Raw genomic sequence first — 56428 nt, forward strand, 5'->3', positions numbered from 1 at the left:
AAAAGAAGCGGAACTAAACCCAGGACGCTTCAATCCGTCTTGTATCGACGGCTAGTCTGGCCATACCGGGGGTGGTTCTGTCTCAAGGGGTAAGCCTTGCTGTCATTTTCAGGGCTATAGGCGAGGAAGTGTTTTTCCGAGGATTTGTTGGCGGCTTACTTCTTCGATCCTGGGGGTTCTGGGGTGGTAACACGCTCCAAGCGGGAGTTTTTCTTCTGCCTCATTTGATGTTGTTGAGCTTCGATGCGCAGTTGTGGCCCATACTTCCGGTTCAGTTTCTCTGCGGGTGGATCCTGGGAGTGGTGCGATACCGCTCGGGAAGCGTCATTGAATGCGCGATTTTGCACGCTGCTATTAACCTTGCAATTGGACTGCTTGCGGGATAAGCGAAGGATTGTGCGCGGGCGCTCAGGGCGGTTAGTGGCTGTCAATTCGCACCAAAGATTGGGGCGCGGGCTTATTCGTCATGTAGCAGGCGTTGTACGGCCTGGCGGACACCCTTCTGTATCCAGTTAGATTCCCAAGACAGACTTCGCAATGAAGAAGTAGACGATCAAGCCCGTTGCATCACAGAAGGTGGAGATGAATGGGTTAGAGAAGACCGCAGGGTCCGCGCCAACAGTTTTAGCCACAATGGGCATGAGTCCGCCTACCGTCGCGGACATCGAACAAATGAGAAACAGGGTGGAGCCGATGACGAGGCCGATATCTAGGCCATAGATCACCGTCGCCAAGACAAGCCCGGCCAGCCCCAGCACAGCGCCCAGCAACATTCCGACGCGCAGCTCGCGCCACATGACTGCCAAGAGGTCGCGCGTGCGGACGTCGCCAAGCGCGAGCGCGCGGGTCACAGTAGTAGCTGCCTGGTTTCCTGTATTGCCGCCCGTGCCGGTGAGCAGAGGGATGAACAGAGACAGTACAACTGCTTTGGCCAAGGTGTCTTCGAAGGAATCGAGAACCCGCACAGTCAACAGCGCTGACACAGCGAGCACGAGCAGCCAGAGAATGCGGGAGCGGACGAGCTTGAGAAGGGGCGTCGACAAGTACGGCTGCTGGAGCGCCTCCGTACCACCGGAACGAGCTGAGTCCTCGCTGTCCGCCTCTTCCATAATGTCGGTTGCATCGTCCCAGGTAAGAAGGCCAACGAGGCGGTGTGAATCATCCACAATCGGCAGCGCCAGCATGTCGAGGGGCAAGAACCAGCGGACGGTCTCTTCGGCGTCGGCAGTCGCGTATGCATATACCGGCTCGTTCATGATGTCCTCAATGAGAATGCCGCGCTCAGCCGTGAAGAGCTCGCGCAGACTGACGACACCTACCAGACGCCGGTCCTTACGCGTCACAGGAACGGTATAGATGGTTTCTAGCTCATCGGCGTTGTCGCGGAGGGTGCGCAGGGCATCTTCCATGCTCATTTCCGGGTGGATATTGGGGACCTCCGGCGACATACGGCGGCCAACGGAGCCCTTCGTGTAACCAAGAATCACTCCGGTCACATCGCGCTGAGTCTGAGTCAGCGAACGGAGGAGGCGATCCGCAATCTCCGCAGGAAGCTCGTCCAGCAGGGCCACGCGGTCTTCGGGATCCAGCTCGTCGAAGAATTCGTAAACATCGGCATTGCCCAATTCGTCAATGATGTCCGCTTGGTGTTTGGCATCAAGCGCATCGAAGACCGCGATAGATTTTTGACGCGGCAGCAGCCTTAACGCCAATGCGGCGCGGAGAGCATTCTGGCGCTCCACAATCGCGATGAGCTCTTGACGTGGAACGCGAGCTAAGAGCTCTTGGAGCCGAGGAGCCTTTTGGGGGTCGATGGCGTCTTCTTGCTTGAGCCACTCCTCAACAATTTCGGTGGCCTGCTCAATCGTTTCTGCCATCGGCTTTTCGCCCTTCTACTCGACGTCAACCTCCTCAGACTACGCCATGGAGCGCTGCGTAGCTTTTTCACGTATGTACTATTGCGGCATGCTTTCCCTTTACCGTGATTTCTCGGACAATGACGTCGTCAGCTCTATTCTGGGCTACGAGGAAACAGAGTTCCTCTTCGTTGTGGCAGATGTGCCGAAGAAGTGGGTGAGCGATGATCCCTACGCTGAGGACAAGACGCATATTCAGCTCATGAACATGCCTGGAGTCGCCTTAAAGATGCTGCCCGGGGGCGAGCTGATTACTGGTGACGTCGGCGTGCGCTATCCGCAGCTCTTCCAGACAGTCGCGGGAAAGACGCTGTGGGATCCGCGCGAAGTTGCAGAGCTTGAGCCTTTCACGGTGATTCATGCTCGGGGCAGCCACCACTTCCACGAGAGGAGCAAAGCACACTATGTCGATATCTGGGAGATCCTCCCAGATGTGGAAGACGAGGCAATGGAGCAACTCCTCGCTCGGATTGCCGTTCCGGTAGAGCTTGATTCCAAGTTCGGTCCGTTGGTGCTCGATCGCAGTACGAACACGTTCGACGGTAGGGCAGAAGAGCTCGGAGTTGATTTCAGCATCTGGTACGAAGGGGAGGAGCTTCTCCTCGCGGAGAGCACGAACCTAGGCCGAAAATTCAAGGCACCCCTCACCGTTATCAATAAGGTCCTCAGCGCCGAGTTCATTGATGAGGCCCGGCGCTTTGCCGCCAAAAGAGCTCTTCGAGCTGCGAACCGCTGGCGCCATGACGTCGCCCTGTCTGAAGGCACCAACGCCCCGGCACCTGAGCTCACGGCTGGCGACGTATACGCCAAACTCACGCCCGTTGCCGTTGAGGTCCCCCAACGCGGACACCTCAGCGTGGAATTCGATGATGGCTATCTTTTTGGTGGGCACGCCGTAACGGTGAAGACTAAACGCAGCGGTGCACCCGCAGCCCTTGAGCTCGACGCTTAGTGCTGTTCGCGCATCCGCGTGATGACATTGTGCGCGGAAATGAGGCACATCGGTACACCAACACCCGGTACCGTCGTACCGCCCGCGTAGTACAGGTTCTTGAGTTTTCGCGAGGCATTGCGCCCGCGGAAGAAGGCGGATTGCCGCAACGTATGCGCGGGTCCCACCGCGCCACCAGCCCAAGAGTTGTAGCGCCGCGCAAAATCAGAGGGGCCGACCGTCCGGCGCACCACGATGCGTTCAGAAAAGTCCGGGATGCCAAGCCACGTGCCGAGTTGGTGAATCGCGGCATCGGCAATTGCGCCAACGCGGGGCGATTCTTCTTCGCCATAGGCGTTACCCGCGCCGAAGTTTTCCTCCGCCGGCACGGGGACCAGCACAAAGAGGTTCTCGCAGCCCTCCGGCGCCACGGCAGGATCCGTCGCGGAGGTCTTCGACACGTAGATGGACTCGGACGCCCCCAGCGGGCGCGAAGCCTCCGGAGCGTGATACACCGCCCGGAAATCGGGCTCCCAGTCTTTGCTGAAAAGAAGGGTGTGGTGGGCCAGCTCTGGCAGCGCGCCCCGCACGCCGAGGAAGACCAACACCGTGCCGAGGCCCGGGTCGCGTCGCGCGAAATAGCTCTCGGGATAGGTCCGTGCTGACTGAGGCAGCAGAGCAGTTTCAGTATGGCGCAGGTCCGCCGCGGACACGACGGCCTCGGCGGAGATGAAGCGGCCGTCGTCCAGCTGCACGCCAGTCGCACGACCTTCTGCGCACTCGATCGCCGTTACCGCCGTATCCATGAGGAAGGTTGCGCCTTGCGCCTGGCGCGCAATCGCCGCGACCACCGCGGCGAAACCACCTTGCGGGTAGCGCACGCCTTCGACCAAATCGGTGTGGCTCATCAAGGAATACAGCGCCGGTGCAGCTGTTGGCTCCGTGGACAAAAACACCGCCGGGTAGGTCAGCACCTGGCGCAGGCGGTAGTCCTGAAACTGTGCTGCCACCAGCCGGTTCAAGGACCGAGTGAGAAGTAGCGCCAGCGTACCCAGCCGCGTGAGCACGTCCCGGGTTAAAAGCTGCGTGGGGTGAGAAAACGTGGTGTACAAAAAGCTGCTTAGCGCCACGGCATAGATATCAGAGGAGCGCGCTAAGTAGGCGCGCACGCGCTCGCCTGCGCCCGGCTCGATGGACTCAAAAAGCCGAACAACGTTGTCCACGCCGCTGTGAATGTCGAGGAAGGCGCCGTCGTCGTTGTAGACGCGATACGCGGGGGAGAGGTCAACCAAGTCCAGCTCGCGCTCGGTGCTCGTCCCGCAGGCCTGAAAGAATTCATCGAATGCTTCAGGCATGAGGTACCAGGACGGGCCCGTATCGAAGCGGAAACCGTCGACCTCCAGTTCGCCTGCGCGCCCGCCGACGCTGTGCTGCTTCTCGACGACCACCACGTCCCAACCCTCACGCAGCAACAGCGCCGCGCTGGCCAGGCCAGCGATGCCCGCGCCGATGACAACAACACGCTTGCCCATAGCTACTTCACCGCCGATGCCGCTGCCCGGCTCACCAAGAATGCCTTGCGCGCCGGCGAGACGGAGACCCGTGTCGTGAGAATATCGGCGGCGGGGGTGGCCGCGAGCTGGTCGGTGAGCTCGGTAAACAGGGCCGTCGCAGCCGCCACGCCCACCCGCGAACCACGCGGCAACTTCTCCATCGCGCCGCGCGCTACAGCCAGGTCGCGCCGAATATCAGCGATGATCGCCGTTTTCCGCTCCTCACCCAAGCTGGCCGGGTCCGGCAAGTCCGGGAAATAGGAGCGGCCCAGCTCTGCGGAATCCTCGCGCAAATCGCGCAAGAAATTGATCTTCTGAAAGGCCGCGCCCAGGCGCCGCGCGCCTTCCTCGATGCCGGACGGGCGGGGCCCGCCGGCGTAGAAGGCGTCCAGGCACAAGAGCCCAATGACCTCCGCGGAGCCGCAGACGTAATCCTCGAAGGAGTCGTGGGTGTGCGTGTGGTGCGTAAGATCGCAACGCATGGAGGAAAAGAACTGTGCAACGTGCTCATCGCTGAACCCGCAACGCCGCGCGGAAAGCGCAAAGGCATGCACGATCGGATCAGCGTGAAAACGCTGGGACGGGGCGGCGCGGACGGTGGCCTCGTAGGCGTCGAGAAGCACGGCGGCGTCCTGGGGATCGAGCCCGGCGTCGACGATTTCATCGGCGGTGCGCACCATGGCGTATAAATTGCGGATGTCCACCCGGACCCTGGGGGAAAGAAGCCGCGTGGCCAGGGAAAAACTGGTGGAGTAGTGGCGCATGATTTGAGCCGCGGCGGCTTCGGCACAGCGGTCGTAATGTTCCAGAGCGGAAAGAGATGCGCGCATGGAGCATATTTTAGACCACACGCGTCACATAACTTACCCAGGGCAGGATAGGGTAGGGACGTTACTTTCCCCATCTATAAGGAGAACACGTCCATGACAACCCCAACGATGACTGCTGCGGCTCGTGCCGTCGACCTGTTCAAACAATACGGTCAGGAAGATACCGCAGTTACCGCGTTGGACCACGTCGACGTTGAGTTCGCGCGCAACACTTTTACCGCCATCATGGGCCCTTCGGGCTCCGGCAAGTCCACGCTCATGCACACCATGGCGGGGCTCGATTCGGCGACGTCCGGCTCGGCCTTCATCGGTGACACCGATATGTCGCAGCTCAGCGACAAGGATATTACGGCCCTGCGCCGCGACCGCCTGGGCTTCATTTTTCAGTCCTTCAACCTGGTGCCCACACTGACCGCGGCAGAAAACATCACGCTGCCCACCGATATCGCTGGCAACAAGGTGGATAAAGAGTGGTTCGATGAGGTCACTTCCCGCCTAGGCTTGTCCGAGCGCTTGAATCACCGCCCAGCAGAGCTCTCCGGCGGCCAGCAGCAGCGCGTGGCCTGCGCGCGCGCCCTGGTTTCGCGCCCCGAGATCATCTTCGGCGATGAGCCGACCGGCAACCTGGACTCGAACTCCTCCGCCGAGGTGCTCGACATTTTGCGCACTGCCGTGGACAAGGATGGCCAGACCGTTGTTATCGTCACGCACGATGCGAAGGCCGCATCCTACGCAGACCGCGTGGTCTTCCTTGCCGATGGCCGGCTGGTCAACGAGCTGAACAACCCGACCATGGAGTCCATCCACGCCGTGATGGCAGAAATCGAGGGCTAGAGCATGGCCACAAAGAACACCATGCGCACGGTGTCCGTGCGCAATATTCTCGCGCACAAGCTGCGCCTTGCCCTGACCCTGCTGGCGGTGGTGCTCGGCACCGCCTTCATCTCGGGGTCCTTCATGTTCACCAAATCTTTGTCGAACACCTTCGACTCCGCGGTGTCTACCGCATTTACCGGTGTGGATGCGGCCGTGAGCCAGAAGGAAGGCGGCCCAATCCTCGACCAGAAGATGCGCGATGACATCGCCGCCGACCCCGACGTGCGCGCGGTCAACATGCAAAGCAGCCAGACCGTCGTCGTTGCCAACAAGGATGCCGAGGCCTTTCAAACCGGCGGCGGCACCTCCAGCGTGCAGCCCTACTACCCGGAGGACCAATCCGTCGGTGAGCCCGCCACGCTTGTCGACGGCTCCGCGCCCCACGGGACCGGCGAGGTTCTCATCAACGACTCGGCTGCGGAAGAGTTCGATATCAAGATCGGCGACAGCCTCCTCGTGGTCCACCCGGACCAGCGTGATGAGGTTAAGGTCGTGGGCGTCGTCAAGCCTGTGGTGGACCAAGGCCCCAGCCTGACGCTGCTCATGGACCACGAGGCCTTCGTCGAGCGATACGGCAATTCCGAACAGCTGAAGGTCGCCGCGGCCGAGGGAGTGAGCGCCGATGCGCTCGTGGATCACCTCAACGAGACCTTCGAGGTTAAGGCGGAATCTGGCCAGAAGCTGGCCGATGAGATTTCGGATCAGATTTCCTCTGCCCTGAAATTCGTCAACTACTTCCTCATCGCCTTCGGCCTCATCGCGCTGCTGGTGGGCACGTTCATCATCGCGAACACGTTCTCCATGATCGTGGCTCAGCGCACCAAGGAGTTCGCGCTGCTGCGCGCACTCGGTGCATCCCGCGGCCAGATTACGCGCTCGGTGGTGACGGAGGCCTTCATCGTGGGCCTCGTGGGCTCTGCCGTGGGCGTGGCAGCGGGCATGGGCCTGGTGGCGATCATTAAGGCCGTCTTCGAAGCCAAGGGCATGCCCATGGGCGGCGGCCTGGGCCTGAGCTTGAGCGCTGTGCTTGTGCCGTTGATTCTGGGCGCATTGGTCACCATCGTTTCCGCGTGGGCACCGGCGCGCCGGGCAGGCGCGGTCAAGCCCGTGGAAGCCATGCGCACCACCGAGTCCGCGGCGGGCGCTTCGCTGCTGGTGCGCAGCGTGCTGGGCGGGCTGCTGCTCGTCGTCGGCATTATTTTTGCGCTCGTGGGCGTGCTTGTCGACGCCTCCACGGGCATCCGCGCCACACTCGTGGGCCTCGGCTCGCTCAACCTCATCCTCGGCTTCTTCCTTGCGGGACCGGCCATCTCCTTGCCTATCGTTCCGGCGATCGGCCGCGTGGTTGGCGCGCCCTTTGGCGCGGTCGGCAAGCTGGCATCGACGAACTCGGCGCGCAATCCGCGCCGTACCGCGGCGACTGCGTTCGCTCTCATGCTGGGCGTGGCGCTGGTGACATCGATCGGCATGTTGGGTGCGACGATGAAAACCTCGGTGGCCGACGCCGTCGAGCAGGACGCCCGCGCGGACTTCTTGTTGTCCGGGCCGACGTCTGGAAACTTCCCGACGCCGAACGAGACGGTGCAGCGCGCCCGCGATACCGAGGGCGTCGGACAGCTCGTGGCGATGAGCACAGCACCCCTGCAGGTGGATGGTCAGGCTTCGATGAATTATGGCCCGGAAATGATGATCAGCCAGATCATCGATGGCAACGCCGATGACATGCTCAACCTGACCTTGGTAGATGGTGCCCTGAATACGGGTGAGGAACCGGGCTTCATCGCCGACTCTGCCCTGGCTGAGAAGCAAGGTTGGGAGGTCGGCCAGAGCTATGAGCTGGCGGGGCCCGATCCCTCGCGTACCGCGCAGGTAAAACTCCTCGGCACCTATGAACCTTTCCAGATGCTTCCGGGCCTGGCCGTATCCCAATCCGCGGCAGAAGAGGTCATCGACCCCAGCAGCCTCGACGTCACGGTGGTTTCCGTGAACGCGGAAGAAGGCTATGACAAGGAGAAGCTGCGCGCCAACCTGGAGAAGTCCGTCAGGGACCTCGTTGTGGTACAGGTGCGCACCAGCGAGGAATACGCCGGCGAGGCCGCCGGAATGATTGACCAGATGCTCACGATTCTCTACGCGCTGCTGGCTTTGGCTGTGGTCATCGCTGTCCTGGGCATTGTCAATACCCTCACCCTCGGCGTGATCGAACGCCGTCAAGAGATCGGTATGCTGCGCGCGGTGGGTACTCAACGCCGCCAGATTCGCACAATGATCACGGTGGAATCGGTACAGATCGCCCTCTTCGGCGCGCTCATGGGCATCCTCATGGGATTGGGGATGGGGTGGTCCTTCATCTCCGTGCTTTCCGACGAAGGCCTCGATTCCGCGACGGTGCCGTGGATGATGCTCGCGGTCATGTTCGTGGGCTCGGGAATCGTCGGTGTGCTGGCGGCCCTGTGGCCGGCGCAGCGCGCGGCGAAGACCCCGCCGTTGGACGCTATCGCCGACTAACACAGCCTGTGGCTGCACAAGGGGCGTGGGAGGCGGGTTAGGCCAGCAGCGAGCCGACCCACGCCCCGCGCCAGGCCACGATGATTCCTAGGCCGATGGTCCAGAAGAGATAACGTGCCAAGCGCCACCAACGCTTGGCCTTTATCATTTCACCGAGTTCCTTGGCCATCGTGGACCACGTGGATAGCCCGCCGGCGAGTCCGGCCGCCAGCAGGGGTAGGAAATACTCGGGGGCGTGTGCATGCGTGGCATAGCCATAGGCCACACCGGCCACCGCCGCGCCGACGAGGTTGGCGGCAAAGGTACACGTGGGGGAGGGGAGCACACGGGTGAGCAAGTAGCGCCCGCAGCCGCCAACAAAGCCGCCGGCGAGGACCGCCAAGATGGAGAGGATCATGCGCGGCCCCGATCCTGGAGACGGTCACCCATGAGATAAGCGGCAGTACAACCGGCGACTGTCGCAACGACGTACGCCCCCGCCTGCGCTGGGCCGAAGCCGGAGGTGAGGAAGGCGAAAGCGGCAAAGCTAGTGAAGCCGCCTAAGAAACCCGTGCCCCAGAACGCTGGTGGCTTGGCATAGCCCATGACAGCACTGCCAAGAACGTTGATGAGTAGCAGCGGCAGCGCGCCACCCCCGAGAAGTGAAGTAAGGCCGAAACGAGTCAGCGCCCCGAGCGCGGTCCCGCAGCCCACAAGAAGGATCTGTGGCATAGGCACCATCCTAATTGGGATGCGAAACCAGCGTGAAGCAGGCAAGCTTAGGGTGTATCCACGTCTCCAAGGAGGAACCCACCATGGCACACGAGCGCGCCGGCCAGCTAGCCCAGCCTTCCGATCTCATCGATATCGCAGAACTAGTCACCGCGTATTACACCCGCACCCCCGATGCAGATAACCCCGACCAGCAGGTCGCCTTCGGCACCTCAGGGCACCGCGGCTCCGCCTTGGACACCGCCTTCAACGAGGCTCACATCTTGGCGATTACCCAGGCCATCGTGGACTACCGCGCTGAGCAGGGGACCACGGGCGCCATTTTCATCGGCCGCGATACCCACGCTTTGTCCGAGCCCGCCATGGTCTCCGCCCTTGAGGTTCTCCTTGCTAATGGGTTGGAGGTTCGCGTGGATGACCGCGGCCGCTACACCCCGACCCCGGCCGTCTCCCACGCCATCCTGACCAACCCGGGCACCGATGGCATCGTGATCACTCCCTCCCACAATCCGCCGCGCGATGGCGGCTTCAAGTACAACCCGCCGACGGGCGGCCCAGCAGACACGGATGCCACCGACTGGATTGCAGCCAAGGCCAACGACTATCTGCGCGCCGGGTTGGAGGGCGTCAAGCGCGTGGCGGTTGACGGCGTGCTCGATGAGCGCTGCGTGAAGCACAACTACCTCGACTCCTACGTGGCTGACCTAGCCAACGTTGTGGACATGGCGGCCATTAAAGAGGCCGGTGTGCGCATCGGCGCGGACCCGATGGGCGGCGCCTCGGTGGACTACTGGGCGGCCATCGCCGAGCACTACGGGCTCAACATGACGGTGGTGAACCCAGAGGTAGACGGCACCTTCCGCTTCATGACTCTGGATACTGACGGCAAGATCCGCATGGACTGCTCCTCCCCGGACGCCATGGCTTCGTTGGTTCAGAACCGCTCCAAGTACGACTTGGCCACGGGCAACGACGCGGATTCTGATCGCCACGGCATCGTCACCCCGGATGCGGGTCTGATGAATCCGAACCACTACCTAGCGGTGGCCATTGAGTACCTGTTTAGCCACCGTCCCGAGTGGGGTGAGGCCGGGGTGGGCAAGACCTTGGTGTCTTCCTCCATGATCGATCGCGTCGTGGCCAGCCTGGGCCGTGAGCTCGTGGAGGTTCCGGTGGGCTTCAAGTGGTTTGTGCCGGGGCTTGTCGGCGGCACCCTGGGCTTCGGCGGTGAGGAATCTGCTGGTGCTTCCTTCCTGCGCTTCGATGGGACCGTGTGGTCCACCGATAAGGATGGCATCATCATGGATCTCTTGGCTGCCGAGATCTTGGCGGTCACGGGCAAGACCCCGTCTCAACGCTATGCGGAGCTGGCCGAAGAATACGGTGCGCCAGCTTATGCGCGGACCGACGCCCCAGCTACCCGCGAGCAGAAGGCCATCCTGAAGAAGCTTTCCCCGGAGCAGGTGACGGCGACTGAGCTGGCTGGGGAGAAGATCGTGGCCAAACTCACCGAGGCCCCCGGCAACGGCGCAGCGATTGGCGGCCTGAAGGTGGCGACGGAGAACGCGTGGTTCGCTGCCCGCCCTTCCGGCACGGAGGACAAGTACAAGATCTATGCCGAGAGCTTCCGTGGCGAAGAACACCTTAAGCAGGTGCAGGAAGAGGCGCAGGCGTTGGTGTCGCAGGTTCTCGAAGGCTAGGTCTGAAGGCCAGGGCTGAAGTCTGGGTCCGAAGCCAGGTCCGAGACTAGGCTAATGAATTATGACATCCGCAAAATCCATGTCGGCCGCCGATCTGATGAGCGCGCTGGTGCGTTTTGGAATGGCTGCCGTGTGGATTATCGCCGGTATTCAGAAGCTGGACGCCAGGATGGAGATGACCCAGGCCATCGAGGCCTACGGCATCTTCACCCCGGAATGGTCCGGATACTTGGCCTACCTCATCGGACCCTTGGAACTCATGGGTGGGGTGCTGTTGCTGCTGGGGTTGTTCTTGAGGGAGGCGTCGGCAGTCGCGGCGGTGGTCTTAGTCCTCTTCATGGTGGGAATCTCCCAGGCATGGGCGCGTGGGCTGGTGATCGATTGCGGTTGTTTCGGCTATGACCCCGCCGACGTGAGCCAAGGCATGAACTACGCGCTGACGCTGCTGCGTGATGCAACCTTCTTGGTCCTCACCCTTTGGACAATCTGGCGCCCGTATCGCCGTTACGCTCTCCACCCTTAACTTGTTAGGCTGTGCTCGTGATCAAAGACAAAATCAGCGCCGCCCTTGTGCTTGACGTCATTAGTGCATTCGCGCGCTTTTATATGGCCTATGTGTGGATCAAAGCGGGAGCGTCGAAGCTGTCGGATCAGCTCGCGGTATCGCAAAGCATCAAGGCCTATGAGATCTTTACACCAGAGTGGTCTCAGTATTTGTCCTACCTGATTGGCCCGTTGGAAGTGTGCGGCGGCCTGTTGCTGCTGCTGGGGCTGTTCCTGCGCCAATCGGCATGGGTGGGACAGATTGTCCTCGTTCTATTCATGATTGGCATTGCGCAAGCGTGGATGCGAGGGCTCGGGATTGACTGCGGTTGTTTCTCCGTTAGCCCTGATGAAGACGCGCAGGTGATGAACTACATGATGACACTGCTGCGTGATGTCTTCTATTCTGTGTTAATGGTGTGGACAATCAAGCGTCCCTTCACCAAGTTTGCATTGCACCCTTAACAGCGGTGTGTAGGATTTCGGTTCGTTCCATTTACGTCATACAAGACAAGGTTTCTCAATGAGTACAGTTAAAGACCCCACCGCCAATAACAACAGCGGATTCCTGTGGGGCATCGGTGTTCTGCTGGTGATTATTGCCGTCGTGCTCGGCTTTATCTTCTACCAAAACCGTGGTGCCAGCGTTGAGGGCTTGGAAGGCTACACCAAGCAGGACGTCAATATGGAGATGTCCTTTGCTGATAACGCCGTGACCCTCAAGGCTACCGACGCCAAGGATGCGCCGGAGGTCGAGCTGTACGAGGACTACTCTTGCCCTCACTGCTCTGATCTGGCCAAGCAGACCGATGATCAGATGAAGGAAAAGATTGAACAGGGCAAGCTCATCGTTAAGGTGCGCACCCTCAACTTCCTGGATGGCAGCCCGAATGGCATCGAGAGCATCAAGTCCAACGAGGGACACTCCTCCAAGGCCGCGGCTGCGATGGAGCAGGTGGCCAAGTCCGGTGACGTACAGCTCTACTGGAACCTGCGTAAGTACCTCATGGATGAGCAGTCCAAGGTGTACAACAAGTGGGAGATGAAGGACTTCGCGCAGGCCGCTAAGTCCTTGGGCGCGGATAAGGACACCGTCAAAGCCATCGAGGATGCACCGGTGGGCAAGGGCAACGCCCTAGTAACCGCGAACTACGAGAAGCTGGAAGCCGACACCGGCAGCGTGTCCTCGCCGCGCATCATCAAGGACGGCAAGGACATTCCGGAGGATGACAAGACCTCCATCATGGAGTGGGTCGACCTCGTCGCCGCTAAGTAGGGGCGTGCAAATACCGCACCTAAACTCGCGATTTGGTGAGTGAAAACGGAGGCGATATATTGATACGAGTTGCAATCACAAAGGTTGCACCTCGTATAAGGGGCTATGGCGCAGTTGGTAGCGCACCACACTGGCAGTGTGGGGGTCACGGGTTCGAATCCCGTTAGCTCCACTTCATAATTCAATACAGCTCTGGGGCTATGGCGCAGTTGGTAGCGCACCACACTGGCAGTGTGGGGGTCACGGGTTCGAATCCCGTTAGCTCCACTTTCGGCCGTCTCCTTGAATGGGGGCGGCCTTTTCCTATGCTGGGGCCATGGATGTATTCACCAAGACCGTGTCCCGTCCTGATCAAGCTGGCGCCGAGGCTGCTGGGTTGAGATGGCTTGCGCAGGCGCTTGCCGCCGTCGTCGTGGACGTCACCGAAGTCACCTCTACTTCTCTTAGCACGCGGCGGGTGGAGCAGGCGCGGCCGAGCGCTCCTGCTGCCCGCGCCTTTGGCGCTGCGCTGCGCACGGTCCATGAAGCGGGAGCGCCCGCCTTCGGCGCGCCACCGGCGGGCTGGGAGGGCGCGAACTTCATTGGACGCGTGGAGCAACCCTGCGAACCATGCGAATCCTGGGGCGAGTTCTACGCTGAGCAGCGAGTGCTGCCTTTCGTGGATGGACTGCCTCAGGGATTGCAGGGGATTGTCCGACAAGCATGTGAGGCCATAAAAGCCACTGACTGGGACGTGAAACCGGCTCGCATTCACGGTGACCTGTGGGCAGGCAACGTACTGTTTACTGACGCTTCGGCCGTGATGATCGACCCAGCTGCACACGGCGGTCACCCGTGGACGGACCTCGCCATGCTCGAACTGTTTGGCACGCCGTTCTACGAGGAAATCCTCCGCGGGTACGGGGCGCCCAAGGAATACGAGAAGTGGGTGCCCATGCATCAGCTGCACCCGCTGGCGGTGCATTCCTTAACACATGGGCCCGCGTATTACGGCCCGCTCGAACAAGCAGCGGAGGCCACGCTCGACGCGTTGCGTTAGCGCGATTCCATTGCTTAAGAGCGCCCTGCAACCGGCAGAAGATTATTGCGGCCCAGGCGGCATGGTGCGCTTGTGGGCGCCGCGGCGCCACAAGGTCTCGATGCGCGATTGGGCGGCGGCAGGCACGTCCTTGCCCTCGAGGTAGTCATCGATGTGGGAGTAGGTGACGCCGAGCGCTTCTTCGTCAGAGAGTAGGGGGCGGTCATCCTCTAGATCTGCGGTGGGAACCTTCTTCCACGTAGATTCTGGTGCGCCGAGATGCTTCAGAAGCTGAGCACCCTGGCGCTTGTTAAGCCCGGCGAGGGGCAGGACGTCGGCAGCGCCGTCGCCCCACTTGGTAAAGAAGGCGGTGACGTTTTCGGCGGCGTGGTCTGTACCGATGACCAGCGCGCCGACTTCGCCGGCCAGCGCGTACTGCGCGGCCATGCGCAGGCGGGCCTTGAGGTTGCCTCGATTGAAGTCCCCCAGGGAGTCCTGGTGTAGGGCGTTGGCCACGGCGCCGTCGAGAGCCGCGGTGGCCTCGGCGATGTTGACGGTGAGGCAGTGGTCGGGCTCGATAAAGTCGAGGGCGATCTGTGCGTCATCCTCGTCGGCCTGTACGCCGTGGGGAAGGCGCACGGCCCAGAAGTCCGCGCCATCGACGCGGGCCACCGCCAGCTGTGCCAAGCGCCCAGCCAGGGTGGAGTCCTGGCCGCCAGAGATGCCCAGGACAAAGCCCTTCGCGCCGGTTGTGCGTAGGTAGTCCACCAAAAAGGCGACGCGGCGCTCAACCTCTTCTGCCGGATCGATACTGGGTTTTACGCCGAGGGCCCCGATGATGTCGTGCTGGAGGTCTATGGATTCATGTGACATGACGCCAATGGTAGCCGCCTGCGACAATAGGAACCCGTGAACAAAGATACGTACGTCATGATGGTCGCAGGCGTCGCCGCCCTGGGTGGCCTGCTCTTTGGATATGACACCGGAGTGATGTCCGGCGCCCTCCTCTTCGTTGGGCCGGAATTTGGCATGTCCGCCCACGAGGAGGGGCTGGTGACCTCGATGCTTTTGGTTGGCGCGGCAGCCGGCGCGCTGGTCGCTGGGCGTGTGGCGAGCATGATCGGGCGGCGTCGCACTCTCATCGCCGGTGGGCTCATCTTTGTGGCTGGTTCCGTGTGGTGCGCGCTTTCAAGCTCGGCCGCTGAACTCGCTGCCGCCCGCGCATTCCTCGGCGTGGCAGTGGGTGCGGTGTCGATCGTCTCCCCGATGTATATCTCTGAAATCACCCCGGCGGCTGTGCGGGGCCGGATGGTCTCCCTCAATACGCTCATGATCGTCGTGGGGCAGCTGCTGGCGTATGGCGTGAACTCGCTATTGGCTGAAAGCGGCAGCTGGCATTGGATGCTGGGGCTGGCCGCGGTCCCGGGCGCGGCGCTGGCGCTCGGCATGGTCTTCCTGCCCGATACCCCGGCATGGCTCGCGGCACAAGGGCGACCGCGTGAAGCTGCCGCGGTCAGCGCTCGGGTCGGCGCGCAGGGAGCGGAGTTGGAGCTTAGTCCACGTCCGAGCACGGGTGAATGGCGAGCTTTGCGACGCCACCGTTGGATGCGCTGGGCCATCGCGCTTGCCATGCTCATGGGGGTGACTCAGCAGATTACGGGTGTGAACGCCATTGTGTACTTCGCGCCCACGATGATGAACCAGGTGGGTATCTCCACTACTAACTCGGTATATACGTCGATGGTGATCGGTGCGGTATCCGTCGTAGCGTGCCTCGTGGGCATGCGCGTGATTGACCGGCTGGGACGCCGCCGGCTGCTGTTGGCGGGCCTAGGCGGCAACGTGGTCTCACTCGTGGTCCTCGCGGTGGCCTATCACTTCGCCCATGACTCCATTCCGCTGGCCATGCTGTCGTTGGCGTGCATGGCGGCGTTCATTGCCTTTCAGCAGGCGGCAGTCTCCCCGGCCACGTGGTTGCTCATGTCAGAAATCGTGCCGCCAGAGGTCCGCGGCGTGGGCATGGGAATTGCTGGGCTGGCACTGTGGGTGAGTAACTGGGCGGTGGCGCAGTTCTTCTTGCCGGTGGTCGAGTGGCTCGGCGGCTCGCTGGCCTTTGGAATCTTCGCGGTCTTAGGCCTCGTCGCGGTGGGATATACCCGCGCACTCGTTCCGGAAACGGCGGGGGAGAGCCTCGAGGATGTTGCCGAGCAGCTGCGCTCCCGCTACTCCGAAAGCTGAGTGTTTTGGTAATGACGCGCGTGTGGGGTAACATTTTTCCTCGTGTCATTGCTGGGTGTCTTCCCAGCTATGCTTTGAACTAATCAATCGCATCAAGATTGCGCATAACGAAAGGAGCGCCCGATGAAGGTTCGCAAGTCGCTTCGGTCGCTGAAGAAGAAGCCGGGCGCCCAGGTTATTCGCCGCCACGGTAAGGTCTTCGTGATCAACAAGAAGGATCCGCGCTTCAAGGCTCGCCAGGGCTAAGAAACGAGTTTCCTCGTCTCCGCCCTCCCCGCTTTGTGGGGAGGGCGGATTTTTTATGCCCACGTGCCTGGACAGATGCGATTTAATGAATATAATTATCGGGCGGACTTTAGCAGGGGTCCGAAAGATAGTTGAAAGAAAGAAGAATAATGAAGAAGCGTCTCGCGGCGGCGGTGTGTGCTGCTGCAGTTGGGTTCACTGTTCCGGTAGCTCATGCTGTGGACTTTGAGTTTGAAAGCTTGGTGGATCCCTCGCTGGGAATCAATGATCCCTCGTGCGAGCCGAGCGGCGAGGTGCGTGAGCCGGTGGTGCTTCTCCACGGCACGTCGGACAATTCCTCGACGTGGAACGAACTGATCCCGGTCCTGCAGGAGGAAGGGATGTGCGTGTGGGCCTTTGACTACGGCGCGGACGACGTGACGCTGCAGAATGCGAATCCTCGTGCCAAGGCGATTGCGGACTTGGATGAGTCTGCGCGCGAAATTGCAGGGCAGATTGATTACGTGCGCGAGGTGACCGGAAGCGACAAGGTTAATCTGGTGGGTCACTCGCAGGGTGGGCTGCACATCAAGACCTACACGCAGATGTACGGTTCGGCTGAGCACGTTTCCCACGCTGTGGCCATTGGTGGCAACCTCCATGGCACAACCCTTAACGGGATGGGCGAGGTTCTGGCCAAGATGATTGCGGCGATGCCACACTTTGCTCGGTTCTTGGCGAGCTCTGCAGGCATCCAGCAAGTTGTCGGCTCCGAGTTCATGGAGAACCTCAACGCGCTGCCTGATACGGCGCCGGGGCCGCTCTATACCTCGATCTATTCGCCTGCCGACGTCACGGTGACCCCGAACTCTTCCTCCATGCTTACACCTGTCGACGGTGCCGACGTGGTCAACATCGATCTAGGGGAGCTGTGCGGAGCGGAGCCGCTGCATCCGGACCTGCCGCGGGATCCCATGACGATGAGCCAGGTCCTCTTTGGTCTGACCCGCGAGGCGGGGCAAGGGGCTGATTCTGGAACCTGTGTCGAGCCAATGCTTGATTAGATTTCATTGGCAATAAAGGGGCCGGTATCGAGGGCGTGGCCTAGAGCCGTGCCCTTTTGTGGACTTTGTCACAAACTAAGTGAATCTTCGGTAAACGTGCAGGGAATATCAACGGTGTAGTTACCGCCGTGGGGACGGGCGGAGTGATGGGGTGTCAACATGTGGGGTCGGGCCAAGTTGCATCCTGGGAATACCAGGCATGTAACTACTACATGTAGTGCTAGTTGCGGGGTGCGGGCACAAAGTATAGTGTCGTTGATGTTGCTTGAACGGCGGTCCGATATCGCTGTTCAGAGCCTGTAGGCAGAGCCGTTGAACGCTCTGCCAGTATCGAATTCAACAGTCACTCCGCGTGTAGCGCCGAAGGAAGCCAAAGGAACGTCACATGAGCATCACTGTCTACACTAAGCCCGCTTGCGTCCAGTGCAACGCCACCAAGAAGGCTCTCGACCGTGCTGGTCTCGAGTACGAGTTGGTGGATATCTCCCTCGATGATGATGCCCGCGACTACGTCATGGCCCTCGGATACGTCCAAGCGCCGGTCGTGGAAGCGCACGGCGAGCACTGGTCCGGCTTCCGCCCGGATCGCATCAAGGCCCTCACTGCGATGGTGGCGAGCGCCTAGGTTAACGCCATGTTGGTCGTGTATTTCTCTTCCGCTACGGAAAACACCCACCGCTTCGTCGAGAAGCTCGGCCTTCCCAGCGCCCGCATCCCGCTGCGCCTTAATGACGAGCCCCTCACCGTGAATGAACCTTATGTCTTGGTGTGCCCGACATACGGGGGAGGGGCGTCGGTAAGCGGGCAGAACACGCGGCCTGTACCCAAACAAGTCATTCGTTTCCTGAATGATGAACACAACCGCAGCTTCATTCGCGCCGTTGTAGCCGGAGGAAACAGCAACTTCGGCAGTGACTTTGGCAAGGCGGGTGACGTTATCGCCGCCAAGTGTAAGGTTCCTTATGTGTATCGCTTCGAGCTTCTCGGAACCGAGGAAGATGTCACAATTTGCCGTGAAGGCCTCCTGGCCAACGCGGCCGCTTTAGGTTTGGCTGCCTAAAGCCTCATCCGTACTATTTCGTCTCTCCATTTCGCCATAGCAAAGAAAGGCCCGTGAACGTCGTGACCACGCAACTGGGTAAGACCGTCGCCGAACCTGTGAAGCCGGCCGAGCAACTGGATTATCATGCACTTAACGCGCTGCTGAACTTGTATGACGAGAACGGCAAGATTCAGTTCGACAAGGACCGCGAGGCCGCGAACCAATTCTTCCTCCAGCACGTCAACCAGAACACTGTCTACTTCCACGACTTGGAAGAGAAGATGCGCTACCTGGTGGAAAACAAGTACTACGAGCCGGAGCTGATCGAGCAGTACGACTTCGATTTCATCAAGTCCCTGTTCAAGCGCGCCTATGCCTTTAAGTTCCGTTTTAAGACCTTCCTTGGCGCCTACAAGTACTACACGTCGTACACCCTGAAGACCTTCGACGGCCGCCGCTACCTCGAGCGCTTCGAAGACCGTGTGTCCATGACCGCACTCTTCTTGGCGGATGGTGACACGGAGGTGGCTGAACACCTCGTGGATGAAATCATGACCGGTCGCTTCCAGCCGGCTACCCCGACCTTCCTTAACGCCGGCAAGGCTCAGCGTGGCGAGCTGGTGTCCTGCTTCCTGTTGCGCATCGAGGACAACATGGAGTCGATTGGGCGCTCTATTAACTCCGCTCTGCAGCTGTCCAAGCGCGGCGGCGGCGTGGCCCTGTTGCTGTCCAACATCCGTGAATCCGGTGCGCCCATCAAGCATATTGAGAACCAGTCTTCCGGCGTCATCCCCGTGATGAAGCTGTTGGAGGATTCCTTCTCCTATGCCAACCAGCTGGGCGCTCGCCAGGGCGCTGGTGCGGTGTACCTCAACGCGCACCACCCGGACATTATGAGCTTCCTTGACACCAAGCGTGAGAATGCGGACGAGAAGATCCGTATCAAGACCCTTTCGCTTGGCATCGTGATCCCCGACATCACCTTCGAGCTGGCAAAGCGTAACGATGACATGTACCTGTTCAGCCCGTACGATGTCGAGCGCGTCTACGGCAAGGCCTTCGGCGATATTTCCATCACCGAGCACTACGAAGAGATGGTCGAGGATCCGCGTATCCGCAAGAAGAAGATCAACGCTCGCCACTTCTTCCAGACCGTCGCGGAGCTGCAGTTCGAGTCCGGTTACCCCTACATCATGTTCGAGGACACCGTGAACCGCGCCAACCCGGTCAAGACTGGGCGCATCAACATGTCGAACCTGTGCTCCGAGATTCTGCAGGTGAACGCCCCGTCAGAGCTCAACGACGACCTCACCTACAAGACCCTGGGTAGCGATATTTCCTGCAACCTTGGCTCCCTCAATATCGCGGCTACCATGGATTCCCCGGACTTCGCCTTGACAGTGGAAACCGCTATCCGTGGCTTGACGGCTGTGTCGGACAAGACCTCTATCGACTCCGTTCCCTCCGTGCGCAAGGGCAACGATGATTCCCACGCGATTGGCCTGGGGCAGATGAACCTGCACGGTTACCTTGGCCGCGAGCACATTGAGTACGGCTCCGATGAAGGCTTGGACTTCACCAACGCTTACTTCGCCGCCATCATGTACGCCGCGTTGCGTGCGTCCAACAAGCTGGCCCGCGAGCGTGGCGAGTACTTCACCGAGTTCCCCGAGTCTGACTATGCCAGCGGTGAGTTCTTCGACCGTTATGATCCGGCTGACTTTGCTCCGCGCACGGAAAAGGTCAAGGAGCTCTTCGCTAAGTCCTCGATTCACACCCCGTCGGCGGAGGAGTGGGCTGCGCTGAAGGCGGACGTCGCCAAGCACGGCATCTACAACCGCAACCTGCAGGCAGTGCCGCCGACCGGATCGATTTCGTACATCAACAACTCGACGTCCTCGATTCACCCGATCGCCTCCAAGATTGAAATCCGCAAGGAAGGCAAGATTGGCCGCGTCTACTATCCGGCGCCGCACATGGACAACGACAACCTGGAGTACTTCAAGGACTCCTATGAGATCGGCTACGAGAAGATCATCGACACCTACGCCGAGGCCACGAAGTACGTTGACCAAGGTCTGTCGCTGACGCTGTTCTTCAAGGACACCGCCACTACCCGCGATATCAACCGCGCCCAGATCTACGCATGGCGAAAGGGTATTAAGACCCTCTACTACATCCGCCTGCGCCAGATGGCTCTGGAGGGAACCGAGGTTGAGGGCTGCGTTTCCTGCATGCTCTAGTTCTTGTTAGTCCTTGTTCGCACGCGCCTCAATTAGGATGGCGCGTGCGATTTTTTCTGCCTCGGGGGAGTCGCCGCGGTGGATTGCTTCCGCTAGGTCCAGGTGGCGCTGTTCGGTGCCGGCCGTGGGGTTGCGTTTGCGGGAGCCAAAGAGGGAACGCCCGCGCACCATGGACAGCAGATAGGGGCTGAGAGCTGAAAACATCTCATTGCCCGAGGCATGGAGAACCATGGCATGAAAACGCAGGTCGGTAGCGAGGTGCTCACCGACGCGCCGCGTTGGCGTGTCTTGGAGGCGTTGGGCCAGCTCTAAGATCTCTTCCTTGTCTTCTTGGGACGCATGCAGCGCAGCGAGGCCGGCGGCGACGGGCTCGATGGCAAGGCGCAGTTCGTTGAGTGAGGAGCGCTGCCTGTCGCGGGATTTCTCTGAGCTCAGGCGCCACGAAATGATGGCGGGATCATAGACCGCCCACTCGCTGATGGGGAGCACCGTGATACCTACGCGGCGTGAAGAAGAGACCATGCCTAAGTGCTCTAGTGCGCGCATTGCCTCGCGGGCTACGGTTCGGGAAACTCCGAAACGCGCGCAGAGATCGGTGAGTGTAAAACGCTCACCGGCGGCAAGGGTGCCGCTGACGATGTCGGCGCCCATGGTGTCTAGAACGGTGCTGAGTAGGGGAGCGGAGGGCTCAGTCACGGGGAGCCGGTACCTCCATCGACATTCGGGGGCGTGTGAACAGGGCTTAAGTATAAAACACGCAGGAATTTTGGCCCCTAGTTTTACCGGGTACCATGGCACCAGACTCACAATAACTAGTAAGACGAGGTGACGTGCGTGTCTCACGAGTACGACGATTACATCGCTAGCCACGAGGCTCCGGTGAAGGCGATTAACTGGAACACGATTCCAGATGAGAAGGATCTCGAGGTGTGGGATCGCCTCACCGGTAACTTCTGGCTTCCGGAAAAGGTGCCGGTGTCTAACGATATCCAGAGCTGGAAAACTCTGACTGAGAAGGAGCAGGAGACCACCATGCGTGTCTTCGCTGGTCTCACTCTGCTCGATACCATCCAGGGCACCGTCGGTGCGGTATCGCTGCTTCCCGACGCCACCACTCTCCACGAAGAGGCGGTCTATACCAACATCGCCTTCATGGAGTCCGTTCACGCGAAGTCCTACTCCAATATCTTCATGACGTTGGCGTCGACTCCTATGATCAACGACGCCTTCCGCTGGTCCGAGGAGAATGAAAACCTCCAGCGCAAGGCAAAAATCGTTATGTCCTACTATCAGGGCGATGACCCGCTGAAGAAGAAGGTTGCGTCCACCTTGCTGGAATCCTTCCTCTTCTACTCAGGCTTCTTCCTGCCGATGTACTTCTCGTCGCGCGCAAAGCTGACGAACACGGCCGATATCATCCGCCTCATCATCCGCGATGAGGCCGTCCACGGCTATTACATCGGCTACAAGTTCCAGCAGGGCTACAAGAAGCTCTCGGAGTCGGAGCAGGAAGAGATGAAGGGCTACGCCTTCGACCTGCTCTATGAACTCTACGAGAACGAGATCGATTACACCGAGGATCTCTACGATGAGTTGGGCTGGACCGAGGATGTAAAGCGCTTCCTTCGCTACAACGCCAACAAGGCGCTCAATAACCTAGGCTTCGAGGGGCTTTTCCCGGCTGATGAAACCCGCGTGTCCCCGGCCATCCTGTCCTCCTTGTCTCCGAACGCGGATGAGAACCATGACTTTTTCTCTGGCTCCGGTTCCTCCTACGTGATTGGCAAGGCGGAGGAAACCACCGACGAGGACTGGGACTTCTAAGTAGCATCCACTGCCACGCCGCACCTCCTAGAACGATCAACCGAAAGTTTGATTCTTTCAGGGGGTGCGTTTTCGGGTTTTAGGGGCCGACACACCCGACCATCTGTGTTCTAGATCACCGCCTGGTGGGGCATGGCGTGGCAGGTCTGCCACGTACAAGGGGTTATCCGGATAAAACGGGGCTAACAAGGGCTATGGGGAATATCAGAGCGCTGGAAATTTGGCCCTGAGGTGCCCTAATATAAGGCGAGTAAACCTAGGTGTTTAATCACTGGGCGTGTGGCGCGATAAAACGCGTGATACCGATGTGGTTAGACGCTTGTTCTTCAGGAGGATTTTATGACCGCTGTGGCGCCACGGCTCGACGATTACGTCGCGCCTACACGTCCGGAGCCGACTGGTAACGCAAAGACCGGTTCCAAGGCGTGGATGTTGCTAACCACCACCGACCACAAGCAGCTGGGCATCATGTACATGATCATGGCCTTCAGCTTCTTCTTCCTCGGTGGCTTCATGGCTCTGCTGCTTCGCGCTGAGCTTTTCACCCCAGGATTGCAGTTCCTGTCCAACGAGCAGTTCAACCAGCTCTTCACCATGCACGGCACCGTCATGCTGCTGCTGTTTGCAACACCAGTGGTGTGGGCATTCGGTAACTATGTTCTGCCCCTGCAGATTGGCGCACCGGATGTGGCCTTCCCGCGTCTGAACGCTTTCGGTTTCTGGATTACCCTGACCGGCGGCGTCGTGATGCTCGCGGGCTTCTTGACCCCGGGCGGCGCTGCTGACTTCGGCTGGACCATGTACGTCCCGCTGTCTGACTCGGTTCACACCCCGGGTATCGGCGCCGACATGTGGATCGTCGGCGTGGGCGCTACCGGTGTCGGTACCATTGCTTCCGCCATCAACATGATCACCACGGTCCTCACCCTGCGTGCACCGGGCATGACCATGTTCCGTCTGCCGGTCTTCACCTGGGCAGTGTTTACCGCATCTGTCATCGTTCTGATGATCTTCCCGCTGCTGACCGCTGCGGCGCTGGGTGTTCTTTATGACCGCAAGCTGGGCGGCCACATCTTCGACTCCGCCAACGGCGGCGGCATCCTGTGGCAGCACCTCTTCTGGTTCTTCGGCCACCCGGAGGTCTACGTCCTGGCACTCCCGTTCTTCGGCATCATCTCTGAGGTTGTCCCGGTCTTCGCTCGCAAGCCGGTCTTCGGCTACATCGGTCTGGTCTTCGCCCTGCTGGCAATCGGTGCGCTGTCCATGGCCGTGTGGGCTCACCACATGTTCGTGACCGGTGCTATTCTGCTGCCGTTCTTCTCCTTCATGACCTTCCTCATTGCGGTTCCGACCGGCGTGAAGTTCTTCAACTGGGTCGGCACCATGTGGAAGGGCCACATCACCTGGGATACCCCGATGATCTTCGCCATGGGCTTCCTGGCAACCTTCCTCTTCGGCGGCATGACCGGTATTATGCTGGCCTCCCCGGCACTGGACTTCCACCTTGCTGAGTCCTACTTCTTGATTGCTCACTTCCACTACACCCTCTTCGGCACCGTGGTGTTCTCCGCCTTCGCTGGCCTGTACTTCTGGTTCCCGAAGATGACCGGCCGCATGCTCGATGAGCGCCTGGGCAAGATTCACTTCTGGCTGACCTTCATCGGCTTCCACGGCACCTTCCTGGTTCAGCACTGGGTGGGCAACATGGGTATGCCGCGTCGTTACGCCGACTACCTGGAGTCTGATGGCTTCACGGTCTTCAACCAGATTTCCACCATCTTCTCCTTCGTCCTCGGCGCCTCGGTTATCCCGCTGATTTGGAACGTCTTCAAGTCCTGGCGCTACGGTGAGATCGTCACCGTGGACGATCCGTGGGGCTATGGCAACTCCCTCGAGTGGGCCACCTCCTGCCCGCCGCCGCGCCACAACTTCGTGTCGCTGCCGCGCATTCGTTCCGAGCGCCCGGCCTTCGAGCTGCACTACCCGCACATGGTTAAGCGCATTCGCGAGGAAGCACACGTCGGCCACTAAGCACTCACTAGCTGAGTACTCCTGAAAACGCCGCCTCCCCATCACTGCGATGGGGAGGCGGCGTTTGCCGTAGGTGAAAAGGTCACGAACGTGGTGTGAGATAATAAGCCCCGTGGATAATCAAAGTGAACAAGTCTTCGCCGTTGTTACCGCCTCCGGCCCCGATAAGCCAGGCGTGTCGGCGGCCTTCTTCCGCGTACTGGGCTCTCATGATGTGGAGCTCGTCGACGCCGAGCAAGCTATCTTCTCCGGTCGGATTTCGCTGTCCGCCTACATCCGGGTTCGTTCCTCGCGCCTCGAGGCTTTGGAGCAGGGATTGCGAAATACGCTGAGCATCTACGCGCAGTCCATCAACGTGGATCTGCGAGAAGAAGAGTCAACCTCACGCCCGCGCTCGACGCACGTCGTCGTGGTTCTGGGACGCCAGCTCAACGCCAGCCAGATGTCCGCCATTGCTAAGGAACTGGCTAACCTCAACGTCAACATCGACCGTATCCGCGGGCTCTCCACTTATCCGCTCAATGGCTTGGAGCTGTATATCACGATCGATGGTGCTGCCGATCCTGTGCGCGCCATGCTGGCCCGCCTAGCTACCGAGCAAGGTGTCGACATCGCCATCGAGCGCTCCGGCCTGCAGCGCCGTTCGAAGCGGCTTATCTGCTTTGACTGCGATTCCACCCTTATCACCGGCGAGGTCATCGAAATGCTGGCCGCCCACGCCGGCAAGGAAGCCGAGGTTGCCGCAGTGACGGAGCGCGCGATGCGCGGCGAGCTGGACTTCGAGCAATCCCTACGCGAGCGCGTCGCCACCCTGGAAGGTTTGCCGGAGTCCGTCATCGCAGAAACCGCCGCCGATATTTGCCTGACCCCGGGCGTGCGGACCACCATCCGCACCCTCAAGCGCATGGGATACCGCGTTGCGGTAGTCTCTGGTGGCTTTATCCAAGTCCTCGAGGATCTGGCACGGGAACTCGACCTCGACTATGTGCGCGCCAACACCCTCGAAATCGTGGACGGTAAGCTCACCGGCCGCGTCATCGGTGACGTGGTGGACCGCAAGGCCAAGGAGAAGTTCCTGCGCGAATTCGCTGCGGATTCGGGTCTGAGCATGCTGCAGACCGTTGCCGTCGGCGACGGCGCTAACGATATCGACATGATTTCCGCCGCCGGCTTGGGCATCGCCTTCAACGCCAAGCCAGCGCTGCGCCAGGTTGCGGATACCTCCGTCAACCACCCGTACATGGATGAGATCCTGCAGATCCTCGGTATCCCGATGGAAGAAGTTGCCAGTGAGTAATCTCCGCGAGGCCCATCGCCGTCTTGCGGCTGCGTGTAGCGAGCGCAGTTGGCGCGATGACCCTGAGGACCCGAACAAACCCGAGACCATTCAGGCGATGCAGATCGCGCTTAACCTGCCCAAGCAGGATCCACCCGCGCGCACCGAAGTGCTCGAGGCGGCAGCTAAAGGCGTCGTCAAGCTCTGCCTCGATGATAGGGCTGGCCAGGATGGGGCCTTCGCCGAGGCCCTAGGGCAGTGGTACGGGCACCGCATCCGCAAGGTGGCGCGCCGCGCACGCAACAAGGCCTGGCGTGATGTGCAGTCCCTGCCGGGCGTCACCGTGGATGATCGCGCGCGCGTCTTCCTCCCCTCGGCGGTGCAGGACGTGCACCCACTCGTGGCGAAGCTGCAGATCGGTCACACCGATTTGCCCCAGGATGAGCCCGGGCCCGCGCTTGGCGACGCCCCCGTGATCTACGTCGACGCCTCCCTCGCCATGAGTGCGGGAAAGGCCGCAGCACAAGTAGGGCACGGCTCAATGCTGCCGGCCGCGGCGATGAGCTCCGAGGAAGTGGAGGACTGGGCAGCACAGGACTTTGTGCTGTCCGTGCGCGAAATCCCCCATGAGGAATTTGCCGTGGCTTGTGCGCGTCCGGGAGCGGTGGTGGTGCATGACGCCGGTTTCACCGAGGTCGCTCCAGACTCAGCCACGGTGTGCGCGCTGCGTCATCCCTAGCGGGCCTCAACCAGGCGCTTGAGCGCCCCGCGTACGACCTGCGGGTCGCTCGTGGGCCACATCTGCGGCATCGAGGCGCGTAGGTAGGAGCCATAGCGCTTGGTTTCCAAGCGGCTATCGAGGACTGCGACGACCCCGCGGTCCGCAGTGGAGCGCAGCAAGCGGCCCGCGCCCTGGGCCATAAGCAGCGCCGCGTGCGTAGCGGAAACCTCCATAAAACCGTTGCGCCCAGCCGCTTTCGCGGCTTCGGTGCGCGCTTGCATCAGGGGATTATCTGGGCGGGGGAAGGGGATACGGTCGATGAGCACCAGGGAACACGCGGGGCCCGGGACGTCGACACCCTGCCAGAGAGTGAGCGTGCCGAACAGACAGGAGTTCTCGTTCTTCGTGAACTTATCCACGAGCGCGCCGATGGAGTCCTCGCCTTGAAGGTAAATGTCGAAAGGGAGCGTGGGCTTGAGCTCCTCGGCCGCTTGTTGTGCGGCCCGGCGTGAGGAAAAGAGACCGAGGGTGCGCCCGCCCGCGGCCATGATGAGCTCGCGGATTTCCTTAAGCGTCTGCGGGCTGAGTCCGTCGCGGCCCGGCTGCGGCAGGTGCGCTGCGGTATAAAGGATGCCGCTGCGCGCGGGGTCGAAAGGATAGCCCACGTCGAGACTATCCCATGTACCTTTGGGCAGGCCCCATTGTGCGGCCATGGCGTCGAAGCGCCCGCCCAAGGCAAGCGTGGCGGAGGTCAGCACGACAGTCTGTTCGCCGAAGAGCTTTTCGTGCAGCATCCCGGCGATGGAGAGCGGGGCAACGGCCAGGGTGTCGTTCAGCGTGCGCTCATCGCGTTCCAGCCACACCACGTCGGCGTGTGCTGCGGGGTCACCGGTGGCGAAGACATCGAGGATGCGGGCGATGGCTTCGACGAGGCTGCCGAGGTGATTGGCCAGGTTTTGGCGCTCGGCAGATTTTTCCGGGTCTTGGGCCTGTTCGCCTTCGGGGGCGCGGGCGATGGTCTCGCGGCAGTCGCTTAACGTGTCCGCGAGGCTCATGAGTTGTTGCTTGGCTTCCTCCGGAAGATCGGTCCAGCGGCCCGGCGTGAATTCACCGAGTAGTTGGCTGAGCTCATTGGCTTGTTCGCTCAGTCGCTGGTCTTTGCCATTGGCGCCGAGGGACTTGGCGCGGTTGGCCGCCATTTTGAGGGCGCGCCCGGTGATCTCGGCGGTAGAGACTGAGGTGATACGGCCGTCCAGCTCGTGTGCCTCATCGATGATGACGACATCGTGCTCCGGCAGGATGTTGATGTCTGCCACCGCATCGATGGCGAGCAGCGCGTGGTTGGTGACGACGATGTCGACGTCCGCCGCGCGGTGCCGCGCGCGCTCCGCGAAGCAGTCCTCGCCGTGCGGGCAGCGGGTAGCACCAAGGCACTCATTGGAGGTGACGGAGACCTGCCGCCAGGCTAGATCGGGCACTCCCGGTTCGAGGTCCTCGCGGTCGCCCGTCTCGGTGTCCTCCGCCCACTCGTAGACGCGCTGGACATGGCGGCCGAGGCTGGAGATGGCGTCCTGGTCAAGCAGGGCGTCTTCGTCGTCAAGCTCAGCGGCGCGGGAGACTTTGTTGAGGCAGACGTAGTTGGAACGCCCCTTCATGATGGCGAAGGTCGGCTTCTTTTCCAGGTGCGGTTCGAGGGCCTCGGCGAGGCGCGGCAGATCTCGTTCCACCAGCTGGCGTTGCAGTGCCAGCGTGGCCGTGGAAACAATCACGGTGTGCCCGGTCTCTTGCGCGTGGCGAAAAGCAGGGACGAGGTAAGCCAGTGATTTACCCGTACCCGTTCCAGCTTGCACGGCGAGGTGGCGCTCTTTTTCCAGCGCGGTGGTCACGGCTTCCGCCATGCGCACCTGGCCGGCACGCCGCGCACCTCCGAGGGCGGAGACGGCAGCGTCGAGGAGGTCAACCGTTGAATCCTGCATTTGAGTCAGTCTAGTCGGTTGCCTCCCGCACGCATCCTATGAGCCGAACCCGATGAAGCGGGTCGGCACTGCAGGTTCGTCGCGGGTCAGAGCTAAACCTTCCCACGGCAGAGTGGTGATGGCTTGGGCTAGGTACTCGCGGGCTTCGTGGAGGGTGGGCAGATTGTCCAGGATCTCTCCGTCGCGCATGAGCGGCACCGTCATGTCGCGGGTGCTCAGCGTCCCGGTGTCTGGGTCTTCGGCGGAGAAGGGGAGCACGAGCTCCTCGACGGCCACCCCGGAGGAGCGGTAGGTGCGCAGGGAGCGCTTTGCCCCGCCCTGCGACTTCTTCGAGGAGGAACGCTTGGCCACGGGATGGCCATCAACCTCGACGACCTTGTACACCATGCTGGCGGTTGGGGCGCCAGAGCCGGTGACCACCGAGGTACCGACGCCGTAGACGTCGACGGGATCTCCGCGCAGGCCAGCGATGGCGAACTCGTCCAGGTCGGAAGAGACAACGATCTTCGTGTTGTGGTTGCCCAAGTCATCGAGCTGTTTGCGCACACGGCGGGTGACAGCGGCCAAATCGCCGGAGTCGATGCGAACGCCGCCCAGCTCGGGGCCGGCCACCCGCACGGCGGTTTCCACGCCCTTGGTGATGTCGTAGGTATCCACCAACAGGGTGGTGCCCACGCCGAGGGTTTCGATCTGCCCGCGGAAGGCCGCCTCCTCGTTCGGGGATCCGTCTTCGTTGACGTGCGCGAGCGTCCATGCATGCGCCGCGGTACCGGAGACCGGGATGTCGTAGCGGTAGCCAGCCTCCAGGTTGGAGGTGGCCTGGAAACCGGCCAAGTAGGCGGCGCGGGCGGCGGTGACGGCGGCATACTCGTGCGTGCGGCGCGAGCCCATCTCGATGATGGGGCGGCCATCCGCAGCCACCACCATGCGTGAGGCCGCAGAGGCCACGGCGGAATCGGAATTCATGATGGACAGGATCACGGTTTCCAGGATCAGGCATTCGCCAAAGGTTCCGCGCACGGTCAGCAGCGGCGAGTTGGGGAAGTACAGCTCGCCTTCGCGATAGCCATCGATGTGCCCGGAGAAACGGTAATTAGCCAGGTACTCCTTGGTCTCTGCATCGAGGAAATCCATTTCCGCCAGCTGCTGAGCGGTGAAGCGGAAGTCTCGGACTGCGCGAAGGACACGCTCGGTGCCGGCGACAACACCGTAGCGCCGCTCGTTGGGGAGGCGGCGGGCAAACACTTCGCAGGCCACCTGGCGGTGTGCGGAGCCATCGCGCAGCGCAGCCTGCAGCATGGTCAGCTCATACTTATCGGTAAGCAGGGCCGTAGAACGATCGCTGGGCCCGAGCCCAGAATCCTGGACGTTGTCTGAGGTAGTAGTCACATCGAAGATGCTACTCAGCGCGTACCGAAAAATCAGCAGTTCTATGCTTCGAGCTGAATGACAACGTAGACTTCGCCGTCGCTGTAAGCCGTGCCCACCGCAGCGGTGGTCATGCGGGGATCGCGCAAGGCGGCCACGTGGGAGGGGGAAGCTCTGAAGGCTTCGACAAACTCATATCCACTCGCCGTGTCCAAAGGAAGGTGGTGCTGGACCATCTGCACGTTTTCTTCAGATGGCCTTTCCTCGTGTGTTACCGCGTTGCATTCTGCCTTTTCGCGGGCAGCGGTTTGGCGGTCGATCCAGGGCACCAGCGGGGCTAGACCATCCTCCTTGCGCCACGTGTTGAGCGCCTCTATGAGCTCATCTTGGATGGTGGCGAGCTGGCGTTGGACGGGGACGTCGGGAAGCTCGTAATCGCACGTCGCCGGCGCGGGAGGCTCAGAATCCTGTGAGCTGCCGTTATCGGAGGGGTTGGTCAAGCTGAGCACGGCGGTCACGAGCGTGCCACCGAGGACCAATACGGTGATGATGCGCTGCACGAGAGGCACAAGGTCCTCTCTTGAGGGTTGGCGTCCCGCGAGAATGTCAGTAACGGCTGGGGGAAGGGAGAAAGAATTCATCGATGCCACCTGCAAACGACAATCAGGTTAAAGGTCGAAGACAGTATAACTGTTCGCGAGATGAAAAAATTTGGCTAGTGTAGAGAACATGAAAGCGCACAACGAAACGTCCGCAGTCGTGGTGATGAGTTCGCCCATGGCCACCCCGGAGCTGGATGAGGCGATTGACGTCGACGTCGCCACGAGCGAAAACCTGCCGTGGATGTGCATTGTCTGGGATGACCCAGTCAACCTAATGAGCTACGTTTCCTACGTGTTCCAGACTGTTTTGGGTTATGACAAGAAGCGAGCTAACGAGCTGATGATGCAAGTCCATACCGAAGGTAAGGCGGCGGTGTCCTCGGGTGAACGCGACAAGGTTGAAGCTGACGTGAAGAAACTACAGGTCGCCGGCCTGTGGGCCACGATGCAGCAGGCAGGATAAGAGTATGCAGACGTGGAAGAAGAAAAAGTCCTTCATGCGTGGTGCGAAGTACACCACCGTATTCGAGCCCATGGAGCGTGAAGTCCTCGGTGATCTCACCGCGACGGTCTCCGAGGCCATCATCGCCCGCGCGCAGTCAGCGCCGAAGGATGAATTGGCGGACATGCTCGACATGCCCACTGGCCACACCGAAGCACCGGAGGATCCGTCACTGGCCCGTCTCTTTCCAGACTTCCAGAAGCCAGGGGACGAAGAGTTCGATGGTGATAATTCGCTGCTGCGCTCGCTGCACGAGAATGACATCGCGCGCGCCAAGCTGGAGAATCTCCAGGTGATTAACACCGCCCTTGGCCCTACCGGCGGGGTAGAGGTGGCTATCAGTGAGGAAGAGGCACATGCTTTCCTCGCCGGCCTCAATGACCTGCGCCTCTACATCGCTGCGGGGGACGTGCCGCAGGATACCCCCGGGGCAGACCGCGATGCGCTCGTGGAATGGCTGGCCTTCTGCCAGGATTCGTTGCTCAACGTCATCATGGACTAGCAGAAGCGCAGGCCGGGATTGGAGACGTAGTCCTTGCCTCACGCTTGCTAAAGTTGGAGGCATTATGACCACGAGTGGACCCTTTGGCCAGCAGCAATCGCATGAGCCCAACCCTTTCCAACCCCGCCCGGCAGGACCGGGAACGGGGCACCAACCCATACTCAACAAGGGGGACTCGAAGAACTACACCCGGACCGGACGTTTAAAAACGGCTGCGTCTTTAACGGTGGGCTTCCTGGCCGTCGAGTGGATCATCCACATCATCAACTTCCTGTTCTTTGGAAGCGAGCTGGGGCAGTACGGCATTCACCCGTTGGATTTCAACGGTATCTGGGGGATCTTCACCGCGCCGCTGCTCCACGCAAACTTTGAGCACCTCATCGGTAACTCGCTGCCAGGTGCGGTGTTTTGTTTCCTGATTGGCCTATCCGGGCGTAAGGCGTGGTGGGAGGTCACCATCATCGTGGTACTCATCGCTGGTGTTGGCACGTGGCTGCTGGGCGGGCCGGGAACCTCGCATATTGGAGCCTCGGGCGTGGTGTATGGCTGGTTGGCATACCTTATCGTGCGGGGTATCTTTAACCGCTCGTTGAGCCAGTTCCTCGTTGGCTTAGGCCTTGGTTTTGCCTACTCCGGCCTGATCTGGGGCGTGCTGCCCATCTATGAGGGAGTGAGCTGGCAGGGCCACCTTTTCGGTGCCATTGGCGGCATCGTCGCGGGCATGGTGATCACCTCTGATGACCCGATGAGAAAGGTTAAGCCTGCGCCTCGAGGAGTGATGAACTAATGCCTGATGCAACCCCTCCCATTGGGATTTTTGATTCAGGCGTAGGCGGACTCACCGTAGCGCGCACAATCATTGAGCAGCTTCCCGACGAATCCATCGTCTACATCGGCGATACCGCCCACGCCCCTTATGGTCCACGGCCCATTGCCCAAGTCCGTGAGCTGTCCACCGCGATTGCTGATGAACTCGTGGAGCGTGGCTGCAAGATGCTGGTGATTGCGTGCAACACCGCCACCGCAGCCTTCCTCCACGATGCCCGCGAGCGCTACGACATTCCGGTCGTCGAGGTGATTCGCCCGGCCGTGCGCCGTGCCATTGCCACCACCCGCAACGGCAAGATCGGCGTGATCGGCACGGAGGGCACCATTAATTCAGGTGCTTATCAAGATCTTTTTGCGGTCAACCCGAACGTCGAGTGCGAGGCAGTTGCTTGCCCGGACTTTGTGAACTTTGTCGAGCGCGGCATTACCGCTGGGCGCCAGATCCTCGGTGTGGCGGAAGGCTACCTCGCTCCGCTGCAATCGGCAGGGGTCGACACACTCGTCCTCGGCTGCACGCACTACCCACTGCTCACAGGCGTCATCCAGCTCGCTATCGGTGACAACGTCACCTTGGTGTCTTCCGCCGAGGAGACCACGAAGGACGTTTTGCGCATCCTCACCAAGACGGACATGCTTGCCCCGGCGGGGCAAGTGCCAACCCGCAGTTTTGAGTGCACTGGTGACCACGCGGCGTTCGAGCGTTTGGCTACGCGATTCCTGGGACCCAAGATTTAGCACCGGCAAAGATGTACAATCGAGCCAAATCTCGCATCCCCCATTGTTTCGTGGAACTATTGAACGCATGAAGCTGACCATCCTAGGCTGTTCCGGGTCGGTGCCCACTGTGGGTAATCCGGCCTCTGGCTACCTCCTGTCATTCCCCTCGGCTCCGTCCATCATCATGGACCTCGGCCCGGGTACGCTTGCTCGCCTGCAGGAACTCCAGGATCCTTGCGATGCCCACGTGGCATTAACGCATCTCCACGCTGACCACTGCCTAGACTTCCCGTCGCTGATGGTCTGGCGCCGTTTCCACCCCACGGCCCCGGCAGCTTCCCGCAATTTTTGTCTCGGCCCGGCGGCGACTGAAACCCACTTGGGTCGGTTGTCATCGGATGCCCCGGATGGGGTGGATGATATGAGTGATTCCTTTGCGTTTAGTCCGTGGGTGGACCGTGAGCGCCAGCTTGTCGACGATGTCTACATCACGCCTTTCCGTACCGTGCACCCGGTAGAAACGTATGCCCTGCGGGTCGAGCACACGAAGACTGGCGCAACTGTGTGTTATTCGGCGGATTCTGCTTATACGCCCGCGCTCGTTGAGGCTGCCCAAGGCGTGGATGCTTTCCTCTGCGAGGCTGCATGGGGCGAGACTTCGGAGGATAAGGCTCCAGACATGCACATGTCGGGAGCAGAAGCTGGGCGCCTAGCGCGTGAGGCAGGGGTAAAGAAGCTCGTGCTTGTTCACCTACAGCCGTGGGGCGATGTCGCCGCAACATATGCCGCCGCTGCCCGCGAGTTCGACGGAGAGATCGTCGTCGGCGCCGCTGGGATGGAGCTCGACTTTTAACACGCGCGGTAGGGTAGTGGGCATGACTGATTTCACTCGTGCTGATGGTCGCGCGCTCGACCAACTCCGTAGCGTTCGCATTACCCGTAATTTCACCACCAACCCGGCTGGGTCGGTGCTGGTGGAGTTCGGCAACACCCGAGTCATGTGTACGGCTTCCGTGGAATTCGGGGTGCCGCGTTTTAAGAAGGATTCCGGCGAGGGCTGGCTGACTGCTGAGTACGCCATGCTGCCTTCTGCAACCCACGAGCGCATGCCGCGCGAGTCGATGAAGGGCAAGGTCAAGGGCCGTACCCACGAGATTTCCCGTCTGGTGGGCCGCAGCCTGCGCGCAGCGGTGGACCTGTCTGAGCTGGGGGAGAACACCATCCAGCTGGATTGCGACGTGCTGCAGGCAGACGGCGGTACCCGCACGGCGTCGATTACCGGCGCGTATGTGGCGCTGGCTGATGCGATTGCTTACCTCAAGGAGGAAGGCGTCGTCCCGGGCGAGCCCCTGCTGGATCCCATCGCTGCGGTCTCCGTTGGCATCATCGATGGCCAGGTGTGCTTGGACCTGCCTTATGAAGAGGACTCCCGCGCGGAGGTCGATCTCAACGTGGTGATGCAGGAAGGCGGAGACTTCGTCGAGATTCAGGGCACCGGCGAGCACGGCCTGTTTGGCCGCGCGGAGCTCAATGACATGTTGGACGTGGCGCAGGCTGGTTGCGCCCAGCTTATCGACGCTCAAAAGGCGGCCCTCGGATGGTAAAGCTCCTCGTCGCTTCGAATAATGCCAAGAAGCTCAAGGAACTAGAGAAGATCCTCGCCGACGCCGGCATCGCGGGCATCGAGCTGCTCCCGCTTTCCGCGGTGGAGGCTTACCCGGAGCCCGTGGAGGACGGCCGCACCTTTGCCGACAACGCGTTGATTAAGGCGCGCGCCGGGGTGCAGCACACCGGCTTGGCAACGATTGCAGATGATTCCGGCCTCGCGGTGGAAGAACTCAACGGCATGCCTGGTGTGCTCTCGGCCCGGTGGTCGGGCGGACACGGCGACGATGAAGCGAATAATCGTTTGCTGTTGGGGCAGATGTCCCACGTGCCCGCGGAGCGTCGCGCGGCGGCATTCGTGTCGGTCTGCGCCCTGGTGACCCCGGATGGCCAGGAGCACGTGGTGGAGGGCCGGTGGCCAGGCTCCTTGCTCACTGCGCCGCAGGGCGAGAATGGCTTCGGCTACGATCCCCTCTTCCAGCCCGAGGGCGAATCCCGTTCCGCCGCGGAGATGTCCCCGGAGGAAAAGAACGCGGTGTCGCACCGTGGCCGCGCACTGGCGCAGCTGCGCGAACCTTTGGCGGCCCTCGCCGGGCAAGCCTAAGCGCGCGGAACTGGGAATAACAAAAGCCCCGCTCGAAATTTGCCGAGCGGGGTTTGAAATTGTGCGCCCGGTGAGACTTGAACTCACACGTCATAAGACACTAGAACCTAAATCTAGCGCGTCTGCCAATTCCGCCACGGGCGCTGGTTTTGTTGCTGCGGAGTACTACCTTCTCTGCGCAACGTCCACTAGCCTACAGGGCAGCAGGCCGCGGAAGGAAATCCACTTTTCACGGCGTGGTGGGTAGGCTGTTGTGGGTGAGCACCAACCCAGCACCGAAAAAGCGGATGAAGGTTCGATGGTGGCACATCGTCCTCATCGTGTTCTTTGTCGTGCTCTTTTTGTTCCTTGCCTATTGGCAGTGGACTCGGTTCCGCTCTGGCTCGGGAACCTTCCAAAATCTGGGATACGCCTTCCAGTGGCCGCTCTTCGCGGTGTTCGTGGTCTACGCATACCGCACCGCTATGCGCTACGAGAATGAGCGTATCGATGCAGAGAACGAAGCCCTCGAGCGGGGAGAAGAACCAGCTCAGTATGAAGCAAAGAGCGTGAGGTCAACCAAGGAACAAGCCGTGACCAAGATCGACGAGGATTTCCTGCCACCTCGGCCGCAGGTTGATGTGGAAACCTTCAACGCCATGAACAAACAGCGCCGCCGTCGCGGCACCGAAGAGGAGAATCAATGAGCAACGCCGTCCACCCAGACCGCCAGGCCCGCATTCGTGGTCCGCTGAAGTTCTTTTCCATCGCCGCCACGGTTACCGGTATCTTCCTTCTTATTTTGGTTGTGCGCATGATCCTGCAGTACGGCGTAGGCATGGAAATGCCGTCGTGGGCCACGCTCATTGCCCAAGCCCACGGCGTGGCCTATATGGTCTACCTCGTCTCCATCCTGGTTCTTGGGCCGCGCGTCATGTGGCCGGTGAGCAAGTTGTTCACCACGGCGCTTGCCGGTGTTGTCCCGTTCCTGTCCTTCTGGATGGAGCACAAGCGTCGCACTGAAATCGTCGAAAAGTTCCAGCTTTAGGCGCCTTCCACCGGCACCATCGTGAGGTTGGTGCCGGCATCGACCACATCCTCGGCTAGATCCTGGGATAGGTCAGTCGTTGTGATGACCGTGTCTACTTGATCAAATGTGGCCACGCGGTGGGCTGACATGCGCGTGAATTTCTCTGGTGTGGTGACAACGATGACTCGTCGGGCGGCTTGGAAATAGGCCCGCTTAATGGTCGCCTCGGTGAGGTTCGGGGACATAAGGCCTACCGACGGAGTACACGCGCAGATTCCGACAATCGCGAGGTCGAAGCGCATAGACAGGACTGTTTCAACCGCTTCCGCCCCGTACACCGCAAGATCGTCGCTGTTGACGGTTCCGCCGGGAATGATGACGTCACTGCCCGGCGTCTTGGCTAATGCTGCGCCCGCGTACAGGGACATCGCTAGTGCTGTGATGTCCATGCCGGCGAGATTGCGGGCAACGGCAGTTGGTGTTGTCCCTGAGTCAACGAGCACGCAGGAGCCTGGTTCAACGAGGCGGGCAGCCTCCGTAGCAATCGCCCGTTTGCCGGCGGGATCCTCTTTTCGGCGTACCTCCAGGGGATAGCGGGCGCCCCTTCGAACCGCGGGGCGCGCTCCTCCGTGAAATCGTTCGAGGGCCCCTACTTCTTCCAGCGCCGTGAGGTCGCGGCGGATGGTAATAGCGGAAGCTCCGGTGAGTTCTTGTAATTGGCTGACCGTTTTGCTTCCTGAGTCAACGGCCCAAATGATTCTGCGCTGGCGTTCTTCCTTGTCCATGGGCTTGATTGTATCGGCATGAAATGACTATGGTCGGTGAACGCTTCAATCTTTAATCTGTAGCTTGTCAAGGTAAAAAGCCACGTCATGCACGATTAAGGAAGATGATTGAAATGCGCAAGACCATAACCTTTGGGCTTATGATGAGCAAACGGCTCGCTGATGACATCGCCGCTTATGCGCCGCAAGGAGTCTCTGTCCGGTGGATCGGTAGCGAAGCGGAAGCGCGTGCGTGCGACGGCGTGATTGTCGACGCCACAGAATTCGCTGGTATTCTTCCCGGCCAGGTTGTGCTGGTGCTTGGCGACGTCAACGGGGTCGCCGAAGAGCGCCTTCGGAAGTCGGGCTCGGTGGTCATGGATCGTCACCTGCGCACGCATATCGACACCCTGTTAATGGCTTTTGCTGCTTTCGCTGAGCAGCAGGCTCTCGTCTCGGTGACTGCAGGTGACGTGTACTAAATCTGCGGAGACTAATCTGGAGCGTAGCTATCTCTACTACGCACGAAGGGCTAAGCCTCATGTCTCCTCGCAAACTCAGCACCACGCTCATCGCGTTGGTGGTGCTTCTTTCACTCGCCTGTGCCGGCTTAGGTGTGTATGCCGTGCGTCAACCACATGAGGTGTACACCGCGCCGGTAGAGTCAACCAATTCGCAGGTAATCAACGCAGTCGAGCGCGAGGAGCAAGTCGTCTTGCTTAGCCTCGGTATCCAAGGACTCACGGAGAAGTCCTCCGCCGGGCAGGTATTTGGCGTGAGGGTTCCGTGGACCGACCGCACCCAGTTTGTGCAGTATTCCTACAAAGCCAAGCTTGGTATTGAGGGTAAGGACGTGAGTGTCACCGAAACCGGCGAGCATTCCTACACGGTCCACATTCCGGACTTCATCTTCATCGGGCACATGGACGAGGAGTTTAAGACCGCCGTGGAGAACAACGGAGTTCTCAGCTGGACCACGCAGCCACTCGACGCCGCATCCACAGTGTCGGACGTCCTCAGCGCCGATAAGAAGCGCAAGGACATCAACGACAACCGCGAGCTCTTAGAAGACCAAGCCCGAAGCTTTTATGAAGGGATCATTCGCGGAGTGGACTCCGAAGCCCAGGTCACCATGGAGTTCCACAAACCTTCGCCCGCCAAGTGACCTTGAAGGCGGAATGAACCTTCTTTTACGTCGAGTGGCCTTGTACGTGGAATGAACCTTTTCTACGTCGAGTGACTTCTGGTCACTCGACCTCCGTGAACTTGCGGTCCCAATAAGCCCGAACTGGGTTGGCGTCCGCGAGGAGGATGTCGAAGCGGTCGTTGGCAATCTCGATGATTTCGCTCAAGACCACGCGCTGTTCCAGCTCATCCGAGTTGGACAAGCGGCGCACGCCCGCATCGATGACGCGGTCGGCCGAGTCGTTAGTGTCTAGGTATGCCACAAAGGGCATGTCGAAGCGCTCGCGGTAGGCTGTTGAAACGTCGATAAGCTGCTGCGTCTGTACATCATCGAGGTCATCCAAGGCCAGGGAACCGCGGTCGGCGGAGATGGTGGCGGCCGAGTCAGCGTCGACAAGCAGCAGCTCATCCATCGCCGGGTAGTCGTGGATCAGTGCGCGGTGCTTCTCACTCGGGGCGGTGAGCACCGCAACCTGGATTGCTTCCCGCAGCTGGCTGACGTCTTGGAAGGGGCGCAGCTCCCAGGCGGCCTCAAGCGGCCAGGTCTCGTTGTTAAAGAGCGGGCGCAGGGCGCTGACGAAGCTGTCGCGCTCCATCTCGTTGAGCTCCTTAAGCGAGACGCCGGCGCCGTCGAGGCGGCTGACATCATCACCCGACTGCGCACCGACGTGGAAGAACAGCAAATTGAGAAGAATCGCCGTAATCGCGCCGATGGACATTCCGGAGGAGACAAAGATCTGCGCCCACTCCGGGAAGGCGGTGGCGACGTCCGGCTTGAAGGTGACCAGCATGGCCAAGCCCAGCGCGGTGGTAACGATGGCGGCGTTGCGGCCGTCGGTGATGTCTTCTTTCGCAATGGTCTGCAGGCCGGCCCAGGCAACGTTGGCGAAGAGCGCTAACGAGGCACCGCCGAGTACCGGGGAGGGGATAGCCGCCACCACGGCGGCGGCCTTGGGCAGTAGTCCCAGGATGATCATGAAACCGGCTGCCGATGCTGCCACCCAGCGCGATTTCACACCGGTCAGGCGAACCAAGCCGACGTTTTGCGCGAAGCAGGTATACGGGAAGGAGTTCATCACGCCGCCCAGGGTGGTGGAGAGGCCATCGGCGCGGATGGCGCGCACAACGTCATCGCGCTTGATGCGCTTCTTTACAATCTCACCGGTGGCGAAAACATCGCCGGTGGTCTCCACCATGGTGATGATCATGACGATGATGAGGGAGAGAATCGCCATGATGTCGAAGCGCGGCATGCCGAAATAGAAAGGCGTGGTCATGCCGATGGCGTCGGCCTCACTCACACCGTCGAAGGACGTATCACCCAACACGAGTGCCAAAGCGGTGCCGATGATTAAACCAAGCAGCACCGACAGCGTCCCCAGGAAGCCACGGAAGAAGCGCTGAACCACGATGATGATGGCCAGCGTGCCGAAGCCATACAGCAGATCGCGCGCGGCCGGAACCCCGTCGGCGTAATTGACAAAGTCATTTGCAGAAACCGCCAGCAACGATGTACCCATGACCAAGAGCACGGTACCGGTGACAATCGGCGGGAAGTATTTGAGCACGCGTCCAAAGACCGGCGCGGCGAAAAACGTAAAGATACCGGCGGCAATAATTGCACCATAAATCGTAGGCAGCGGCTGGTCACCTGCGCTGAGTCCGATAGCAATGATGGGGCTGACCGCCGTGGTGGTCACGCCCTGGATGATGGGCAGGCGAACGCCGATGTGCTTGCCGACGCCCACCGCTTGGATCAACGTCGCCAGACCACAGGTCAACAGGTCGGCGTTGATGAGGTGGATCGTTGTGGCCTCATCCAACCCCAGCGAGCCCGCGATAAGCAGCGGTACGATGACCGCGCCAGCATAAAATGCGAGGACGTGCTGGAGTCCGAGCGCTGCCAACTTCGGGGCTGGTGGGACGGCGTCGACCGGGTGTGTGGGCTGAGGGGCAGTTGCGATGTCGGACACGCGGGGAGGCTCCTTGCTAAAAAGCGAGACGAGGATACTGCGCATAACAATAGAGCGCGGCAAGGACACGCACCAAGAGCTCGCCCCAAAAAGTGTGGGAAAGGCCACGTCAGGGGGTGCTTTACCCCCGCATCCAACCGTACGGCCGTTACCTATGACGGAGCTGACCTGTGCAGTGCTCACACTGGCTCCTTTGGTGGTGCGCGGCCAGCAATTGCCGATATGAGCTTGTGCGTCTTTACCCCTACTATGGGCTACAGAGAGGGGTTCGGTGACGGACGGGTTGACCGAATTGCCCGTGAATTGAAGTCACCTAAAGCCCTTCTGCGACTAAGCATTACGCGTCGTGTGAACTACGAAGGGAGTCAATATAGTGACCACCGCAACTGAACAGTCCGTGCAGTTCGAGGCATGGAAGGGCTTCGAGCCCGGCCCGTGGACTGAGAACATTGACGTTCGTGATTTTATCCAGCGCAACTACACCCCTTATGACGGGGATTCCTCCTTCCTTGCTGGACCCACCGAGAAGACCAAGAATGTGTGGAATCACCTGGAGGAGAACTACCTGTCCATCGAGCGCCAGAAGCGCATCTTCGACGTGGACACCCACACCCCGAGCGATATCGATGCTTTCCCGGCCGGCTACATCTGTGAGGACGACAACGTCATCGTGGGCCTGCAGACGGATTCTCCGCTGAAGCGCGCCATGATGCCCAACGGCGGCTGGCGCATGGTCAAGCAGGCTATCTTTGAGGCCGGCAAGGAAGTTGACCCAGACGTAGAGAAGATCTTCACCCGCTACCGCAAGACCCACAATGACGCGGTCTTCGATATCTACACCCCGCGCATCCGCGCAGCGCGTTCCTCTCACATCATCACCGGCCTGCCGGATGCCTATGGCCGCGGCCGCATCATTGGTGACTACCGCCGCGTGGCCCTCTACGGCGTGGATTACCTCATCGCTGAGAAGGAGGCATCCAAGCACGCAGTCGGTGATATCGGATTCTCCGAGCACTGGGCGCGCTACCGCGAGGAGCACGCCGAGCAGATCAAGGCTCTGAAGAAGCTCAAGGTCATGGCTGAGTCCTATGGCTTCGATATCTCGAAGCCCGCGAAGACCGCCCACGAGGCAGTGCAGTGGACCTACTTTGGCTACCTGGCCTCCATTAAGTCTCAGGACGGCGCCGCCATGTCCATCGGCCGCCTCTCCGCATTCTTCGACTGCTACTTCGAGCGTGACCTTGCCGCAGGCATCATCACCGAGGAAGACGCCCAGGAGATTATTGACCAGCTGGTGCTCAAGCTGCGCATCGTCCGCTTCCTGCGCACCGAGGACTATGACCAGATCTTCTCCGGTGACCCGTACTGGGCAACCTGGTCCGATGCCGGCTTTGGCGACGATGGCCGCCACATGGTGACCAAGACTTCCTTCCGTCTGCTGCAGACGCTGATCAACCTAGGCCCGTCCCCGGAGCCGAACATCACCATCTTCTGGGATCCGCAGCTGCCGGCGGGCTACAAGGAATTCTGCGCCCACATCTCGATTGAGACCTCTTCCATCCAGTACGAGTCCGATAAGCAGATTCGTGAGCAGTGGGGCGACGACGCCGCAATTGCGTGCTGCGTGTCCCCGATGGCCGTCGGCAAGCAAATGCAGTTCTTCGGCGCCCGCGTCAACGCTGCGAAGGCCCTGCTCTACGCCATCAACGGCGGCCGCGACGAAGTCAGCGGCAAGCAGGTCGTCGACGGTTACGAGCCCATCAAGGGCGATGGACCGCTCGACTTCGACGAGGTCTGGCAGAAGTACGAGGAGATGCTGGACTGGGTTGTGGGCACCTACGTTGAGGCCCTCAACATCATCCACTACTGCCACGACAAGTACGCCTACGAGGCCATCGAGATGGCGCTGCATGATTCCGATATCGTGCGCTCCATGGGCTGCGGTATCGCCGGCCTGTCCATCGTGGCTGACTCGCTTTCCGCCATCAAGTACGCCAAGGTCTACCCGGTGCGCGATGAGACCGGTCTCATCGTGGACTACAAGACGGAAGGTGACTTCCCCTTCTACGGAAACGATGACGACCGCGCCGATGACATCGCCGCCACCATCGTTCACACCGTGATGGAGAAGATTAAGGCCATCCCGATGTACCGCAACGCCATCCCCACCCAGTCGGTGCTGACCATTACCTCCAACGTTGTCTACGGCAAGGCCACCGGTGCCTTCCCGTCCGGCCACGAGGCGGGCACCCCGTTCGCGCCGGGCGCAAACCCGGAGAACGGCGCGGATAACCACGGCATGGTCGCCTCCATGCTGTCGGTGGGCAAGTTGGACTACAAGGATGCCCTCGATGGCATCTCACTGACCAACACCATCACCCCATCCGGATTGGGCCGCACTCCGGAGGAGCGCATCACCAACCTGGTGGGCGTCCTCGATGCCGGCTTCATCATGGATTCCGAATAGACCACATCCACACCACTTCCCAAGGAGAACACAACATGGCAACCAAAACTTTCGACGAGCGCCTCGCTTCCATGAAGGCCAACCGCACCGCCAACAACATGAACTCGGGCCTCTACCACGCCAACATCAACGTCCTGGACAAGTCCACCCTGGAGGACGCCGTTGAGCACCCGGAGAAGTACCCGAACCTCACCGTCCGTGTTTCCGGCTACGCGGTGAACTTCGTGAAGCTCACCCGCGAGCAACAGCTCGACGTCATCTCCCGTACCTTCCACCAGGGCTCCTAAATGGCAGATGGCATTACCGGCGTCGTGCACCTCAACCCTGAAGAAGGGGAGAAGGTGCGCGGCGCCGCCGCCGGTTTAGGAACGGACAATGACCTCGAGGGCTACACCCGCCCGGAGTTGATGCAGGCCCGCCGCTCTGGCGATGTCGCGCTCGTGCACTCCTGGGAGCTGGTGACGGCCGTGGATGGGCCTGGAACCCGCATGACCATGTTCATGTCGGGTTGCCCGTTGCGCTGCCAGTATTGCCACAACCCCGACACCATGGAGATGAAGGTCGGAACGTTGGAGCGCATCGAGGATGTGGTCAAGCGCATCAAGCGCTATAAGCCCATCTTCAACGCCTCCGGGGGCGGCCTGACCATCTCGGGCGGTGAGCCGCTCTTCCAGATCGCCTTCGCTCGGCGCTTGCTCAAGGAAGTCCACGATGCAGGCATCCACACCACGATCGACACCTCGGGTTACCTCGGCGCGCGTCTGCGCGATGAGGACTTGGACAACATCGACCTGGTGCTCTTGGACGTCAAGTCCGGTGACGAGGAGACCTATAAGAAGGTCACCCGCCGCGAGCTGCAGCCGACGATCGACTTTGGGGATCGCCTCAACGCCATAGGCAAGCCGGTCTGGATCCGCTTCGTGGTGGTGCCGGGGCTTACCGACGACCCCGAGAACGTCGCCAACGTGGCCAAAATTGTCTCCCGCTGGAAGAACAACGTCGAGCGCGTCGAGGTGCTGCCCTTCCACAACATGGGCGCGGACAAGTGGCACGAGCTGGGCTACCCGTACACCCTGGAGGATACAAAGCCGCCGAAGGCGGAAGACGTGGAGGAGATCCGCGAGGTGTTCCGTAAGGAAGGTTTCGTGGTCTACTAGAAGCATGAAACGCTTCGGCCACACCATCAAGGAACACACCATCACCGTCCCCTGGGACTATAACAATCCAGCCGCGGGGGAGTTCGAGCTCTACGCCCGGGAAATCATCCCACCCGGCGGTGAGAATTACCCGGCACTGCTCTATAACCAGGGCGGGCCGGGTTTCCCGGCGCCGCGGCCGACGGGTGCCACCGGGCTCATCGGCAAGGGCCTGGAGCGCTACCGCTGGATCCTCATGGACCAGCGCGGCACCGGGCGCAGCCACCGCATCGATGAGCTCAGCCCGGCTGAGGATCGCACGGCGCAGCGCTTGGCACAGCTGCGGCAGGAGAATATCGTGCGCGATGCCGAGCGCCTGCGCGAGCACCTCGGCGAGGACTCCTGGGATCTCTACGGCCAATCCTTCGGCGGCTTCATCATTACCGCCTATGTTTCGATGTTCCCCGATTCCATCGGCCGTGCCTTTCTCACCGGCGGCCTGCCCACCCTGACCAAGGGCGCGGATGCTCTCTACCGCACGACCTTTGCCAAGCTCAAGGTCCGCCACGAGCGCTTTTATGCCCAGTTCCCGTGGGCTCAAGCACGCATCGAGGAGCTCATCCACCACCTGGACAACTCGGAAGAGCTGCTGCCGACAGGGGAGCGCCTGTCCTCGCGCCGCTTCCGCACTATCGGCATCGAACTGGGCCGCGGTACCGGATTCGATTCTCTGGGCTACCTGCTGGAGGAGCCTTTCCGCACCGTGAACGGCGAGAAGCGCTTGCGTTCGGACTTCCTCAACAACGTCGGTAGCCGCGTGAGCTTCCAGGCTGGGCCTCTCTACGCGGCCATCCATGAGTCCATTTACGGTGGCGTGGGCGGCCAGGCCGTCACAGGCTGGGCGGCGCACCGTGTGCGCGAGGAATTCCCCGAGTTCGCCGAGGAAGGCACCTATCTGACCGGCGAGCACATTTTCCCTTGGCAGTTCGACGAGGACCCGGCGCTGCGCCCCTTCAAGCAGGCCGCCGAGGAGCTCGCCGTCCACGAGTGGGCAAGTTCGCCGTACGATGCTGCCGCGCTTGCCGACGCCCCCGTTATCGCCTCCGCCGCCATCTACCTTGACGATATCTTCGTGCCCTTCGAAGATTCCCTGGCCACGGGGGAGACCTACCGCGATTTGCGCCCGGTGGTGACCAACCGCTTCCAGCACAACGGTATTAGCGAAGACGGCGCGGGGATTTTGGGCGAGCTCTTCCGGGCGGCTGACGAGCGTTAACGGGCGTCGAGTACGTTCGGGGAGCAATCTCCCCCAAGATGTGGTGGTGGTCACCGTGTGGCAAACTGGTTAGGAAAATCCAACCGAAGCAGAAAGGATAAGCCTATGGGCGGACTCATCGTCATCGGCGTGATTCTTCTAATTATTATTGCCACCGCCTTCGACGGTTTCTACATCGTCCGGACGAAGGAGGCCGCCATCATTGAGCGGATGGGTAAGTTCGTGAACGTTGCTCACGCGGGCTTGCACTTCAAGGTGCCTTATGTCGACCGCGTGCGCGCCAAGATCAGCCTGCAGATCCGTCAGCTCGACGTCATGGTGGAAACCAAGACCAAGGACAACGTCTTCGTCCAGATCCCCGTTGCTGTGCAGTACGAGGTAGTTCAGGGCAGCGAGCGTCAGGCCTTCTACACTCTGTCTAACCACGAGCAGCAGATCGTGGCTTATGTTCAGGACAATGTCCGTTCTTCGGTTGCCAACATGGACTTGGATGATTCCTTCTCCTCCAAGGACACCATCGCCCGCAACGTGGCGATGTCCCTGCGCGATAACATGGCCGCCTACGGCTGGAACTTTGTCAATACCCTGGTCACCGATATCCGCCCGGATGCCCGCGTGCGCGAGTCCATGAACTCCATTAACGCCGCACAGCGTGAGCGCGAGGCAGCCGTTGCCCAGGCAGAGGCCGAGAAGATCCGCGTGGTCAAGGAGGCCGAAGGTGCGGCCGAGGCCAAGAAGCTGCAGGGCCGCGGTGTGGCTGACCAGCGTAAGGAGATCGTCGAAGGTATTGCTCAGCAGTATGAGCTGCTGCGTGCTGCCGGCGTGCAAGAGAACCCCGAGACCCTCATGCTGGTCTCCCAGTACCTCGACGCCATGGTAGACGTGGCCGACCGCGCCCACACCAATGTGCTCTACATGCCGTCTAACCCGGGTGGCATGCAGGATCTCTTCGGCGGTATGCGCGACGCACTGCTGTCCACCAACGCTATTAATGAAGCGCCGAAGCCGTCGGTTTCCCTGTCCGACAACAAGCACAGCCGCGAGGATTCCGGTGCTGCACGTCGCCGCCGCGAGGAGCAGGAGCGCCGTGAGCGCGACGAGCGCGCCCGCCGCGAAGCTGAGATGATGGAGCAGGCGCAGCGCGCACAGCAACAAGCACAGCAGCAGGTGCAGAACGCGCCGCAGCAGGGCCAGGGCTTTAGCCAGATTCCGAGCTTCCCTTCCCCGCCGCAGGGCAATAACCAGCCGCAGAGCGCGCGCGACTATTTTGACCAGTTGCGCAACCAGCTCAACAAGGGCAATAACTAAGCACAGCGCTTAAGACTAAGCTCAGCACATAAAAGAGGGCCTCCCCGCTTGGGGAAGGCCCTCTTTCCTGCCTTGGGTGGTGCTAGGCGGCCGTTACTTACTTGGTGTAGCCGATGTTCTCCACCTCGATGACGGCGAAGGAGTTGGCGCCGAAGTTTGCGATATCGGGGTGGGTCGCAACCATGGTCGGGCCGTTGAAGATAGGAATGATGCCGTACTGGGCAAGGGCTTCTTTCTCCAGCTCATTGGATTTTTTGATCTGCTCGTCTGGGTCAGCGATCTGGGATAGCTCGTCGATCTTCTTGTCCAGTTCTGGTGTGCCCGTGCCGGAGCGGTTGAGCTGGGAGCCGGTGCGATAGGTCTGGCCGAAGTAAGCGACACCGAAGGGATCGCCGGAGGAGAAACCCATAGGCAGAATATCGAAGTCGTACTTGGAGGTGATCTCGGAGAAGTCAGAGACTGGGCGTTCCTCCACCTTCAGGTCCACGCCGATATCCTTCATCATCTTCTGGGTGGCGGTGGCCATGGCCTTGCTGATGGAAGAATCTCCCAGCAGCGTGTAGCGCATGGACAGCTTCTTGCCGTCCTTCTCGCGGATGCCGTCGCCGCCTTCCTTCCAGCCGGCCTCATCGAGGAGCGACTTGGCCTTCTCTGGATCGAAAGAAATGACTGCGCCGACGTTGTCCTCGTAGCCCTTCTGGGTTTGGTAGAGGTTGAAGGAACCTGGCAGGTCCTCGGTGTAGCCGTTGAGTCCGTTGAAGCGGATGCCGGAGAGCGTGGCGCGGTCGATGCCGGTCATGATGGCTTCGCGCACCTTGATATCAGAGAGGATCTCGTTCTTGGAGTTGAGCGTGTACAGGTTCTTGCCTGGGGTCATGGCGGTGCGAATTTCAACGTCTGGCATGTCCTTGACGGCCGCCAGGCGTTCCTTGTTGGCCACGCCGGTGGCGTCAATTTCGCCGGCCTTGAACGCGTTGATGGAGGCCTGGTCCTCCATCTGGCGGTAGGTCACTTTGTCTAGGAATGGCTTATCACCCCACCACTTCTCGTTTGGAACGAAGGTAGCGCTGCCGTTCTTGAAGTCGACGCTCTCGACCTTGTACGGGCCCGCACCCCACTCCGGGTGGACCTTGCCCAGGTAGGCCTCGTTGAACTTCTCCGCGGAGTCAACCTGTGGCGGGAGCAGGACGTTGAACAGACCCTGCCACCACGGATAGGCCTGTTTAAAGGTGATGACGGCTTGCTTGTCGTTCTCACCCGGCTTGACGGACTCGATGAGCTCGTAGCCGTCGGTGGCGCTAACGTTGACGTCCTTGTTCTCACCGTTGTTGAACTTCCACGTGTTCTCAAAGGATTTCCAGTCAATCGGGGTGCCGTCGTTGTACTGCGCCTTCTCGTGGATGGTGAAGGTGACGACGGTCTTACCGTCCTTTTCTTCGTCTTTGACGTCGGTGATGTAGTCATTGTTGACGTGGAACTCACCCGCGCCATCGAAGAGGCCAATTTGCGGGTTGTAGTACTTCCACAGGCTCAGGGTGTATGAGGTGGCGTCGGCCTGGAAGGTGTTCTGCTGCTGGGAGATCTCGTCGATAGCCAAGCGCAGCTCGCCACCCTCCTTGAGCTCGGAGCGGTCCTTGGGGTTGTAGGAGCCGTCCAGCTTGACGTCGAGCTTCTCGCCGGAGGCGGAATTGCCTGATCCATCGGAGCCGGAGCCGCCATCGGAGGCGCAGCCGGTCAGGATGAGGGCAGAGGCGGTGACCACTGCGAGGGCGGTCCTGCGGAGCTTCATATTCATATGTGTGTCCTTTCGAGAGGAAACATGGAGACAAAGGTGAGTATTTAGTTATAAGTCTTGCTAAGCCGGGGTTTCGGCGGGCTGGTAAATCTCGCGTACCCGGTCACGTTCCACGGCTGGATCCGGCACCGGGATGGCGGAGAGCAGCGCGCGGGTATAGGCGTGTTGCGGGTTGTCGAAGACTTCGTCCGTGGGGCCGTATTCCACGAAGTCGCCCTTGTACATCACGGCGACCTTGTCGGAGAGGTGGCGCACCACGGAGAGGTCGTGGGCGACGAACACCAGGGAGATGCCTAGGCGATTCTTCAGGTCGTGCAGCAGGTTGATGATGCCGGCCTGGATGGACACATCGAGTGCGGAGACGGGCTCGTCGAGCACCACGATGGAGGGGTTGGTGGCCAGAGCACGGGCCAGGCCGATGCGCTGGCGCTGTCCGCCGGAGAAGTGTCCGGGGAAGCGGTCCACCTGGTGGGACTCAAGACCGACGAGCTGCATCAGCTCGGCCACGCGCTGGCCGACGTCCCCCTCATACCCCAGCGATTCCAGCGGCTCGGCGATGATCTCGCGGATGGTCATACGCGGGTTGAGCGAGCTCATCGGGTCCTGGAAGACGATTTGGATATCCTTGCGCAGCTTGCGGCGCGCCGACGCGCTCAAGCCGGAGGTGTTGGTGCCGTTGACCACGATGGTGGAACCCTCTGGCGGGTTGAGGTCCATGATTTCCAGCAGGGTGGTGGTCTTGCCGGAGCCGGACTCGCCCACGATGGCGAAGCACTCGCCCTGGTGGACATCGAAGCTGACGTTCTTGACCGCGTGTACTGTGCCGACGCGGCGCTTGAGAATCGCTCCCTTGATAAGAGGGAAGTCCTTGACCAGGTTCTTGACCTCCAAGGTAACCAGCCGCTGCTCGTAGGGAGTATCGCCCAAGGTATCGGCGGAAATCTTCGGCAACGGGTACATGCGCTCGCCGCCGATGGTGCCGTCCTTGATCTCATCGGAGCGCAGGCAGGAGGCGAAGTGCCCGGGGACGTCGTCAAGCGCGCGCAGCTCCGGTTCCAGGGTTCGGCACTCATCCTTCACCACTGGGCAGCGGTCCGCGAAGGGGCATTCGGCAGCGACGTCGATAAGCTGCGGCGGGGTACCCACGATGGGGGTCAGTGGTTCGTCGGTGGCCTTGTCCACGCGCGGCGTCGACCCGAGAAGGCCCACGGTATAAGGCATCTTGGGGTTGTTGAAGATGGTGTCGACATCACCCAGCTCCACCGGGCGCCCGGCGTACATGACCAGGACGTCGTCGGCCGTGCCGGCCACCACGCCCATGTCGTGAGTGATCATGATGACCGCGGCGCCCGTTTCGCGCTGGGCCACCTTGAGGACCTCCAGGATCTGGGCCTGGATGGTGACGTCGAGCGCAGTGGTGGGCTCGTCGGCGATAATGACGCGCGGGTTGTTGGCCATGGCGATGGCGATGACCACGCGCTGGCGCATACCGCCGGAGAATTCGTGTGGGAAGGACTTCACGCGCTTTTCCGCCTCCGGGATGCCGACGAGCTCGAGCAGGCGAATGGCCTCTTTCTCCGCTTCCTTCGTGGAGACATCGCGGTGGGTTTGGATGGCTTCGATGAGCTGGTCACCGATGGAGAACACCGGGGTAAGGGAGGAGAGAGGATCCTGGAAGATCATGGCGATATCCTTGCCGCGGATCTTCGACATTTCCTTGTCGGACTTGCCAATGAGCTCGGTGCCGGCATAGACCACGGAGCCTTCCACCTTGGCGTAGTCGGGCAGCAGGCCCATGACGGCCAAAGAGGTCACGGACTTACCGGAGCCAGACTCACCCACAATCGCCAGGGTGCGGCCCGGCATGAGGTCGAAGTCGACGCCACGCACCGCGTGGACGGAGCCGGCCTCCGAGGGGAAGGTGACAGTGAGGTTGCGCACGGACAGCACCGGCTCGGTGGATGCAGTGGGGTCGGTGGCGCGGCTGGCCGGGACGGCGTTGGCGGTGTGTGCAGTATTCTGCGGGGTCATGCTCGGCCTCCGGAGTTCGAGTTGGGGTCAATGGCATCGCGCAGGCCGTCGGCGATGAACGCCATGGAGACGGTCAGCAGCGTGAGGATGCCTGCGGGGAAGTAGAAGAGCCAGGGCGAGGCCTCGACGGCGTTGGCACCGCCGGCCAGGAGGGTGCCCAGGGAGACGTCGGGAAGCTTCACGCCCAAGCCCAGGAAGGACAGCGCGGTCTCCGACATGATGGTGGACACCACGCCCAGGGCCGCCTGGATGATGAGCAGCGAGCCGATATTGGGAACCACGTGACGGAAGATGGTGCGCAGACGCGAGACTCCCATGTAGTCGGCAGCACGGACATAGTCGTTCTCGCGCACGCTGAGCGCCATGGCCCAGATGACGCGCGCCGGATACATCCAGCCGAAGGCGATGAGTACCACGATGAGCAGCTTCCAGTCACCACCGGAATCAGAAACCACCAGGGCGATGAGCAGGAACGTCGGGATAGCCAGCAAGAAGTGAATGACTGCCAGGATGACCTTTTCCACCGCGCCGCCGTACATGGCCGCGGCCGCGCCGATGAAGGCGGACAGCAGGGTAGAAGCCAGCGAGACGATGAGTGCGATGATCAGCGAGCGGCCCAAGCCGTGGACGGTCTGCGCAAAGAGATCGTTTCCGGAGTCCGTGGTTCCGAACCAGTGCTCCGGGGAAGGCCCGGTGGAGAGGTTGAAGAAGTCAGGCTCGTCGAAGGACCACGGGGTGAGGTAGCTGCCGAAGATGGAGAGTAGCGCGAGTAGCACGAAGATGACGAGTCCGACGGCAGCTGCCTTGTTGCGGAAGAAGCGGCGAACGTACAGCTTGAGTTTGGAGGTGCCGCGGAAATCGCTGCTGGAGAATTGCTTGCGCTGTGCGTCATCGACGTCGACGCCGGAGCCGAGTGCGGATTGTGCGCTGGGTTCGGTCTGCGGTGAAAAGTCCGCAGTGGCGGCATGCGGGCGCACGCCGAGGTTATCAGCTGCCGTATCGATAGCGAGGTCGTTGCGGCGGTGGCGCTCGGTGTGGCGCGCTTCGGAGCGTGGCGACGTAGATTTCTTTTCTGGAGACATTTAGCTCACCCTTACTCGCGGATCGAGGGCGACGACGACGAGGTCAGCCAGGATTGCGGAGAAGGCAATCATGACGGCACCGAATGCGGCGACGGCGGTGGTGCCGTTGACGTCGTTGCGGCTGATGGTTTCGATGAAGTACTGGCCCATTCCCTTCCACGCGAAGATGGTTTCCGTCATGATGGCGCCGGTGAAGATACCGGGAACGGAGAAGGCCACGGAGGTTGCGACCGGAATGATGGAGGTGCGCAGGGCGTGCTTGCGGATGGCCTGGGAGCGCGTGAGGCCCTTGGCCCGGGCGGTGCGCACATAGTCGGCGTTCAAGTTATCCAGCAGCAAGGTGCGCTGCATCATGTGGTAGCCGGCGTAGCTGATGATGATGAGCGAGATGGACGGCAAGATGAGGTGCTGCGCCATATCCAGCAGCTTGGGGAAGAAGCCTTCGACGCCGAGGCTGGAAGCGCCCGTCACGTAGACTACGCGGTGGCCGGTCACGCGGTTGATCCACAGACCACCGGCGACGACCAAGATGGAGGCCACGACGACGTGCGTGTTCATCGTGATGATGGAGACTCCCTGCCAGAAGCGGTCGGCCGCCTTGTACTGGCGGGAGGCGGTGTAGACGCCGAGGGCGACGCCGATGACGACGGAGAGAATCGTGGCCACGAGCAGTAGCTGTGCCGAGACGAGAGCGCGGTGCCCGATTTGTGCGCTGACCGGGTCACCGAGAGGGGAGGTACCCCAGTCCCAGTGGAAGATGATGTTGGACAGCCATCCCCACCAGCGCTCAATGAGAGGGGTCTCCGGGTTGAGGCCGAGTGGCGTGAGGATGCGGCCGATTTCTTCCGGCCCGAGCGGTGGGTTGCGGCCGACATAATTTGATCGGGGATCAAGGAAGGTTGCGGCCAGGAGGTACGCGATATTAGTCGCGAGGAAGATGACTACCAGCCAGCTGGCGGTCTTCTTGATGATGTACTTGAACATCACTATTCCTTCGCAGGGTGTGGTCTCAACGGGTTTGGGAAGTATGGAGCCGTGAAAACTCACGGCATCCATGTGACCTAGACCTCAGGCTAGGTGCTGTGTCACATATTAAAAGAAATGTGAGACAGGAGGGAAAGATTTATTGTTTTTGTTTCATGGGGGGTATCACCTGCACGTCCGTAGGTTGCATTTATTACATATTAATAGGCCTATAGAAATTATCGGGCGTGAGGAATGTAGGTGCAGTGCGCACCAAGGTTCCCGCCGCCGAAAACCCTGCATAACCGTTTAGGGGTGAGTGAATATTATGCGCATAATTTCGGGGGTAGTGGGAGGGGTATCAGGGCATCTAAAAGGGGTAAAAATACTCAGCAAGCATTCAGTAGCCGACGGAGCGCATCCTTCTCCGCCGCCGTGACCCAGATTTCATAGGCCGCCTTCACCTCTACGATGCGGCGCGCATATTCGCAGCGAAATCCTTTGTTAGGTGGCAGCCACGTGGCGGCATCGCCAGCGCCTTTTTGCTGGTTGAGGGGACCATCGACGGCAAGGAGGTTGCGGGGATCATTAGCAAAGTCGCGGCGTTTTTCTGGTGACCATTGCTGGGCGCCTTTCTGCCAGGCGTCGGCAAGCGGCACAACGTGATCGATCTGTACCGCACGGGATGTCTGCGCCCCGCGCTGGAACTCAATGTCCTGGCCCGAATAGGGATCGTGCAAGGTGCCGGAAAGCGCCACGCAGTCGTGAGTTCCTTCCTTGAGAACAAGGCTCTCTGGATCCAGGTCCCTGCGAAGGATGTCATTGCGGGTATCGCAGCCGTTGTGGCCGAACTCCACCGTGACGTCATCGGACCACGCCTGGCCAAACTCTTCGCGCTCATAGCCGGTTTTGGGCGCGCGGCCTTTGACCTCCAAGGATTCTAAGGCGGCGAGAGCTTCGGCGATGTCCGGCGCAATGCTTGGCGCGGGTGTGGCCTCTTCGGCTTGTTCTTCTGCTGGGCCTTTCTGCGTGGGCGCCGCTGACGTAGTGGAGCTGGGCCGCTCGGGCGTAGGTTCGGTTGGGGCGGGGAGGATAAGGCCGATGGCCACTAGTACTGCTACCGCGGCGTTGAGCAGCGCGGCGATGAAGAACGGGGTACGAGAGGCCATGACGCATTGATCCTAGTGGGTAGAATCGGCACACGGTATGAGTATCGATATGTTCTTTGACGAGTACCTCGCTGAACGCGGTCTGACGCGCTCGGCCGAGGTTGTCCCGGACCACGCCTGCCAGGTCTTTTGTGATGCGCCTGAGCCGAAGGCCCAGTCTTCCCTCGAAGAGGCGGTTCAACTCGTCGCCCACACCTTGGGGGAGTAGTGCAGGTGTCTGATTTTCACGTCTCTGCGCCTTTGTCGCCTTTGTCTGCGCGCTTGGGCTCCGAGCCCTTTGCGCTGTCTTTCTCCGGTCAGGGTTATGCCTGGCTGCCGACGTTGCGCGATGCCCTCGCCACCGGCGTCCGACCCATGATAGCGGCGTTCCTCTCCGCGGCCGAGGAACTCCTCGCCCCGCTGGAGGAGGAGCTTCTGGCTGCTGCTCCGCACGGGTTTGCCCCTTTGGCCTGGGCAGACGAGGAGCCGGCGTGGGCGCACGCGCTTGCCGACGCCTCGCTTTCCACCCCCGGCATCCTCACCGCGCAGCTAGCGGTCCTCGAATCACTGCGTGCGCAGGGAATAGAACTCGAGGATGCCGTCACCAGCATCGGACATTCCCAGGGCGTGCTTGCCGCGGCGGTCGTTGAGGGACGCATGAGCCCAGCCGAGGCTCTGGCGCTGGCACGCCTCATCGGCGCGGCTCTGGAGACAACCGCACGCAGTGCTGGGCTGGTCCGCACCCCGCAGGGCGCGCCCATGGCGGCGGTGACCGGCGCGACGAAGCAGCAACTACGCGACGCCGGCGCCCATATCGGACTCGATAACGGGCGGGGGCGCTTCGTCATCGTCGGAACACCGGCTGAGCTTTCCCGGGTGAAGGACGCGCTGCAAGAGGACGCGACTCAGGCGGAAGGGGAGGAAGGGAAGCCCGCCGCAGTTACCGTTTCCGACCTTGACGTGTCAGCCGCTTTCCACCATCCCACCATGCAGTGTGCGGTGGAACAGGTGGAAATCTGGGCGGACCGGATCGGACTGGATCCTGAGCCCACCGCGCAGCTCGCGCGGGCGGTATTGTCCGATTACGTGGATTGGCCCGAGCGCGTTGACACAGCGCTTCAGGCCGGGGCGCGTTGGATTCTGGAAATCGGGCCCACCCGTGGGGTGGAGCCGCTGACTCGGGATATCGTGGCCGGGCGCGGTGTGGGCACGCTGGCGGTCGCTGCACCGGAAGGGTTGGCCCAGCTCGTGGAGCCGGGCCGCGCACCCGTTCTGCCGCGCGCGTGGTCCGAGTGGGCACCGCGAGTGGCAGACGGGCGTCTGATGACTGCCTTTACGCAGGCCACCGGTTACTCACCGGTCATGCTCCCCGGGATGACCCCCACCACGGTGGATCCGGCCATCGTCGCCGCGGCCGCCAACGCCGGGCACTGGGCGGAGCTGGCCGGCGGGGGTCAGCACACCGATGACATCCTGCAGGAGAACCTGCATACCCTGCGCCGGCTGCTAAAGCCAGGGGTGAACGCCCAGTTCAATGCGCTGTACCTCGCGGCCTCCCAGTGGCGCTGCCAGATTGAGGGGCCAAACTCGATTCTGCGAGCGCGCGCCGCAGGAGCACCCATCAACGGCGTGGTGATTTCCGCCGGCATTCCTCCTGTGGAGGAGGCGGTAGAGCTGGTGGAAAAGTTCCACACGGCAAACATCCCCTGGGTCGCCTTCAAGCCGGGAACTTCGGCGCAGGTGGAGGAGGTGCTCCGCATCGCCGATGCTCTCCCTCAGGACACCGTAATCATGCAGCTGGAAGGTAGCGCGGCCGGTGGCCACCATTCCCTAGAAGGCCTCGATGAGGTCCTTGTTGCTACCTACGCGCGGATCCGTGAGCGTGACAATGTCCTCCTCGCCGTTGGCGGGGGAATCGGCACCCCGGCGCGTGGCGCGGAGTACCTGCTGGGTACATGGGCGCAGCGCTTCGGCCTGCCCGCGGCGCCAGTCGACGCCATCATGGTGGGCACCGCTGCCATGGCGGCGAAGGAGTCCACCGCATCCGAGTCGGTGAAGCAGGCTCTTGTCGCCGCGCACAGCGGGGACGTTGTGTCGGGCCGCTCGGACCTGGGCGCGGACATTCATGAGCTGGACAATTCCTTCGCCCGCGCCGGGCGCCTGCTGGATGAGGTGGCCGGCGATGCCGCGGCCGTGGAGGCGCGCCGCGCGGAAATCATTGAGGCCATCGGGCGTACGTGCAAGCCCTACTTCGGGGACCTCGATGAGATGACCTATGCCGAGTGGCTGCAGCGCTACCTTGAGCTGTCCTACCTGGACGGCTGGGTCGATGAATCCTGGTTGAGTCGGTTTACCCGCATGGTGGCTCGCGCCGAAGCCCGCCTCCACCCGGCCGATCACGGCGAGATCGAGCTGCGCGTTGAGGTTGACCGCGAGAACCCGGCTGAGGCAGTTGCCCAGCTAACCGAACTCTACGGTGACGCGGCGCTGCACCCGACCGACGCCGCGTGGTTCATTCAGCTCGTGGATGGTCCCGGCAAACCCGCAAACTTTGTGCCGGTCATCGATGCTGACGTACGCCGCCGCTGGCGCCGCGACACCCTGTGGCAGGCACACGATGAGCATTACGAGGCCGATGAGGTCTGCATCATCCCTGGCACGTCAGCCGTTGAGGGAATCGCGCAGGCCAACGAGCTGGTGGCACAGATACTCGGCCGCTTCGAGCAGGCGGTGCTCGGGCTTCTCGACGCCTCCGACGCAGAGTTCGACAAGGGGCTTGCAGGCGAGCTCAACATGAGCGACGAAGAGCTCATCCGCCGCGCCCCGAGCCTGAATTGGGCCGGGCGCGAGCAGCCCAACCCCCTGCGCCTTGGGCTTGATGGCACCGAGCTGGAACCTGCCGGTGACGGCGCCATGTGGTTGACGGTTCCGTTCCACTCTGGAGCTGAGCTGCGCATTCGTATCACTCCGCCGAGCATTCCGGGTGCCTCACCACTCGTTAGGGTCGAGGATGCCGAGACCGCCATGCGGGAGCTGCTGCGCCAGGCCGTCGGCGGTGACC

54 protein-coding genes and 3 tRNA genes (1 of these 57 cut by a window edge) are annotated in these 56428 nt (G+C 61.1%); 39 read left to right on the forward strand and 18 right to left on the reverse strand.

The features are described from left to right. Positions 1-71 precede the first annotated feature (71 nt). On the forward strand, positions 72-386 hold the full coding sequence (locus tag HMPREF2760_RS13210; protein ID WP_168162982.1) for a CPBP family intramembrane glutamic endopeptidase: 315 nt from the start codon (positions 72-74) through the stop codon (positions 384-386). 126 nt (positions 387-512) lie between these two features. Here HMPREF2760_RS13210 and mgtE read toward each other — a convergent pair whose 3' ends face one another. Further along, positions 513-1877 (reverse strand): magnesium transporter, encoded by a 1365-nt coding sequence (gene mgtE, locus HMPREF2760_RS03415; RefSeq protein WP_070596627.1) that lies wholly within the window; start codon positions 1875-1877, stop codon positions 513-515. A gap of 88 nt (positions 1878-1965) precedes the next feature. On the opposite strand from mgtE, the gene HMPREF2760_RS03420 reads away from it, so the two are divergent. Then, on the forward strand, positions 1966-2868 hold the full coding sequence (locus tag HMPREF2760_RS03420; protein ID WP_246823614.1) for a DUF2262 domain-containing protein: 903 nt from the start codon (positions 1966-1968) through the stop codon (positions 2866-2868). On the opposite strand, the gene crtI is transcribed toward HMPREF2760_RS03420, so the two are convergent. Together crtI and HMPREF2760_RS03430 are read right to left on the reverse strand one after the other, a co-directional pair. Next, the gene (crtI, locus tag HMPREF2760_RS03425) at positions 2865-4379 is read right to left on the reverse strand and encodes a phytoene desaturase family protein (RefSeq protein ID WP_070596629.1); all 1515 of its coding nucleotides are present in this window, start codon (positions 4377-4379) and stop codon (positions 2865-2867) included. The two genes, HMPREF2760_RS03420 and crtI, sit on opposite strands and share 4 nt — an antisense overlap. 2 nt (positions 4380-4381) lie before the next feature. Then, on the reverse strand, positions 4382-5230 hold the full coding sequence (locus HMPREF2760_RS03430) for a phytoene/squalene synthase family protein (RefSeq protein WP_070596630.1): 849 nt from the start codon (positions 5228-5230) through the stop codon (positions 4382-4384). Between the two features lie 93 nt (positions 5231-5323). Here HMPREF2760_RS03430 and HMPREF2760_RS03435 point away from each other — a divergent pair, with 93 nt between their 5' ends. After that, positions 5324-6064, forward strand: coding sequence for an ABC transporter ATP-binding protein (locus HMPREF2760_RS03435; RefSeq protein WP_070522468.1), 741 nt, complete (start codon positions 5324-5326; stop codon positions 6062-6064). Between the two features lie 3 nt (positions 6065-6067). After that, positions 6068-8614, forward strand: a complete 2547-nt coding sequence (locus tag HMPREF2760_RS03440) for an ABC transporter permease (RefSeq protein ID WP_070522465.1) — start codon at positions 6068-6070, stop codon at positions 8612-8614. Between the two features lie 37 nt (positions 8615-8651). Here HMPREF2760_RS03440 and HMPREF2760_RS03445 read toward each other — a convergent pair whose 3' ends face one another. Together HMPREF2760_RS03445 and HMPREF2760_RS03450 are read right to left on the reverse strand one after the other, a co-directional pair. Beyond that, positions 8652-9011, reverse strand: a complete 360-nt coding sequence (locus tag HMPREF2760_RS03445) for a fluoride efflux transporter FluC (RefSeq protein WP_070522464.1) — start codon at positions 9009-9011, stop codon at positions 8652-8654. Then, positions 9008-9325: a fluoride efflux transporter family protein gene (locus tag HMPREF2760_RS03450; RefSeq protein ID WP_070522459.1), complete on the reverse strand. Its 318-nt coding sequence runs from the start codon at positions 9323-9325 to the stop codon at positions 9008-9010. Before HMPREF2760_RS03450 ends, HMPREF2760_RS03445 begins: the two co-directional genes overlap by 4 nt. An 83-nt stretch (positions 9326-9408) precedes the next feature. Between HMPREF2760_RS03450 and pgm the strand changes: the two genes are divergently transcribed. The 7 genes from pgm to HMPREF2760_RS03485 all read left to right on the forward strand — a co-directional run bounded on the left by pgm (position 9409) and on the right by HMPREF2760_RS03485 (position 13883). Then, positions 9409-11025, forward strand: coding sequence for a phosphoglucomutase (alpha-D-glucose-1,6-bisphosphate-dependent) (gene pgm / locus HMPREF2760_RS03455; RefSeq protein WP_070522455.1), 1617 nt, complete (start codon positions 9409-9411; stop codon positions 11023-11025). A gap of 61 nt (positions 11026-11086) precedes the next feature. After that, the gene (locus HMPREF2760_RS03460) at positions 11087-11548 is read left to right on the forward strand and encodes a MauE/DoxX family redox-associated membrane protein (RefSeq protein ID WP_070522452.1); all 462 of its coding nucleotides are present in this window, start codon (positions 11087-11089) and stop codon (positions 11546-11548) included. Positions 11549-11565: 17 nt separating this feature from the next. Further along, complete coding sequence (locus HMPREF2760_RS03465) at positions 11566-12033, forward strand: MauE/DoxX family redox-associated membrane protein (protein WP_070522450.1); 468 nt, start codon at positions 11566-11568, stop codon at positions 12031-12033. A 58-nt stretch (positions 12034-12091) separates the two neighbouring features. Next, positions 12092-12844, forward strand: coding sequence for a DsbA family protein (locus tag HMPREF2760_RS03470; RefSeq protein ID WP_070522447.1), 753 nt, complete (start codon positions 12092-12094; stop codon positions 12842-12844). Between the two features lie 99 nt (positions 12845-12943). After that, positions 12944-13016 (forward strand) — tRNA-Ala (locus HMPREF2760_RS03475). Positions 13017-13038: 22 nt separating this feature from the next. After that, positions 13039-13111: transfer RNA gene (locus tag HMPREF2760_RS03480), tRNA-Ala, on the forward strand. Positions 13112-13160: 49 nt separating this feature from the next. Next, positions 13161-13883 (forward strand): fructosamine kinase family protein, encoded by a 723-nt coding sequence (locus tag HMPREF2760_RS03485; protein ID WP_083304481.1) that lies wholly within the window; start codon positions 13161-13163, stop codon positions 13881-13883. 42 nt (positions 13884-13925) lie between these two features. Here the strand turns inward: HMPREF2760_RS03485 and nadE are convergent, their stop codons facing one another. Continuing rightward, positions 13926-14735: an ammonia-dependent NAD(+) synthetase gene (nadE, locus tag HMPREF2760_RS03490; protein ID WP_209167934.1), complete on the reverse strand. Its 810-nt coding sequence runs from the start codon at positions 14733-14735 to the stop codon at positions 13926-13928. A gap of 36 nt (positions 14736-14771) precedes the next feature. On the opposite strand from nadE, the gene HMPREF2760_RS03495 reads away from it, so the two are divergent. The 6 genes from HMPREF2760_RS03495 to nrdE all read left to right on the forward strand — a co-directional run bounded on the left by HMPREF2760_RS03495 (position 14772) and on the right by nrdE (position 20674). Then, positions 14772-16100, forward strand: a complete 1329-nt coding sequence (locus tag HMPREF2760_RS03495; RefSeq protein ID WP_070522440.1) for a sugar porter family MFS transporter — start codon at positions 14772-14774, stop codon at positions 16098-16100. Between the two features lie 123 nt (positions 16101-16223). Beyond that, positions 16224-16346, forward strand: coding sequence for a type B 50S ribosomal protein L36 (ykgO, locus tag HMPREF2760_RS03500; RefSeq protein ID WP_003847162.1), 123 nt, complete (start codon positions 16224-16226; stop codon positions 16344-16346). A 149-nt stretch (positions 16347-16495) separates the two neighbouring features. Then, positions 16496-17389 (forward strand): esterase/lipase family protein, encoded by an 894-nt coding sequence (locus HMPREF2760_RS03505; protein WP_070522437.1) that lies wholly within the window; start codon positions 16496-16498, stop codon positions 17387-17389. 385 nt (positions 17390-17774) lie between these two features. Next, a complete protein-coding gene (gene nrdH, locus HMPREF2760_RS03510; RefSeq protein ID WP_070522434.1) occupies positions 17775-18014 on the forward strand; it encodes a glutaredoxin-like protein NrdH in 240 nt (79 codons plus the stop codon). Between the two features lie 9 nt (positions 18015-18023). Then, complete coding sequence (nrdI, locus tag HMPREF2760_RS03515) at positions 18024-18449, forward strand: class Ib ribonucleoside-diphosphate reductase assembly flavoprotein NrdI (protein WP_070522431.1); 426 nt, start codon at positions 18024-18026, stop codon at positions 18447-18449. A 62-nt stretch (positions 18450-18511) separates the two neighbouring features. Continuing rightward, positions 18512-20674, forward strand: coding sequence for a class 1b ribonucleoside-diphosphate reductase subunit alpha (gene nrdE, locus HMPREF2760_RS03520; RefSeq protein WP_070522502.1), 2163 nt, complete (start codon positions 18512-18514; stop codon positions 20672-20674). Between the two features lie 6 nt (positions 20675-20680). Here nrdE and HMPREF2760_RS03525 read toward each other — a convergent pair whose 3' ends face one another. Next, positions 20681-21325 (reverse strand): FadR/GntR family transcriptional regulator, encoded by a 645-nt coding sequence (locus HMPREF2760_RS03525; protein ID WP_154762484.1) that lies wholly within the window; start codon positions 21323-21325, stop codon positions 20681-20683. Between the two features lie 183 nt (positions 21326-21508). Here HMPREF2760_RS03525 and nrdF point away from each other — a divergent pair, with 183 nt between their 5' ends. From nrdF to HMPREF2760_RS03545, 4 genes are all read left to right on the forward strand, one after another. Continuing rightward, positions 21509-22498 carry a class 1b ribonucleoside-diphosphate reductase subunit beta gene (nrdF, locus tag HMPREF2760_RS03530; protein WP_070522424.1) on the forward strand — a complete coding sequence of 330 codons (990 nt, stop codon included), beginning with the start codon at positions 21509-21511 and terminating at the stop codon, positions 22496-22498. Between the two features lie 339 nt (positions 22499-22837). Continuing rightward, on the forward strand, positions 22838-24529 hold the full coding sequence (gene ctaD, locus HMPREF2760_RS03535) for an aa3-type cytochrome oxidase subunit I (protein ID WP_070522420.1): 1692 nt from the start codon (positions 22838-22840) through the stop codon (positions 24527-24529). A 103-nt stretch (positions 24530-24632) separates the two neighbouring features. Then, entirely contained in the window at positions 24633-25826 is a 1194-nt protein-coding gene (serB, locus tag HMPREF2760_RS03540) for a phosphoserine phosphatase SerB (RefSeq protein ID WP_070522500.1), read from the forward strand. Further along, positions 25819-26544 (forward strand): peptidyl-tRNA hydrolase, encoded by a 726-nt coding sequence (locus HMPREF2760_RS03545; protein ID WP_070596634.1) that lies wholly within the window; start codon positions 25819-25821, stop codon positions 26542-26544. Before serB ends, HMPREF2760_RS03545 begins: the two co-directional genes overlap by 8 nt. Here HMPREF2760_RS03545 and HMPREF2760_RS03550 read toward each other — a convergent pair. From HMPREF2760_RS03550 to HMPREF2760_RS03560, 3 genes are read right to left on the reverse strand one after another with little or no spacing between them, the layout of a single operon-like run. Further along, a complete protein-coding gene (locus tag HMPREF2760_RS03550) occupies positions 26541-28502 on the reverse strand; it encodes an ATP-dependent DNA helicase (RefSeq protein ID WP_070522414.1) in 1962 nt (653 codons plus the stop codon). The genes HMPREF2760_RS03545 and HMPREF2760_RS03550 overlap by 4 nt on opposite strands. Before the next feature lie 36 nt (positions 28503-28538). Further along, on the reverse strand, positions 28539-29891 hold the full coding sequence (locus HMPREF2760_RS03555) for a nicotinate phosphoribosyltransferase (protein WP_070522411.1): 1353 nt from the start codon (positions 29889-29891) through the stop codon (positions 28539-28541). Positions 29892-29932: 41 nt separating this feature from the next. Next, on the reverse strand, positions 29933-30511 hold the full coding sequence (locus HMPREF2760_RS03560; protein WP_070522408.1) for a CAP domain-containing protein: 579 nt from the start codon (positions 30509-30511) through the stop codon (positions 29933-29935). Between the two features lie 88 nt (positions 30512-30599). Here HMPREF2760_RS03560 and clpS point away from each other — a divergent pair, with 88 nt between their 5' ends. From clpS to rdgB, 7 genes are all read left to right on the forward strand, one after another. Continuing rightward, entirely contained in the window at positions 30600-30935 is a 336-nt protein-coding gene (gene clpS, locus HMPREF2760_RS03565) for an ATP-dependent Clp protease adapter ClpS (RefSeq protein ID WP_070522406.1), read from the forward strand. Positions 30936-30939: 4 nt separating this feature from the next. Further along, positions 30940-31476, forward strand: coding sequence for a DUF2017 domain-containing protein (locus tag HMPREF2760_RS03570; RefSeq protein WP_070522403.1), 537 nt, complete (start codon positions 30940-30942; stop codon positions 31474-31476). 64 nt (positions 31477-31540) lie between these two features. Further along, positions 31541-32263 (forward strand): rhomboid family intramembrane serine protease, encoded by a 723-nt coding sequence (locus HMPREF2760_RS03575; RefSeq protein WP_070522400.1) that lies wholly within the window; start codon positions 31541-31543, stop codon positions 32261-32263. After that, positions 32263-33039: a glutamate racemase gene (gene murI, locus HMPREF2760_RS03580; protein ID WP_070522397.1), complete on the forward strand. Its 777-nt coding sequence runs from the start codon at positions 32263-32265 to the stop codon at positions 33037-33039. The genes HMPREF2760_RS03575 and murI overlap by 1 nt, the downstream gene beginning before the upstream one ends. Positions 33040-33106: 67 nt before the next feature. Then, positions 33107-33874 (forward strand): MBL fold metallo-hydrolase, encoded by a 768-nt coding sequence (locus HMPREF2760_RS03585; protein ID WP_070522394.1) that lies wholly within the window; start codon positions 33107-33109, stop codon positions 33872-33874. 22 nt (positions 33875-33896) lie between these two features. Next, complete coding sequence (gene rph, locus HMPREF2760_RS03590) at positions 33897-34625, forward strand: ribonuclease PH (RefSeq protein ID WP_070522391.1); 729 nt, start codon at positions 33897-33899, stop codon at positions 34623-34625. Continuing rightward, on the forward strand, positions 34619-35230 hold the full coding sequence (gene rdgB / locus HMPREF2760_RS03595; RefSeq protein ID WP_070516103.1) for an RdgB/HAM1 family non-canonical purine NTP pyrophosphatase: 612 nt from the start codon (positions 34619-34621) through the stop codon (positions 35228-35230). The genes rph and rdgB overlap by 7 nt, the downstream gene beginning before the upstream one ends. 62 nt (positions 35231-35292) lie before the next feature. Here the strand turns inward: rdgB and HMPREF2760_RS03600 are convergent. Further along, positions 35293-35374: transfer RNA gene (locus HMPREF2760_RS03600), tRNA-Leu, on the reverse strand. A 143-nt stretch (positions 35375-35517) separates the two neighbouring features. Here HMPREF2760_RS03600 and HMPREF2760_RS03605 point away from each other — a divergent pair. Further along, on the forward strand, positions 35518-35916 hold the full coding sequence (locus HMPREF2760_RS03605) for an SURF1 family protein (protein ID WP_070522389.1): 399 nt from the start codon (positions 35518-35520) through the stop codon (positions 35914-35916). Further along, a complete protein-coding gene (locus HMPREF2760_RS03610; protein ID WP_070522386.1) occupies positions 35913-36257 on the forward strand; it encodes a DUF3817 domain-containing protein in 345 nt (114 codons plus the stop codon). The genes HMPREF2760_RS03605 and HMPREF2760_RS03610 overlap by 4 nt, the downstream gene beginning before the upstream one ends. Here the strand turns inward: HMPREF2760_RS03610 and HMPREF2760_RS03615 are convergent. Further along, a complete protein-coding gene (locus HMPREF2760_RS03615; protein WP_070522383.1) occupies positions 36254-37024 on the reverse strand; it encodes a DeoR/GlpR family DNA-binding transcription regulator in 771 nt (256 codons plus the stop codon). The two genes, HMPREF2760_RS03610 and HMPREF2760_RS03615, sit on opposite strands and share 4 nt — an antisense overlap. 113 nt (positions 37025-37137) lie before the next feature. On the opposite strand from HMPREF2760_RS03615, the gene HMPREF2760_RS03620 reads away from it, so the two are divergent. Both HMPREF2760_RS03620 and HMPREF2760_RS03625 read left to right on the forward strand, forming a co-directional pair. Beyond that, positions 37138-37485: a hypothetical protein gene (locus HMPREF2760_RS03620; RefSeq protein WP_232755607.1), complete on the forward strand. Its 348-nt coding sequence runs from the start codon at positions 37138-37140 to the stop codon at positions 37483-37485. Between the two features lie 59 nt (positions 37486-37544). After that, positions 37545-38168, forward strand: coding sequence for a hypothetical protein (locus HMPREF2760_RS03625; protein WP_070522377.1), 624 nt, complete (start codon positions 37545-37547; stop codon positions 38166-38168). A gap of 82 nt (positions 38169-38250) precedes the next feature. Here the strand turns inward: HMPREF2760_RS03625 and HMPREF2760_RS03630 are convergent, their stop codons facing one another. Then, positions 38251-40161 (reverse strand): solute carrier family 23 protein, encoded by a 1911-nt coding sequence (locus HMPREF2760_RS03630; RefSeq protein ID WP_070522375.1) that lies wholly within the window; start codon positions 40159-40161, stop codon positions 38251-38253. 373 nt (positions 40162-40534) lie between these two features. Between HMPREF2760_RS03630 and pflB the strand changes: the two genes are divergently transcribed. From pflB to HMPREF2760_RS03655, 5 genes are all read left to right on the forward strand, one after another. Then, on the forward strand, positions 40535-42628 hold the full coding sequence (gene pflB / locus HMPREF2760_RS03635; protein WP_070596638.1) for a formate C-acetyltransferase: 2094 nt from the start codon (positions 40535-40537) through the stop codon (positions 42626-42628). A gap of 35 nt (positions 42629-42663) precedes the next feature. Further along, a complete protein-coding gene (gene grcA2, locus HMPREF2760_RS13155) occupies positions 42664-42915 on the forward strand; it encodes an autonomous glycyl radical cofactor GrcA2 (protein ID WP_070509749.1) in 252 nt (83 codons plus the stop codon). Beyond that, a complete protein-coding gene (gene pflA, locus HMPREF2760_RS03645; protein ID WP_070522368.1) occupies positions 42916-43785 on the forward strand; it encodes a pyruvate formate-lyase-activating protein in 870 nt (289 codons plus the stop codon). It begins immediately after the preceding gene. A 4-nt stretch (positions 43786-43789) separates the two neighbouring features. Further along, complete coding sequence (locus HMPREF2760_RS03650) at positions 43790-45040, forward strand: alpha/beta fold hydrolase (protein ID WP_070522365.1); 1251 nt, start codon at positions 43790-43792, stop codon at positions 45038-45040. Between the two features lie 105 nt (positions 45041-45145). After that, positions 45146-46348 (forward strand): SPFH domain-containing protein, encoded by a 1203-nt coding sequence (locus HMPREF2760_RS03655; RefSeq protein ID WP_070522362.1) that lies wholly within the window; start codon positions 45146-45148, stop codon positions 46346-46348. Between the two features lie 97 nt (positions 46349-46445). On the opposite strand, the gene HMPREF2760_RS03660 is transcribed toward HMPREF2760_RS03655, so the two are convergent. The 5 genes from HMPREF2760_RS03660 to HMPREF2760_RS03680 all read right to left on the reverse strand — a co-directional run bounded on the left by HMPREF2760_RS03660 (position 46446) and on the right by HMPREF2760_RS03680 (position 53388). Continuing rightward, on the reverse strand, positions 46446-48143 hold the full coding sequence (locus HMPREF2760_RS03660) for an ABC transporter family substrate-binding protein (RefSeq protein WP_070522360.1): 1698 nt from the start codon (positions 48141-48143) through the stop codon (positions 46446-46448). A 60-nt stretch (positions 48144-48203) separates the two neighbouring features. Next, positions 48204-50174 carry an ABC transporter ATP-binding protein gene (locus HMPREF2760_RS03665; protein ID WP_070596643.1) on the reverse strand — a complete coding sequence of 657 codons (1971 nt, stop codon included), beginning with the start codon at positions 50172-50174 and terminating at the stop codon, positions 48204-48206. After that, complete coding sequence (locus HMPREF2760_RS03670; RefSeq protein ID WP_070522354.1) at positions 50171-51256, reverse strand: ABC transporter permease; 1086 nt, start codon at positions 51254-51256, stop codon at positions 50171-50173. The genes HMPREF2760_RS03665 and HMPREF2760_RS03670 overlap by 4 nt, the downstream gene beginning before the upstream one ends. Continuing rightward, positions 51257-52240, reverse strand: coding sequence for an ABC transporter permease (locus HMPREF2760_RS03675; RefSeq protein ID WP_070530021.1), 984 nt, complete (start codon positions 52238-52240; stop codon positions 51257-51259). A 368-nt stretch (positions 52241-52608) separates the two neighbouring features. Further along, positions 52609-53388 carry an HNH endonuclease family protein gene (locus tag HMPREF2760_RS03680; RefSeq protein WP_070596645.1) on the reverse strand — a complete coding sequence of 260 codons (780 nt, stop codon included), beginning with the start codon at positions 53386-53388 and terminating at the stop codon, positions 52609-52611. A 37-nt stretch (positions 53389-53425) separates the two neighbouring features. Between HMPREF2760_RS03680 and HMPREF2760_RS12845 the strand changes: the two genes are divergently transcribed. Beyond that, on the forward strand, positions 53426-53596 hold the full coding sequence (locus tag HMPREF2760_RS12845) for a hypothetical protein (protein ID WP_154737095.1): 171 nt from the start codon (positions 53426-53428) through the stop codon (positions 53594-53596). 5 nt (positions 53597-53601) lie between these two features. Beyond that, positions 53602-56428 carry the start of a type I polyketide synthase gene (locus HMPREF2760_RS03685; protein WP_070596669.1) on the forward strand. The gene runs 6113 nt beyond the window's last position, so only the first 2827 of its 8940 coding nucleotides appear in the window; its start codon is at positions 53602-53604; its stop codon lies off the right edge, out of view.

This window comes from Corynebacterium sp. HMSC065D07 (assembly GCF_001810695.1).
Lineage (GTDB): Bacteria > Actinomycetota > Actinomycetes > Mycobacteriales > Mycobacteriaceae > Corynebacterium > Corynebacterium hesseae.

Bases quoted from the DNA above. Each gene is read 5' to 3' on its own strand.
- mgtE (WP_070596627.1), bottom strand. From the start codon at position 1,877: ATGGCAGAAACGATTGAGCAGGCCACCGAAATTGTTGAGGAGTGGCTC.
- HMPREF2760_RS03420 (WP_246823614.1), top strand. From the start codon at position 1,966: ATGCTTTCCCTTTACCGTGATTTCTCGGACAATGACGTCGTCAGCTCT.
- crtI (WP_070596629.1), bottom strand. From the start codon at position 4,379: ATGGGCAAGCGTGTTGTTGTCATCGGCGCGGGCATCGCTGGCCTGGCC.
- HMPREF2760_RS03430 (WP_070596630.1), bottom strand. From the start codon at position 5,230: ATGCGCGCATCTCTTTCCGCTCTGGAACATTACGACCGCTGTGCCGAA.
- HMPREF2760_RS03435 (WP_070522468.1), top strand. From the start codon at position 5,324: ATGACAACCCCAACGATGACTGCTGCGGCTCGTGCCGTCGACCTGTTC.
- HMPREF2760_RS03440 (WP_070522465.1), top strand. From the start codon at position 6,068: ATGGCCACAAAGAACACCATGCGCACGGTGTCCGTGCGCAATATTCTC.
- HMPREF2760_RS03445 (WP_070522464.1), bottom strand. From the start codon at position 9,011: ATGATCCTCTCCATCTTGGCGGTCCTCGCCGGCGGCTTTGTTGGCGGC.
- HMPREF2760_RS03450 (WP_070522459.1), bottom strand. From the start codon at position 9,325: ATGCCACAGATCCTTCTTGTGGGCTGCGGGACCGCGCTCGGGGCGCTG.
- pgm (WP_070522455.1), top strand. From the start codon at position 9,409: ATGGCACACGAGCGCGCCGGCCAGCTAGCCCAGCCTTCCGATCTCATC.
- HMPREF2760_RS03460 (WP_070522452.1), top strand. From the start codon at position 11,087: ATGACATCCGCAAAATCCATGTCGGCCGCCGATCTGATGAGCGCGCTG.
- HMPREF2760_RS03470 (WP_070522447.1), top strand. From the start codon at position 12,092: ATGAGTACAGTTAAAGACCCCACCGCCAATAACAACAGCGGATTCCTG.
- HMPREF2760_RS03485 (WP_083304481.1), top strand. From the start codon at position 13,161: ATGGATGTATTCACCAAGACCGTGTCCCGTCCTGATCAAGCTGGCGCC.
- nadE (WP_209167934.1), bottom strand. From the start codon at position 14,735: ATGTCACATGAATCCATAGACCTCCAGCACGACATCATCGGGGCCCTC.
- ykgO (WP_003847162.1), top strand. From the start codon at position 16,224: ATGAAGGTTCGCAAGTCGCTTCGGTCGCTGAAGAAGAAGCCGGGCGCC.
- HMPREF2760_RS03505 (WP_070522437.1), top strand. From the start codon at position 16,496: ATGAAGAAGCGTCTCGCGGCGGCGGTGTGTGCTGCTGCAGTTGGGTTC.
- nrdH (WP_070522434.1), top strand. From the start codon at position 17,775: ATGAGCATCACTGTCTACACTAAGCCCGCTTGCGTCCAGTGCAACGCC.
- nrdI (WP_070522431.1), top strand. From the start codon at position 18,024: ATGTTGGTCGTGTATTTCTCTTCCGCTACGGAAAACACCCACCGCTTC.
- HMPREF2760_RS03525 (WP_154762484.1), bottom strand. From the start codon at position 21,325: ATGGGCGCCGACATCGTCAGCGGCACCCTTGCCGCCGGTGAGCGTTTT.
- ctaD (WP_070522420.1), top strand. From the start codon at position 22,838: ATGACCGCTGTGGCGCCACGGCTCGACGATTACGTCGCGCCTACACGT.
- HMPREF2760_RS03550 (WP_070522414.1), bottom strand. From the start codon at position 28,502: ATGCAGGATTCAACGGTTGACCTCCTCGACGCTGCCGTCTCCGCCCTC.
- HMPREF2760_RS03560 (WP_070522408.1), bottom strand. From the start codon at position 30,511: ATGAATTCTTTCTCCCTTCCCCCAGCCGTTACTGACATTCTCGCGGGA.
- clpS (WP_070522406.1), top strand. From the start codon at position 30,600: ATGAAAGCGCACAACGAAACGTCCGCAGTCGTGGTGATGAGTTCGCCC.
- HMPREF2760_RS03570 (WP_070522403.1), top strand. From the start codon at position 30,940: ATGCAGACGTGGAAGAAGAAAAAGTCCTTCATGCGTGGTGCGAAGTAC.
- HMPREF2760_RS03575 (WP_070522400.1), top strand. From the start codon at position 31,541: ATGACCACGAGTGGACCCTTTGGCCAGCAGCAATCGCATGAGCCCAAC.
- murI (WP_070522397.1), top strand. From the start codon at position 32,263: ATGCCTGATGCAACCCCTCCCATTGGGATTTTTGATTCAGGCGTAGGC.
- HMPREF2760_RS03585 (WP_070522394.1), top strand. From the start codon at position 33,107: ATGAAGCTGACCATCCTAGGCTGTTCCGGGTCGGTGCCCACTGTGGGT.
- rph (WP_070522391.1), top strand. From the start codon at position 33,897: ATGACTGATTTCACTCGTGCTGATGGTCGCGCGCTCGACCAACTCCGT.
- rdgB (WP_070516103.1), top strand. From the start codon at position 34,619: ATGGTAAAGCTCCTCGTCGCTTCGAATAATGCCAAGAAGCTCAAGGAA.
- HMPREF2760_RS03605 (WP_070522389.1), top strand. From the start codon at position 35,518: ATGAAGGTTCGATGGTGGCACATCGTCCTCATCGTGTTCTTTGTCGTG.
- HMPREF2760_RS03610 (WP_070522386.1), top strand. From the start codon at position 35,913: ATGAGCAACGCCGTCCACCCAGACCGCCAGGCCCGCATTCGTGGTCCG.
- HMPREF2760_RS03615 (WP_070522383.1), bottom strand. From the start codon at position 37,024: ATGGACAAGGAAGAACGCCAGCGCAGAATCATTTGGGCCGTTGACTCA.
- HMPREF2760_RS03620 (WP_232755607.1), top strand. From the start codon at position 37,138: ATGCGCAAGACCATAACCTTTGGGCTTATGATGAGCAAACGGCTCGCT.
- HMPREF2760_RS03625 (WP_070522377.1), top strand. From the start codon at position 37,545: ATGTCTCCTCGCAAACTCAGCACCACGCTCATCGCGTTGGTGGTGCTT.
- grcA2 (WP_070509749.1), top strand. From the start codon at position 42,664: ATGGCAACCAAAACTTTCGACGAGCGCCTCGCTTCCATGAAGGCCAAC.
- pflA (WP_070522368.1), top strand. From the start codon at position 42,916: ATGGCAGATGGCATTACCGGCGTCGTGCACCTCAACCCTGAAGAAGGG.
- HMPREF2760_RS03650 (WP_070522365.1), top strand. From the start codon at position 43,790: ATGAAACGCTTCGGCCACACCATCAAGGAACACACCATCACCGTCCCC.
- HMPREF2760_RS03655 (WP_070522362.1), top strand. From the start codon at position 45,146: ATGGGCGGACTCATCGTCATCGGCGTGATTCTTCTAATTATTATTGCC.
- HMPREF2760_RS03660 (WP_070522360.1), bottom strand. From the start codon at position 48,143: ATGAATATGAAGCTCCGCAGGACCGCCCTCGCAGTGGTCACCGCCTCT.
- HMPREF2760_RS03665 (WP_070596643.1), bottom strand. From the start codon at position 50,174: ATGACCCCGCAGAATACTGCACACACCGCCAACGCCGTCCCGGCCAGC.
- HMPREF2760_RS03670 (WP_070522354.1), bottom strand. From the start codon at position 51,256: ATGTCTCCAGAAAAGAAATCTACGTCGCCACGCTCCGAAGCGCGCCAC.
- HMPREF2760_RS03675 (WP_070530021.1), bottom strand. From the start codon at position 52,240: ATGTTCAAGTACATCATCAAGAAGACCGCCAGCTGGCTGGTAGTCATC.
- HMPREF2760_RS03680 (WP_070596645.1), bottom strand. From the start codon at position 53,388: ATGGCCTCTCGTACCCCGTTCTTCATCGCCGCGCTGCTCAACGCCGCG.
- HMPREF2760_RS12845 (WP_154737095.1), top strand. From the start codon at position 53,426: ATGAGTATCGATATGTTCTTTGACGAGTACCTCGCTGAACGCGGTCTG.